Source organism: Dactylosporangium sp. NPDC049525, assembly GCF_040676755.1.
Lineage (GTDB): Bacteria > Actinomycetota > Actinomycetes > Mycobacteriales > Micromonosporaceae > Dactylosporangium.
On sequence record NZ_JBFAPO010000041.1, the window covers coordinates 1 to 57,671 of the forward strand.

Sequence of the window (57,671 nt, forward strand, 5' to 3'; positions counted from 1 at the left end):
GCCCGGTCCCATTCCGAACCCGGAAGCTAAGCCCTCCAGCGCCGATGGTACTGCACCCGAGAGAGTGTGGGAGAGTAGGACGCCGCCGGACAAATATTCGCAGTAGCCCCCAACCATCTGGTTGGGGGCTACTGTCGTTAATCCACAACACAACAACACCGCAAACCCGCAAGGGTCAGCGGTGCTCGATGGCGTCGCGGAGCTGCAGCATTGCCTTTGCCGCGTCGGCGACCGGGCGGCCGGGGAAGAGGGCGACCGCCACCGAGCCGTTGTCGGCCCAGCCGCACACCGCGATCTCGCCCTCCTTGTCGACCGTCACCCCGCATCGCATGACACCGCCGAGGCTGCCGGCGTCGACGTCGTGGATGTCACGGACCGCGCCGTTGTCGTCGGAGATCGCCTTGAAGGCGGTGCTCAGCGAGCTCTCGGGCTTCCACACGCGGGCGGTGCCGGCGACGAGGATGACGGTCTGCGCCTGGTCCTTGTAGATGGCGCCGACGCTCTTGTCGAGGTTCACCTCGGCCGCGATCGCGTCCCGCACGTACTCTGCGGTGTTCTTCGCGTCATCGGAGGAGTCCATCGCGAACGCGCCGACCTGGGCCGGCGTCGACACGGTCGTGTCGCTCTGCTGGGTCACGCGCAGGACCGTCGGACCGTAGACGATCGCGGACCCGAGCAGCGCCACCCCGACGAGGGCGCCGCAGACGATCGCGACCTTCTTCAGGTTGATCGACGAGCCGGACCCCTCCTCATCGGGGCCGGAGGAGTCGTCGTCGGAGATGCCCGGAAGATCGACCATCGGCGCAGCGTAGCAAGGCCCACCACGCGAAGCGGGGCCGGACCGCAGCGGCCCGACCCCACCCGTACACCAGGAAAGCCGGCAATCAGCGGGTCTCGACGGCGGAACGGATCTGCAGGAACAGGTCCGCGGACTCCTTCAGCTCCCGGCCGATGAAGATCGCGATGCCGACGCTGCCGTGGTCCGCCCAGGCGCACAGGGTCATGGCCAACTCGCCCTCGGTGCCGTTCGCGCACTTCACCGTGCCGCCCAGGTCGCCGGCCGGGTAGCTGGTCTGACCGCCGAGGCCGCCGCCGGCGCCGGTCGCGCTGAAGCCGCTGAAGGCGTCGTCGACCTCGTCGTCGGGGAAGAGGACCGTCGACGTCGCCGCAACGAGCACGACCAGCTTCTGCGGGTCGCCGTCGCTGTAGATGCCCGCCGCGACCTGGTCGACGTTGCCGACGTCGTTACGCAGGTCACGCTCCATCTCGTCGACGATCTTCTGCATTTCGTCGGAGGTCTGCTTGCTGAGACCGCCGGGCAGCGTCGCCGGGGCCGTGACCGAGGTGTTGCCCGCGGAGATGACAGGGTAGAGGAACACGCACGAGAGCACCGCGCAGACCAGGAACAGGGCGCCGATGATGCCGAGTGTGATCTTCAGCCCCCTGCGCTTGCGGGGCGGAGCCGGGGGCGGCGGCGTGTAGGCGGGCCCGGGACCGGGGAACGCCGGCTGCTGGTAACCGGGCTGCTGGTAATCGGGCTGCTGGTAAGGCTGCTGATACGGCGGCGCCGACGGCTGATACGGGTCCTGGTACGCCGGCTGTTGATACGGCTGCTGGGCCGGATACGACTGCGGCGGGCCATACGGTCCGGGCTGCTGCTGATAGGACCCGTCGCTCGGAGTCTGCTGCGTGCCGAACTCCGGCGCCAGGTCATACGACTGCGGCTGGAACGGCTGCGAACGTGGCTCGTCGTCGGACGGGCGAGGCGGGTAAGTCACCGTCGATCAGTCTCCTGAGTGAGGGGGCACTGGCGAGCGTAGACCCCACATGCGAAGTTCTAGACTCGCTATGTGACGGAGACTCAACGGACGCCCGGCGATGCCGAGCCGACCGCCCCCACTGCCTCGGTGCTCTCGGCCCAGTATGCGCCAGGAGAGGTAGAGCAGCGGCGGTATGAGCAATGGGTCGCCGACGGTCTGTTCAAGGCCGACGCGGCCAGCGACAAGCCCGCGTTCGCGATCGTGCTGCCTCCGCCGAACGTGACCGGGTCGCTGCACATCGGCCACGCCCTCGACCACACCGTCCAGGACGCGCTCACCCGCCGCAAGCGGATGCAGGGCTTCGAGGCGCTGTGGCTGCCGGGCATGGACCACGCCGGCATCGCCACGCAAAACGTCGTGGAGCGGCAGCTCGCCGCGTCCGGGCAGTCCAGGCACGACCTGGGCCGTGAGGCGTTCGTGGAGAAGGTCTGGCAGTGGAAGACCGAGTCCGGCGGCAAGATCCTCGGCCAGATGACCCGCCTCGGCGACTCCGTCGACTGGAGCCGCGAGCGGTTCACCATGGACGAGGGGCTGTCCCGCGCCGTCCTGACGATCTTCAAGCGGCTGTTCGACGACGGCCTCATCTACCGGGCCGAGCGCATCATCAACTGGTGCCCGCGCTGCCTGACCGCACTCAGCGACATCGAGGTCGAGCACTCCGACGACGACGGTGAGCTCGTCTCCATCCGTTACGGCGACGGCGCCGACGCGATCGTGGTCGCCACCACCCGGGCGGAGACGATGCTCGGTGACACCGCGGTGGCCGTACACCCCGATGACGAGCGCTACAAGCACCTCGTCGGCACCGAGGTCGTGCTGCCGCTCACCGGGCGCCGGATCCCGATCGTCGCCGACCCGCACGTCGACCCGGCGTTCGGCACCGGCGCGGTCAAGGTGACCCCGGCGCACGACCCCAACGACTTCGAGATCGGCCAGCGGCACGACCTGCCGAGCCTCACGATCATGGACGAGCACGGCGTGATCACCGTGCACGGGCCGTTCGTCGGCCTGGACCGCTTCGAGGCGCGGCCGGCCGTCGTCGCCGCGCTGCGCGCCGAGGGGCGCATCGTCGCGGAGAAGCGGCCGTATGTGCACGCCGTCGGGCACTGCCAGCGCTGCGGCACCACCGTCGAGCCGCGGCTGTCGCTGCAGTGGTTCGTGCGGACCGAGCCCCTGGCGAAGGCCGCCGGCGACGCCGTCCGCGACGGCCGGGTCCGGGTGGAGCCGCCCGAGCTGACCAAGCGCTACTTCGGCTGGGTCGACAACATGCACGACTGGTGCATCTCCCGGCAGCTCTGGTGGGGCCATCGCATCCCCGTCTGGTACGGGCCACAGGGCGAAGTCGTCTGCGTCGGCCCCGACGAGCAGCCGCCCGCCGGCGACGGCTGGACCCAGGACCAGGACGTGCTGGACACCTGGTTCTCCTCGGCCTTGTGGCCGTTCTCCACGCTCGGTTGGCCCGACGAGACCCCGGACCTGGCGAAGTTCTACCCGACCAGCGTCCTGGTCACCGGCTACGACATCCTGTTCTTCTGGGTCGCCCGGATGATGATGTTCGGCCTGTATGCGATGGACGGCCGGCAGCCGTTCGACGTCGTCATGCTCCACGGCATGGTCCGCGACCAGCACGGCAAGAAGATGTCGAAGTCATTCGGCAACGTCGTCGACCCGCTGGACTGGATCGAGCGGTTCGGCGCCGACGCGACCCGCTTCACCCTGGCCCGCGGCGCCAACCCCGGCGCGGACGTGCCCGTCAGCGAGGAGTGGGTGCAGGGCGCCCGCAACTTCTGCAACAAGCTGTGGAATGCGACCCGCTTCGGCCTGTCCAACGGCGCGACCGTCGAGGGTGACCTGCCGACGGAGGGCCTGTCGACCGTCGACCGGTGGATCCTGTCCCGGCTGCAGCACGTCATCGCCGAGGTCGACGAGCAGTTCGAGGCGTATGAGCTGGCGAAGGTCTGCGACACGCTGTATCACTTCGCGTGGGACGACGTCTGCGACTGGTACCTGGAGCTGTCGAAGCCGGAGATGACTCCCGCGCGGCAGAGGGTGCTGGGTCACGTGCTCGATCAGCTGCTGCGGCTGCTCCACCCGATCACGCCGTTCGTCACCGAAGAACTGTGGACGACGCTCACGGGCGCGCCGACCCTCGTGCGGGCGCAGTGGCCGGCAGCGGACCAGGCGCTGATCAACGACGCCGCTGAGAGGGAGGTCGCCGACCTGCAGCGGGTCGTCACCGAGGTCCGCCGGTTCCGGGCCGACCAGGGCGTGAAGCCGGCCCAGCGGGTCGTCGCCCGCCTCGAGGGCCTCGACGCCGCCGGCCTGGCCGCGCACGAGGGCCTCATCCGGTCCCTGGCGCGCCTCGAGGCGCCGGGCTCGGAGTTCGCCGCGACCGCGAAGCTCAGCGTGGGGGTCGGCGTCACCGTCGAGCTCGACACCCGCGGCACGATCGACGTCGCCGCCGAACGGGCCCGGCTGGGCAAGGACAAGGCGGCCGCGGAGAAGGAAGCCGCGCAGTGCCGGGCGAAGCTCGACAACCCGGCGTTCACCGACAAGGCACCCGAGCCGGTCGTGGAGAAGATCCGGCAGCGGCTCGCCGCCGCCGAGGCCGACCTGGCCCGCATCACCGGGCAGCTGGACGCGCTGTGAGCCGCTTCACGGAAGTTGATCAGGAGCTCAACGCCCGGGGCTTCACCCGCATGGTGTTCGACCTCGGCCGCATCGAGGCCCTGCTCGACCTGCTCGGCAACCCCCAGCGGGCCTACCCGACGATCCACATCACCGGCACCAACGGCAAGACCTCGACCGCCCGGATGATCGACTCGCTGCTGCGCGCCCACGGGCTGCGGACGGGGCGGTACACCAGCCCGCACCTGCAGACGATCCGGGAGCGGATCAGCATCGAGGACGAGCCGATCACCGAGGACCGGTTCGTCGAGATCTACGACGAGGTCCAGCCGCTCGCCGAGTACCTCGACACGCGGCACGACGCGCCGCTGACGTACTTCGACATGACGACCGCGATGGCGTTCGCGGCGTTCGCCGACGCGCCCGTCGACGTCGCCGTCATCGAGGTCGGCCTCGGCGGCGCCGACGACTCCACCAACGTGCTGCAGGCACAGACGACCGTGATCACCCCGATCGGCCTCGACCACACCGAATGGCTCGGCGACACCATCGAGGACATCGCCCTCGCCAAGGCCGGGATCATCCACAAGGGATCCACGCTGATCTGCGCCACGCAGCCGGAGGAGGCGATGCGCCCGATCCTGGAGCGCTGCGCCGAGGTCGGCGCGACCATCGCCCGGGAAGGCCGCGAGTTCGGCGTCGCGCACCGCGAGCTCGCCGTCGGCGGGCAGGTCCTGACCCTGCGGGGGCTGTCCGGCACCTACGAGGGCATCTTCCTGCCGCTGCACGGCGAGCACCAGGCGCAGAACGCGGCGATCGCGCTCGCCGCCGTCGAGACGTTCCTCGGCGCCGGCAACGAACGCGCCCTCAACGCCGAGTCCGTCCGCGACGGGTTCGGCGGCGCCACCTCACCCGGCCGGCTCGAACGGGTCCGCAAGTCCCCGCCGATCCTCGTCGACGCCGCCCACAACGCCGCCGGCATGCGGGCCACCGTCCGCGCGCTCAACGAGGAGTTCGCGTTCAACGGCCTCATCGCCGTCGTCGCGGCCCTCGCCGACAAGGACGTCGAAGGCATGCTGGAGCTGCTCGAGCCGATCACCGAGAGCATCGTCTGCACCCGCAACAGCTCACCGCGGGCCATGTCGGCCAGGCAGCTCGGCGCCATCGCCGAGGAGCTGTACGGCCCGGACCGCGTCCACGTCGTGCCGGACTTCCCCGACGCGATCGACACCGCGGTCACCCTGGCCGAGTCCGACAACGCGGTCCCCGGCACCATCGGCATCCTCATCACCGGCTCGGTCGTCACCGTCGCCGACGCCCGCGGACTGCTGAAGCGATGAGCGGTCCGGAGCGCAGCGGAGGAGCCGCTCATCATGAGCGCAGGTTTGGCTCACGGCGGCGCCGGAGCGCAGCGGAGGTGACGTTGTGAGCACGGCCGGCCTGAAGAACCCCGGCGGCGCCGTCCGCGGCGTTGGGGCGTCCGCCCTCGTCGTGTTCGGGGTGGTCCTGCTGCTGGCGCTGCTGCCGCTGGCGAAGCTCGGCCAGCCGGCGGCGGCGATCTGGCTCTGCGCCGGCCTGGCCGTGCTCAGCTTCGTCCTCTGCGGGCTGCTGCGGCACGACTGGGCGTGGCCGGCGGGGCTGATCGTGCCGGTCGCGCTCCTCGTGGGCGGCGTCCTGCACTGGTCGCTGCTCGTCCTCGGCATCGTCTTCGGGTTGACCTGGGGCTACGTGCTGTACGTGCGGCGAAGCGTCTACGCGAACCGACCCTGACCCATGCGGGCGAGCCGGCTGCTGTCCACGCTCCTGCTGCTGCAGACCCGGGGCCGGCTCACCGCGCAGCAGATCGCCGACGAGCTCGAAGTGTCCGTTCGCACGGTGTACCGCGACATCGAGGCATTGTCCACATCCGGTGTCCCCGTGTACGCCGACCGCGGACCCGCCGGTGGCTACCAGCTCGTCGACGGCTACCGGACCACCCTGACCGGGCTCACCACCGACGAGGCCGCCGCGCTGTTCCTCGCCGGCAGCGGCGCCACCGCCGGGCACCTCGGCCTCGGGTCCACCCTCGACGCGGCGCAGCTCAAGCTCCTCGCCGCGATGCCGCTCGAGCAGCGCACCATGGCGGCCCACATCCAGGAACGCGTCCACGTCGACGCGCCCGGCTGGTTCCGCGACCCGGAGGCCCCGCCGCACCTCGACACGGTCGCCGGCGCGGTGTGGGACCAGCGGCCGCTGCGGGTCGCGTACCGCAAGTGGGACGGCACCCAGGTCGAGCGGACCCTGGAGGCCCTCGGGCTGGTCCTCAAGGGCACCGCCTGGTACGTCGTGGCCCGCGGCCGGGAACGCGTCAACGCCTACCGGATCTCCCGTATCGACGCCGTCGACGTCCTCGACGGCACGTTCGAGCGGCCCGGGGACTTCGACCTGCGCGACTACTGGACCGAGTGGTCCGAGCGGCTCCAGCGCACCCTGTACCGCGGCGGCGACGCCACCGTCCTCGTCGGGCCGAGAGCCGCCAGCATGTGGTGGATGCTCGGCCCCGTCGCCGAGCGGGCGCTGCGCGACACCGCCGGCCCGCCCGACGCCGACGGCTGGGTCCGGATCGTCATGCCGATCGAGTCGTTCGAACACGTCCGCGTCGACCTCGGCCGCTTCGGCCCCGACGTCGAGGTCCTGGCCCCGGCGGAACTGCGCGACCTGATGCGCCGCACCGCCGAGGACACCGCCCTGCGATATGCCCAGCGCCGGGACGTCTAGCGGCGCAGCTCCCACTTCGTCAGGGCGATCGCGTGGCCGTCGGGGTCGCGGAACGTGGCCGAGCACAGCTCCAGCTGCTCGCCCTGCGGGACGACCCGCGGCCGGTGGACGAAGTCGACGCCTTGCTCGCGGAGCCGCTCGTAGGCCTCGTAGACGTCGGGCACCTCGAGGTTGAGGTGGACGACGCGGCGGTCGACCGGGGGCATGTCCGCGACCCGGCGCAGCACGACCCTGGCGTCGCCGGTCGCGAGGACCGCCGTGGTGGGGCCGCTGTCGAGCTCGGTGAGGCCGAGCGTGTCACGGTAGAAGCGCCGGGAGCGCTCCAGGTCCGACACGATCAGCGTGATGCTCACCCCGTTGACCCCGTCCAGCGGCATCGACTGCTGGCGCTGCTCGGTGGCCAGGAACTGCCCGACCGCCCCCTCGGACGGCGGCTGCTCCTCGAGCTGGTCCTCCGGCGAGTCGTCGACGTAGTGCTCGGTGGCATACGGATTCGGGGTGGCGGGCTCGTCTTCGTCGTCTTCGTGCTCGGTGGTGGCGGGCGCCGGCCAGACCGGGGGAGCGCCGAACATGCCGGTGCCGAGCGGCGCCGCGTCCCGGGAGTGCCCGTTGCTCGACCACGCCGACGTCGTGCGCTCCGGCCGCCCGTCGGCGTCCACCGCGCCCCACGGCCGGATCGTGGTGGTGCCGTTGCCGGCGGACCTGTCCCGCGGGTCCGTGGCCGCGTCCGTGGGGTCGGTGTCGGCGTCGGACCCGTCCCGGGTGTCCGCGGGGTCGGTGGTGGCGGCGGACGCCTCGGTGGCGGACCGCAGCGGTGGCGGTGGGACGACCGGGGGTGCCGGGGACGGCTCGGTGGCCGCCGGCTCGGCGTCGGTGACCGGGATGTGCTCCGCCCGCGGGACCCTGGTCGGCAGCTGCTCCATCTCGCGGTCCGGCCACCAGGTGATCCCCGACGCCAGGGCGGCGGTGCCCGCGGGCCGGTCGCCGGGCACGTCCACACCACCTTCGACCGCCGTCTCCGTCTCCGCCTCGGGCTCGGGCTCGGCGACCGTGGCCGGCGGGACCTCGTCGACCACCTCGCCGTCGATGTCGCGGCTCCTGTGGGCCCCGGAAGCAGTCGTGCCCGCGGCGTCGACCGAAGGGCCGGTCGAGTCTTCGGTCGGGGCGGGAGGTGTGGTCGAGCCGGCCGGCTTGGTCATCGTCACGGCTGCGGGCGGCCCGGCCACCGGACCGGCGTCGGGAAGGTCAGCGGCGGGAAGGTCAGTGGCGGGAAGGTCTGAGACCGGCAGGTCCGGCGGCGGGGAGAGCGGCGAACCGGCCTCCGGGATCGTGTACGTCGCCGGGGCGGCCTCCGTCACCACCGCCGGGGTCTCCTCCGGCAGCGTCGTGGCCGGCGGCTGCACGGACCTGCCCGGGCCGCGGTCGTGGGTGCCGGGCCGGGGCCGCGGGCTCGGCCGGCGGCGGGCGCCCCCGTGCACCGGGTTGGACGGCAGCCGCACCACCATCGGCGGGGTGTCCTCGGTGACGACACCCGCGTGCGCCGGCCGTACGCCGGACTGCTCGGCGGACTCGGCCACATCGGCGAACCCGGAAGCCCCTGCGGGCCCCGCGAGCCCAGCGGACTTGGACGGCCCTGAAGACCCGGACGGCGCCGCGGGGTCGCCCGGCTCGGCGAACGCGACGGCGGCCGTGGTGCCGGTGCCGCTCGAGGCGGCGCCGGGTCCCCCGGGCGCCGGGGAGGCCGGTCGCGTGGTGGGCCTCGTCTGCCCGGTCCGGTCGCCCCGGCCGGACAGCCGCACCGGCTCGATGACCGGCGCCGTGATCGGGGGCAGGTCGGTGAGCGTGGGCCGGTCGTCGGGCGGCAGGTTGTCGCCCGGCCGCTCGAAGGACGGGCCGCCGTTGAAGCCGCCGGTGTCGGGCCCGCGGGTGGCCTGGCGGCGCTCGTACTCGTCGGTCGGGGAGTCGGTGACGTCGAGCTCGTCGCCGTCCACGGAGTAGCGGGGGGCGTTGCCACCGGTGGGCCGCCGCTCCGACGCCTGCGCGTCCTGGTGCGACTGGACCTTGTCCCAGACGACGGCGAGCTTGCGCGGGTTGCCCTTGAGGACCTGGACGGGCAGGGTGGCGCCGGCGTCGGGCCACTTGTCGAGCGGGATCGCCGGGTCGACGGTGGAGACCGTGACGCCGTTGACGCCGGTGGCCCTGACGACGAGCTTGAGCCGCCCGCGGGCGGTCCGCCCGTCGGTCGTCGGGCGCGGCGAGATATCGGCGACCCTCGCTGTGCCGTAGACGTATTGCCGCACCTTGTTGCGCGAGTTCAGGACAAGGATCAGCACCGGACCGGCCGCGGCCAGGATGATGCCCAACGCGACCACCAAGGCGTTGGTCATACCCAATCCGCAGAATGCCAGGAAACCGCCGACCACGATGAGCAGCGCGATCACGAGTTTCCTGCTGCCGGTGTCCTGTGCACGATTGCTGGACGGCAAGTCGACCTCCCCAGACGACTGACATCAGGCTATGCCTGATCATCGCCGGAACGGAAGTCTTCGGCACCCTGGCGGCTCGGCGACGGTGACGCTGGGTAGGCTCGGACGCGTACCGAACCCATCTTGGAGGCACGTCGTGGCCGAGCGCTCGCTCGTTTTGATCAAGCCTGATGCCGTGCGTCGTGGACTCGTCGGCGAGATCGTCGGCCGCCTGGAGCGCAAGGGCCTCGCCATCGACGCGATGCGGCTGCGCACCATGGACCGGACCCTCGCCGACCAGCACTACGCCGAGCACGTCGAGCGGGACTTCTACCCGCCGTTGCGGGACTTCATGACCAGCGGTGACCTGGTCGCCCTGGTCGTTTCCGGCGACGAGGCGATCGCGGTCATCCGCAATCTGATCGGCTCGACCGACGGCAGGAAGGCCGCTCCGGGCAGCATCCGCGGCGATTTCTCGCTGTCCAACCGGGAGAATCTCGTCCACGCGTCCGACTCGGTCGACAGTGCGAAGCGTGAGATCGCGCTCTGGTTCCCGGAGCTCGCGGAATAAAATCACCCTGAACGGGCGAGGAGGGCGGGTGCTGGGACACCCGCCCTCCTCACTGTGTTGGGGAAGAAAGGCTAGGGCAGAGTCGCCAGGTGCGGCTTGACGGTCCTGGCGAAGTTGTTGCCGTTGGTGACGTCCCAGTTGATCGACCAGGTCATCGCGCCGCGGATACCGGGGTAGGTGTGCGGCGGCTTGAACGTGCCGCAGTTGCTGCCGGTCGCCAGGCAGGACAGCGCCTGGTTGACCAGGGCCGGGGCGACCACGCCGCCGCCCGCCGCGCCGGGGCCGGCCGGCAGGCCGAGGGCGACCTGGTCGGGTCGCAGCCCGTTCTCCAGCTGGATGCAGGCCAGGGCGGTCATGAAGTTGACGGTGCCCTGCGAGTACGCGGCCATCTGGTCGCACCCGAGCATGCTGCCGGAGTTGTAGAACTGGGTGTAGACGACCGTCAGGATGTCCTTGATGGACAGTGCCAGGGCGAAGTAGCTGCCGCCGGTGGACTGCATGTCGATCGTCTGCGGCGCCATCGTGATGATGAGGTTGGCGCCGGCCTTGGCCCGCAGTGAGCGCAGCGCCTGCGCCATGTAGGTCGGGTTGAGGCCGTTCTCCAGGTCGATGTCGATGCCGTCGAAGCCGTACTGCTGCATCAGCGACCAGGCGCTGTTGGCGAAGTTCGTCGCGGCGGTCGCGTCGCCGACGCTGACCCGGCCGGCCTCACCGCCGACGGACAGGATGACCTTCTTGCCGCGGCTGTGCAGCGTCGCGATGTCGGACTTGAACTCAGCGTCGGTGTACCCGCCGACGGCCGAGGCGAGCTGTGGGTCGACCGCGAACGTGATCTGGCCCGGCTGGGATCCGGTCTCGGCGAACGCGACGTCGATCAGGTCGTACTCGCTGGGCGTGTCACGCAGCTTCAGCTTCGCCGCGTTGTTGACGAAGTCCTGCCAGTAACCGGTGAGGAAGTGCTTCGGCAGCGGGCTCGGCGGCACCGACGTCGACGGCGACGGCGAGGTCGACGGGGACTTCGAGGCCGACGGCGAGACAGACGGCGACGGCGAGGTCGAGCGGGACGGGGACGCCGAAGGGGTGGTCGGCTCGAGCGTCGTCGGAGGGGTACCGCCGGGCCCGTTGAGCGAGAAGTCGTCCGCGGTGTACGCCGGCTGCCCGTACCAACCGTGAACGTAGACAACGGCGGACCGCTGCGCCGCGCCGGTGGTGAACGCGACCGACAGCTGCGAGTAGGCGCCGCCGGTGCCGGGCGTCCAGGTGCTCGCGTCGACGCCGCCGGTGACGCCGATGAAGACGTAGGAGCCGTTGACGTAGCCGGAGAAGGTGTACTTCGTGTTCGGCTGGACCGACACCGTCTGCTGGCACCGGGCGGTGGCACTGCCGGGGGTACCGGTGAGCTTGTAACTGCCGGACCGGGCCGCGCCGGACGTGACGGCGGCGGACGGCTCGCAGCTCCAGTTGCTGGCGTTGCCGGTCTCGAACCCGGGGTTGGTGAGCAGCTCGGCGGCCGAGGCGGGCAACGCGATGACGACCCCGGCGAGGGTCAGCGCGGCCGCTCCGGTGCCTGCTAGCAGGGCGAGTTTGCGTGGACGCATCGTGGCTCCAGGTGGGGGTCTGGTGACGTCACGCGTCGATGGGCGTCGACGTGTGATGTCACGAAACCCGCACGCCGAATTAATGTCAAGGTTTCTTTACTATTCTTTATGGCTGCCGCCGAAACCCGCGTGACGGGCGCGGTACTCTGGATGCACAGGCATCGACCCGGCCATCACCGGCGAGCCTCCGGAAGAACAGACCGGCGCCCGGCGCCGGTCTCAGTAGAACCGGACGGGCACCGGCCCGTGACAGCCGGCCAACGAGCGGCCACCGAGAGGTGGCAAGCGGGGTGGTACCGCGGACCTGTGAGGGTTCGTCCCCGCGTGGAGTTCAGCTAGCTGACAACACGCGAGGAGCGCGACCACCGATGGCCTATCCGATGCACAACGCGGCTCACGGCGTGCCGGCCAGCCCGAACCTGCCCGAGGTCGAGCGGGGCGTCCTGGACTACTGGGCCGGCGACAAGACCTTCGAGGCCTCCGTCGACCAGCGCGACGCCGGCGTCGACGGGGCGAACGAATTCGTGTTCTACGACGGCCCGCCGTTCGCCAACGGCCTGCCGCACTACGGCCACCTGCTGACGGGCTACGCGAAGGACGTCGTGCCGCGGTACAAGTCGATGCGCGGCTTCCGGGTCGAGCGTCGCTTCGGCTGGGACTGCCACGGCCTGCCCGCCGAGGTCGAGGCGGAGAAGCAGCTCGGCATCACGACCAAGGCCGAGATCCTGCAGCTGGGTGTCGACAAGTTCAACGCGGCGACCAAGGAGTCGGTGCTGCGCTACACCAGCGAGTGGGAGCGCTACGTCACCCGCCAGGCGCGCTGGGTCGACTTCGACAACGACTACAAGACGCTTGACCTGGACTACATGGAAAGTGTCATGTGGGCCTTCAAGACCCTGCACGAGAAGGGTCTGGTCTACGAGGGGTTCCGGGTCCTCGCGTATTGCTGGCGCTGCGAGACGCCGCTGTCCACCACCGAGCTGCGGATGGACGACGACGTCTACCGCGACCGGCAGGACCCGGCGCTGACCGTGGCGTTCCAGCTGGAGACCGGCGAGAAGATCCTCGCCTGGACCACGACGCCGTGGACGCTGCCGTCCAACCTGGCCCTGGCCGTCGGTCCGGACATCGACTACTCGGTGTTCGAAGAGGACGGACAGCGGTTCATCCTGGCCTCGTCGCGCGTCCCCGCCTACGAGAAGGAGCTGGCGGGAGCCACGTTCCAGGAAGTCGTCAAGGGCGCCGCGCTCGTCGGGCGCCGGTACACGCCGCTGTTCGACTTCCTCGCCGAGACGCCGAACGCGTTCCAGGTCATCGGCGCGGACTTCGTCACCACCGAGGACGGCACCGGCGTGGTGCACATGGCGCCCGCCTTCGGCGAGGACGACCAGACCGCCTGCGCGTCCGTCGGCATCCCCACCGTGGTCACCGTCGACGAGCACACCCGGTTCACCTCGGTCGTGCCCGCGTATCAGGGGCTGCAGGTCTTCGAGGCCAACAAGCCGGTGATCCGCGACCTGAAGGCCGCGGGCGTCGTCGTGCGCCACGACTCCTACACCCACTCCTACCCGCACTGCTGGCGCTGCGACACGCCGCTGGTCTACAAGGCGGTGTCGTCGTGGTTCGTGGCCGTGTCCACGTTCCGGGACCGGATGGTGGAGCTCAACCAGCAGATCACCTGGACGCCGGAGCACATCAAGGAGGGCTCGTTCGGCAAGTGGCTGGCCAACGCCCGCGACTGGTCGATCAGCCGGAACCGGTTCTGGGGCTCGCCGATCCCGGTGTGGAAGTCCGACGACCCGCAGTACCCGCGCGTCGACGTGTACGGCTCCCTCGACGACCTGGAACGCGACTTCGGCGTGCGCCCCGGCGACCTGCACCGGCCCGAGATCGACAGCCTGACCCGGCCCAACCCGGACGACCCGACCGGGCAGTCCGTGATGCGCCGCGTCCCGGAGGTCCTGGACTGCTGGTTCGAGTCAGGGTCGATGCCGTTCGCCCAGGTGCACTACCCGTTCGAGAACCGGGACTGGTTCGAGCACCACTACCCGGGCGACTTCATCGTCGAGTACATCGGCCAGACCCGCGGCTGGTTCTACACCATGCACGTGCTGGCCACGGCGCTGTTCGACCGCCCGGCGTTCACCAACTGCGTCAGCCACGGCATCCTGCTCGGCGAGGACGGCCGCAAGATGTCCAAGAGCCTGCGCAACTACCCCGACGTGTACCGGGTGTTCGACGAGTACGGCTCCGACGCGATGCGCTGGTTCCTCATGGCCTCGCCGGTGCTGCGCGGCGGCGACATGCCGGTCACCGAGGTCGGCATCCGCGACGCGGTCCGGCAGGTGCTCCTGCCGCTGTGGAACGTCTGGTACTTCTTCTCCCTGTACGCCAACGCCGATGGGTACACCGCGGTCCGGCGCAGCGACAGCACGCACCTGCTCGACCGGTACGTCCTGGCGAAGACGGGCGAGCTGGTGGCCACCGTGCAGCAGCAGCTGGATGCCTACGACCTGTCCGGCGCCTGCGGGACCATCCGGGCCTACCTCGACGCGCTCACCAACTGGTACGTGCGGCGCTCCCGGGACCGGTTCTGGTCCGGCGACCGCGACGCGTTCGACACGCTGTTCACCGTGCTGTCGACGCTCACGCAGGTCGTCGCGCCGCTCGCGCCGCTGACCGCGGAGGAGATCTACCGCGGCCTGACCGGCGAGCGTTCGGTGCACCTGACGGACTGGCCGTCGGCGGCGCAGTTCCCGGCCGATCACGCCCTGGTCGCGGACATGGACGCGGTCCGCGAGGTGTGCTCGGCGGCGCTGTCGCTGCGCAAGGCCCGCGGCCTGCGGGTCCGGCTGCCGCTGTCGACGCTGACCGTGGCGACCCCGCGGGCGGAGGCGCTGCGAGCGTTCGCCGCGCTCGTCGCCGACGAGGTCAACGTCAAGGAGGTGGTGTTCACCGGTGACGTCGCCGCGCACTGCACCCCGGTGCTGACGCTGGTCCCGCGGGTCCTCGGCCCGCGCCTCGGCAAGGACGTCCAGCGGGTGATCAAAGCGGTCAAGGCCGGCGACTGGCAGCGCACCTCCGACGGCGAGGTCGTGGCCGGCGGGGTGGCGCTGCACGACGGCGAGTACGACCTGAAGCTGGTCGCGGCGGACCCGACCCAGTCGGCGCCGCTGCCGGGCGGCGAGGGCGTGGTCGTGCTGGACAGCACGGTCACTCCCGAGCTGGCGGCCGAGGGGCTGGCCCGCGACCTGGTCCGGGTCGTGCAGCAGGCCCGCCGCGACGCGGACCTCAACGTCTCGGACCGCATCACGGTCGTCGTGGCCGCCGAAGGGCTGGAGGAGGTGCTCGCCGTGCACGGGGCGTTCGTCGCCGGCGAGGTGCTGGCCGACACGGTCGAGCTGGGGCCGGGCTCCGGCGACGGCTTCGCCGGTGAGGTCGGTGACGGGCAGCCGGTCCGGGTCAGGGTCGCGAAGGTCTGACCGCAACCGGTGGAATGCTGCGGTCGCGTTCGCCCTCGGGCATCACGACGACCATGGTGAGGACCGCCTCCACGTCCGCCGCGTTGCGGTAGGCGTGCGGGCGGTCCGCCCGGAAGTCGATCGTCTCCCCGGGCCGGACCGTGTGCTCCGTGCCGTCCACCGTCACCACCAGCGACCCCTCCTGGAGGTGGATGAGCTCCCGCGTGCCGGTGGCGTGATCACTGGACTCGTGCGACTCGCCGGGCGGCATGCGCCACTGCCAGACCTCCACGAACGCCGGGTCGTTCACCCCACGCAGCAGCCGGCCGGTCCCGCCGGCGGCGCCGCGCCACAGCACCGGCGGCTCGTCCGCGGCGACGATCCTCACCACCGGCTCCGGCTCGGACTCCAGCAGCCGGCCGATGCTCACCCCGAACGACTCCGCGATCCGGCACAGCGTGCCGATGCTCGGGTTGGTCCTGGCGCCCTCGATCTGCACGAGCATGCCCTTGCTGACCCCGGACCGGCCGGCCAGCTCGTCGAGGGACCAGCGGCGCCCCTGCCGCAGGCCCTTCACGTGCCGGGCGATTGCCGCCTGCGCGACCTGGGTCACGTCGTCGGTCAAAATATTTTCCTCCACGGTCAATATTGTGATACGACATGGGACATGTTCGCCATTGCCGATGAGGTGCTCGACCTGTGCCGGTCCGTGGGCCATGAGGCTACCGTTCTGGCGGTCCTCGCCGACGGGCTGCGCAACGGTCCCAGCGACGGTGCCGTCCTGCACCAGGCGATCAAGGACGCCGGCGACGACCTGGGCGCCCCGCTGGAGGCGTGGCGGGACGTGTACCGCGCCTTCGGCGCCAAACCGCAGCGCACCCCGTGCTCCGCCGAGGCGCTGCGCAAGCGGGCCGCCCGCGGCGACGTGCCCGTGGTCGACCGGCTCGTCGACGCGTACAACGCCGTGAGCATCCGCTTCGCCGTGCCGATCGGCGGCGAGGACCGCGCGGCGCTTGCCGGGACCGAGCGCCTGATCCGCGCCACCGGCGACGAGCCGTTCGACACGGTGAAGGAGGGCGCCCCGGTCGTGGAGACCCCGGAGCCCGGCGAGGTGATCTGGCGCGACGACCTCGGCGTGACCTGCCGCCGGTGGAACTGGCGCCAGGGCCGCCGCACCGCGATCACCGCGGCGACCACGTCCGCGGTGTTCCTGCTCGAGGGCCTGGACACCGACCTGACCCCGGCGGCCACGATGCTCGCCGAGCTCATCGACGCGGACGCCGTGACCGTGCGGCGGCTCGCATGATCGGACTGGTGCTCGCCGCGCTGTCCGGGCTGGTGTGGGGCGTCGGCGACTTCGCCGGCGGCAAGGCCAGCCAGCGCGTCGACGCGGTCACCGTCGTCGTGCTGTCGAAGGCCGCCAGCATCCCGCTGCTCCTGATCTATCTCGTGCTCATGCCCGCCGCCGTGCACCCCGGCGTCATCGGCTGGGGCGCCGCCGCCGGTGCGTTCGGCGTCGTCGGCATGATGGTGTTCTACAAGGCGATGGCCGGCGGCGCCATGACGATCGTCGCGCCCGTCAGCGCCGTCACCACCGCGCTGCTGCCCCTCGGCGCCGGCCTGCTGCAGGGCGAACGCCCGGGCGGGCTCGCCCTGACCGGCGCCGCCTGCGCGATCGCGGCCATCGGGCTGGTCAGCCTCGCCCCCGGCGGCGACGGCGTCAAGGTCACCGGCCGGCTCATCGCGCTCGCCCTCACCGCCGGCGTCGCGTTCGGCCTGTTCTTCATCTGCCTGTCAGGTGCCGGCGACGCGGCCGACGCCGCCGGAGGGGACGCCGGCATGTGGCCGATCCTCGGCGCGCAGCTCGCCGCCGTCGTCCTCGGCGGTCCGCTGCTGCTGCGCCGCCGGGGCGCGCCACGACCGTCCGGCGCGCCGCTGCGCTGGCTGCTCACCGCCGGCATGCTCGACATGAGCGCCAACGCCCTCTACATCCTGGCGGTCCAGCGCGGCGACCTGAGCATCATCGCGCCGGTCGCCTCGCTGTACCCGGTGACCACCGTCCTGCTGGCGATGCTCGTCGACCGCGAGCGGCTGCGCCCGGTGCAGCTCGCGGGGCTCGGCCTCGCGGCGACCGCCCTGGTGCTCGTCGCGTCGTGACCGGGCCCGTGGCGGTAGGACACGGGTGGTGTTGCCCACGCTGTGACATCTCCGGCTGACCAGGACGACCCATGCCGTCTACAGTGGGCGGCATCGTCTGTTGAGCCTGGTGGAGGGCATTTGTCCGCGCTTTATGCGGTCGGCAAGTTCGCGATCTCACCAGCTACCCGACTGCTCTGGCGGCCCAAGGTCAGCGGACTGGACAACGTGCCGACCAGCGGCCCGGCGATCCTCGCCAGCAACCACCAGTCCGTCATCGACTCGGTGCTGATGGGCGCGCTCATGCCGCGCAACGTCTACTTCCTCGCCAAGGACGAATACTTCGTCGGCCCCGGCGTCAAGGGTGCGTTCATGCGCAACGTCATGTACGGGCTGAACCAGATCCCCGTCGACCGCTCCGGCGGCCGGGCCAGCCTGATGGCGCTCGACGCCGCGCTGCCGGTCCTGCGCGCCGGCCACGTCCTCGGCATCTTCCCCGAGGGCACCCGCTCACCCGACGGCCGGCTCTACCGCGGCCGTCCCGGTGTGGCGAAGCTCGCCCTCGACGCGCCCGCCCCGATCATCCCGATCGGCATCCTCAACACCGAGAAGGTCCAGCCGATCGGCGCCTCCGTGCCCCGGCTCGGCCCATCGGTCGAGGTCCGCATCGGCGAACCGCTCGACCTGAGCCAGTGGCAGGGCGGCGAGGTCGACAGCCGCGGCCTGCGGGAGCTGACCCTGAAGCTGATGAACGCGATCCAGCAGCTCACCGGGCAGCACTACGTCGCCCGGTACGCGCCGAAACGCCCCGACCAGATCGCCGCCACCAACGGCCACAACGGCACCGCACCTTCGGCAGATTGAAAGTCACACCGTCGGCAATTTGAAAGCCCACTGCCCGGCAGATTGAAAGTCCAGCGGTAGGCTGATCACATGCGCAGAGCCGCAGAACTGCTGCCCCGGCACGCCGCCGACCTGGTTTCGGCGGCGCTGGACGACACCCGGGTCGTGGTCATCAACGGCGCCCGCCAGGTTGGGAAGAGCACCCTGGCCGAGGCTGTGCTCCGGCAGCATCCAGGCGGCGTGGCGAGGTTCCTCGACAACCCCGGCACCCGCACCGCCGCCGCCGAGGATCCGGTCCGCTTCGTCCAGCATGACGGCCTGATGCTGATCGACGAGGTGCAACGCGTCCCGGACCTGTGGCTCGCGATCAAACACGTCGTCGACCGGGATCCCCGCCCCGGGCGTCTCCTGCTGACGGGGTCGGCGCGGCTCCTGGCACTGCAGAACCTGCCGGACACGCTGCCGGGGCGGTCGGAGACCATCGAGCTGTGGCCGCTGTCGCAGGGCGAGATCGACGGCACCCCGGACGGCTTCGTCGACGCGGCCTTCCGGCAGGGCGCCGACCTGCGTGCCGAGGCGGCCGGGTTCAGCCGGCGGGAATGCCTGAGCAGGGCGACCCGCGGCGGGTTCCCCGAGGCGGTCCGCCGGGAGTCGCCGCGACGACGGGAGCGGTTCTTCGACGGATATCTCGACGACGTCATCACCCGCGACGTGCGGCAGGTCGCTGACATCGAGAAGGCCGCCGACATGCGGCGCCTGGTGTCGCTCCTGGCCGCGCAGACATCCGGGCTGCTCAACGTCAACCGCCTGGCGAGCGAACTGGCGCTGTCCGCCCCGACCGTCCGGCGATACATCGAGATCCTGGAGACCATCTATCTGGTCCGCACCGTCCCGGCCTGGTCGACCAACGCGACGACGCGGACGGTCGGCACGCCGAAGGTGATGTTCGTGGACCCCGGGCTGGCCGGCTTCCTCGCCACCGGCGCGGTCGGTGGCATGCCGGAGGGCGGGCTCATCGAGAACTTCGTCCTCAGCGAGCTCGCCCGGCAGCTCACCTGGGCCGAGAGTTCGATCCGGCTGTATCACTACCGCGACCGCGACCAGCACGAGGTCGACGCGGTCCTGGAGGACAACGCCGGCAACGTCGTCGGCGTCGAGGTCAAGGCCGCCGAGACGGTCCGCACCGACGACTTCCGCGGGCTGCGCCTGCTGCAGCGCCGGCTCGGCGACCGGTTCCGGGCCGGGTTCGTGCTGTACTGCGGCACCGAGTCACTCAGCTTCGGCGACGGGCTCACCTGCCAGCCCGTCTCCGCGCTGTGGACCGTGGGCGGCTGAACCCCCGCGGGTTCAGCCGCGGCGGACGATGGAGCCGCGGATGTTGTGGGTCAGGGTGCCGGCCTGCTCCAGGGACTTGCCGGGGAAGACGGCGATGGCGATGACGCCGTGGTCGGCCCAGCCGCAGACGGTCGCCGACCGGCCGTCGAAGCGGGCCGCGGCGCAGCGCTGCTCGCCGCCGAACGGACCCGGGTCGATGTCGCGCACGTCACCGACCTGCAGCGGGGCGGGGAGCTTGCGGATGCTCGCCTCCAGGTCCCGGGTCGGGTCGGTGATGAAGCGGGTGGCGCCGGCGACGAGGACCCGCAGCGACCTGTTCGACGCGTCGGTGTAGGTCACCGTGAAGCCGGACTCGTCGAGGTGGTCGGAGGTCAGCGCCTTCTGCAGGTCGGTGGCCGCCTTCTTGGCGCCGGTGTCGTTGGAACGGGTGAGCCCCGGCACCGTCGCATCCACCTGGATCGACACCGGGTACTGCACCCAGTAGGGCCGGGCCCACGCGTAGGAGCCGCCGCAGCAGCCGGCGCACAGCGCGAGCAGCAGCAGCATCACCCACGGCCAGCGCCGCTTGCGCCGCCGGTACTGCGGTGGCGGCGGCCCGTACCCGGGCGGCGGCCGGTACCCCGGCGGCGGGCGGTATCCGGGCGGCGGCGGCCCGTACTGCGGGACCGGCACGTATCGGATCTGCGGCGGCGGGGGCGCGGCCGGCTCCGGGGGCAGCGGCACAGTCCGGGGCGCCGCGGGCAGGTCGAGGGTGTCCTCCCACTGCCTGCGCCGGCGTGACCCACCCGGCGGCACCGACGCCGAACCCACCCACGTGGGTGTGGCGGGCTGGCGTTCGGTGGGCGACTCGTCCGGGAGTGTCACACCCTGAAGGCTAGCCACCCCATGCACGAAGCGCTGTTCAGCGGCAGCAGGTTTGGCGGACACCTGGCGCGGATACCGTTGCGGGTGTGCTGGGCCTACCGGAACACGTGACCGCCTGCCTGTTCGACCTCGACGGGGTGCTCACCCCGACCGCGGTCATCCACAACAAAGCATGGACCAGGACGTTCGACGACTTCCTCAGGGGCCGCGACGGGCAGCGCCCGTTCGACCCGGTCGAGGACTACAACGACTACGTGGACGGCAAGCCCCGCGAGGCCGGGGTCCGCGACTTCCTCGCCTCCCGCGGCATCACGCTGCCCGAGGGCACGCCCGACGACCCGCCGGACGCGCCGACCGTCAACGGCCTGGGCAACCGCAAGAACGAGCTGCTGCTCACCCTCATCGAGGAGGGCCTCGAGCCGTATCCGGGCTCGGTGCGCTACCTGGAGGAGGCGACCCGGGTGGGCCTGCGCCGGGCCGTGGTCAGCTCCAGCGCCAACACCCTGCAGGTGGTCACGTCGACCGGGCTCGACAAGTACCTTGAGGTCAGGGTCGACGGCAGCACCATCAAGGAGCGCGGGCTGCGCGGCAAGCCCGCCCCGGACACGTTCCTGGCGGCGGCGCAGGAGCTCGGCGTCACACCGGAGCAGGCGGCGGTGTTCGAGGACGCGATCTCGGGGGTCGCGGCGGGGAAGGCCGGCGGGTTCGGCTTCGTCGTCGGGGTCGACCGGATCGGCAACGGGCACGCCGAGGATCTGCGTGCCGCCGGCGCCGACGTGGTCGTGACCGATCTCGACGCTCTGTTGGAGGGCTGATGGCGAAGTTCCCGGTCGAGCCGTGGGTGATCCGCGAGACCAGGCTCGACCTCGACGACCTGGGGCAGACGGAGTCGCTGTTCGCCCTGTCCAACGGGCACATGGGGCTGCGCGGCAACCTCGACGAGGGCGAGCCGTTCGAGCTGCCGGGCACCTACCTCAACTCGTTCTACGAGGAGCGCCCGCTGCCCTACGCGGAGGCCGGCTACGGCTTCCCCGAGGAGGGCCAGTCGATCCTGAACGTCACCAACGGCAAGGTGTTCCGCCTGCTGGTCGACGACGAGCCGTTCGACGTGCGCTACGGCAACCTGGTCAGCCACGAGCGGGTCCTGGACCTGCGGGCCGGCACGCTGCAGCGGGACGTGGAGTGGATCTCGCCGGCCGAGCAGCGGATCAAGCTGCGCACCACCCGCCTCGTCTCGCTGGAGCAGCGCTCGATCGCGGCGTTCGTGTACGAGGTCGAGCCCGTCGACGGCCCGGCGCGGGTCATCGTGCAGTCGGAGCTGGTCGCCAACGAGGACGTCCCGCAGCCGAGCAAGGACCCGCGGGTCGCCGCGGCGCTCGGTCACGCCCTCGTCCCGGAGGAACACTCGGCCCACGGGCTCAACGCTCAGCTGCTGCACCGCACGAAGGCCAGCTGGCTGCGGCTCGGCGCGGAGATGGACCACGAGGTCGACGCGCCCGTCCCGGTGCGCTCGCACAGCGAGGCGACGGAGGACTGGGCGCGGACCACGTTCGCCTGTGAGCTGCAGCCGGGCCAGCGGCTGCGGATCGTCAAGTACCTCGCCTACGGCTGGTCGAGCCAGCGCTCCCGCCAGGCGATCCGCGACCAGGTGCACGGCGCGATCGCCGGCGCCCGGCTCGGCGGCTGGGACGGGCTCCTGGCGGCGCAGCGGCGCTTCCTCGACGGGTTCTGGGCGCAGGCGGACGTCGAGGTCGACGGCGACGCGGAGATCCAGCAGGCGGTGCGTTTCGCGCTGTTCCACCTGATGCAGGCGGGCGCGCGGGCCGAGGCCCGGCCGATCGCGGCGAAGGGCCTGACCGGCCGGGGCTACGACGGGCACGTGTTCTGGGACACCGAGAGCTTCGTGCTGCCGGTGCTGACCTACACGCATCCGCAGGCGGCCCGCGACGGGCTGCGGTGGCGGCACGACACGCTGCAACTGGCCCGGGACCGCGCGACACAGCTGAACCTGGCCGGGGCGGCGTTCCCGTGGCGGACGATCCGCGGCCAGGAGTGCTCCGCCTACTGGCCGGCCGGCACCGCCGGGTTCCACGTCAACGCCGACATCGCATCCGCCGTCGAACGGTACGTGCGGGCCACCGGCGACACGGCCTTCGAGCTCGAGTTCGGCCTGGAGCTGCTGATCGAGACGGCCCGGCTGTGGCGCTCCCTCGGCCACCACGACCGGCACGGCGTCTTCCACATCGACGGCGTCACCGGCCCCGACGAGTACAGCGCGATCGCCGACGACAACATCTACACCAACCTCATGGCCCAGCAGAACATGCTCGCCGCGGCCAGCGCGTCGGAACGTCACCCGGACGCGGCGCACGAGTTCGGCGTCGACGACGAGGAGATCGCGTCGTGGCGGGACGCGGCCGCCCGGCTCCACCTGCCCTACAACACGGAGCTGCGGGTCCACGAGCAGTCCGCCGGTTTCACCCGGCACCAGGACTGGGATTTCGCCCACACCCCCGAGGAACGCTATCCGCTGCTGCTGCACTACCCGTACTTCGACCTGTACCGCAAGCAGGTCGTCAAGCAGGCCGACCTGGTCCTCGCCATGCACTGGCGGGGTGACGCGTTCACCGCGGAGGAGAAGGCCCGCAACTTCGCCTACTACGACGAGCGCACGGTCCGTGACTCCTCGCTGTCGGCGTGCACGCAGGCGGTCATGGCGGCCGAGGTCGGGCACACCGAGCTGGCGTACGACTACCTCGGCGAGGCGGCCTTCGTCGACCTGTACAACCTCCAGCACAACGCCGGTGACGGGCTGCACATGGCCTCCCTCGCCGGGACCTGGCTGGCGCTGGTCGCCGGCTTCGGCGGCATGCGTGACCACAGCGGGGAGCTGTCGTTCATGCCGCGGCTGCCGGACCGCCTCGACCGGCTGTCGTTCGCGATCACCTGCCACGGCAGCATCCTGCGGGTCGTCGTCGACCACCGGGAGGCGACCTACACCGTCGACTCGGGAAAGATGACGCTGCGCCACCACGGCGAGCAGTTCTCCATCGGCCCGGACAAGCCTGTGACGAAACGCATCCCGCCGCCGCGACCGGCCACACCGGCGCCGCGGCAGCCCGTGGGACGCGAGCCGCGGCGGCGCCACCGGGAGTCGTGACGCGGCAGGCGCGTACCCTGGTAGCTCGTGAGCGTCACAAGCGTCTTCCCGCAACTCGAGCGTCTGCTGCCCCGGATCAGCAAGCCGATCCAATACGTGGGCGGTGAGCTCGGTGCGGTCATCAAGGACTGGGATTCCGTCGCCGTGCGGTGGGCCCTGTCCTATCCCGACGCCTATGAGGTCGGCCTGCCCAACCAGGGCGTCCAGATCCTCTACGAGGTGCTCAACGAGCAGCCCGACGTGCTCGCCGAGCGCACCTACGCGGTCTGGCCCGACCTGGAGGCGCTGATGCGCGCCGAGGGCGTGCCGCAGTTCACCGTGGAGGCGCACCGCCCGGTCACCGCGTTCGACCTGTTCGGCATCTCCTTCGCCACCGAGCTCGGCTACACCAACATGCTCACGATGCTCGACCTGGCCGGCATCCCGCTGGACTCCCGCGACCGGGACGACCGGCACCCGATCGTCGTCGCCGGCGGTCACGCCGCGTTCAACCCGGAGCCGATCGCCGACTTCATCGACGCCGCCGTTCTCGGCGACGGCGAGGAGGCGGTCCTGGAGATCACCGCCATCGTGCGGGAGTGGAAGGCCGAAGGCTCGCCCGGCGGCCGCGACGAGCTGCTGCTGCGCCTGGCGAAGACCGAGTCGGTCTACGTGCCGCGCTTCTACGACGTCGACTACCTGCCCGACGGGCGCATCCAGCGGGTCGTGCCGAACCGTGCGGACGTGCCGTTCCGGGTGCACAAGCGCACCACGATGGATCTGGACGCGTGGCCGTACCCGAAGCGGCCGCTGGTGCCCCTCGCCGAGACGGTGCACGAGCGCTACGCCGTGGAGATCTTCCGCGGCTGCACGAGAGGCTGCCGCTTCTGTCAGGCTGGGATGATCACCCGCCCGGTGCGGGAGCGTTCGATCACGACCGTCGGGCAGATGGTCAAGGAGGGCCTGGAGTTCTCCGGTTTCCACGAGGTCGGCCTGCTCTCGCTGTCCTCGGCGGACCACTCCGAGATCGGCGACATGTGTTCCGGCCTCGCCCAGCAGTACGAGGGGACCAACGTCTCCCTGTCGCTGCCCTCGACCCGGGTCGACGCGTTCAACGTGACGCTCGCCCAGGAGCTGTCCCGCAACGGCCGGCGCACCGGGCTGACCTTCGCGCCGGAGGGTGGCTCGGAGCGGATCCGCAAGGTGATCAACAAGATGGTCACCGAGGAGGACCTGATCCGCACCGTCGTCACGGCGTACACCAACGGCTGGCGCGCGGTGAAGCTGTACTTCATGTGCGGCCTGCCGACCGAGACCGACGACGACGTGCTGCAGATCGCCAAGCTGGCGCACGAGGTCATCCGGGCCGGCCGCGAGGCCACCGGCTCGCGCGACATCCGCTGCACGGTGTCGATCGGCGGGTTCGTCCCGAAGCCGCACACGCCGTTCCAGTGGGCGAAGATGGAGACCCCGGAGGTCATCGACCACCGCCTCCGGGCACTGAAGAACGCGATCAACAGCGACCGCAACCTCGGCAAGGCGATCGGCTACCGGTATCACGACGGCCAGCCTTCGCTGATCGAGGGCCTGCTCAGCCGGGGTGACCGGCGGGTCGGTGCGGTCATCCGGCGGGTCTGGGAGTCCGGCGGCCGCTTCGACGGCTGGTCCGAGCACTTCTCCTTCCAGCGCTGGGTCGACGCCGCCACGGCGGTGCTGCCGGACTTCGGCGTGGACCTGGACTGGTTCACCACCCGCGAGCGCGACCAGAACGAGGTCCTGCCGTGGGACCACCTGGACTCCGGCCTGGACAAGGACTGGCTCTGGCAGGACTGGCAGGACTCGGTCACCGGGTTCGAGCAGGACGACTGCCGGTGGACGCCGTGCTTCGACTGCGGCGTGTGCCCGAGCCAGGACACCGAGATCCAGATCGGCCCCACGGGCAAGAAGCTGCTCCCGCTGACCCCGGTCGGCACAGGACTGCGGGTGCCGGGCAATGGCTAAACGACAGCCCGAGGGTGGGCAGGACCCCGTCGTGCAGCGCATCCGGCTGCGGTACGCGAAGCGGGGCCCGATGCGCTTCACCTCGCACCGTGACTTCGCTCGCGCGTTCGAGCGGGCGCTGCTGCGCGCCAATGTGCCGATCGCCTACTCGCAGGGCTTCACCCCGCACCCGAAGGTCTCCTACGCCTCGGCGGCGCCGACCGGGGTGGCGAGCGAGGCCGAGTACCTGGAGATCGGCCTGCGGGCCGTGGTGGAGCCCTCGGATCTGCGCGCCGCCCTCGACGCGGCGCTGTCACCCGGCCTCGACGTGATCGAGGCCGTCCAGTCGCCGCTCAACGGCGGCGGCAGCCTCGCCGATCGCATCGACGCGTCGGCCTGGCACATCGAGCTGCCCGGCATCCCGCCGGCCGAGGCCGAGGCGGCCGTCCGGGCCTTCCTGGACGCCTCCGAGGTCCTGGTGGAGCGGCTCACCAAACAGGGCAAGCGGGTCTTCGACACCCGCGCCGCCGTCGTCCGGCTTGCCCTGATTCCCGTCCCTTCGACCCCCGGTGACGTACCTTCCGAGGTCACCGACGCACCGTGTGCGATACTCGACCTTGTCGTGCGGCAGGGAACCCCGACCGTGCGACCCGATGATGTGCTGTCCGGTCTGCGTGTAGTAGCCGACCTGGAGCCTCCGGTCCCGCCTCGTGCGACCCGACTGGCTCAGGGAGTGCTGACCGCGCAGGGAGAGTTCGTCGATCCGCTCGCTGCGGATCGGCCGGCGGTCGTCGTCGGGGCTTCGTCACTGGTGTAGTCGGCGAGGTTGGCAGACTTTCGGCGGATCGTCCGTGCGAGCGGATACCTCCGCCGGCACAACATATAGGTGCCCCCGTGTGGCTGCGTTTGTACGCGCCCGGGAGCGCCAGAACTGGAGAACGTCCGCATGTTCGACAACGAGTCGGCAAGCGGCGAGGCAACCGGCGATGAGCCGGTGGCAGACGCCGCAACCACCGAAGAGACCACTCCCGTCCGCCGCACGCGGCGCCGGGCCACCAAGGCGACCGCCTCGCCCGTAGACCCGCAAGCCGGGGCCACGGACGACGCGCCGCCGGCGGAGGCCGCGGCTCCTGCCACGGACGCACCCGATCCGGACGCCGAGCCGGCGCCCGTCCGCCGGACCCGCCGCAGGGCGGTAAAAGCGACAGCTAGCGACGAAACGGGCGAATTGGGCGAGTCCGGGCAGCAGGCGTTGCCGCTGGACACCGAGGAGCCCGCGGTCGCGCCGGTCAAGGCCACCCGCACCCGCCGCCGGGCCGTCAAGGCCGCGCCGGTGGAGGAGCCCGAGCCGCTGCCGGTCGCGGCCGCCGAGCCCGACCCCGACGCCGTCCTCGACGAGGAGGCCGTGCCCGTCGAGGAGGTCGTCGAGGAGGTCGTCGCGCCGGTCGAGGAGCCCCCGGCCCGCCGGGGCCGCCGGCCCGCGCCGATCCAGGTGCTGTTCATGCCGCCGAGCGAGGAGGCCGAGCCGGTCCGCCCGGCCGCCGCGTCCGGTGCCGCGTCCGGCATCGACCCGTTCGCCGCGCCGGTGCCCGCCGTCCACGTCTCCGACTACGACGACCGTGCCGACGAGCACGGCGACGACCTCGCCGAGGAGCCGGTCGGCCGCACCCGCCGCCGCCGGGGCCGCCGCACCGTCGAGGAGGCACCCGTCGCCGTCGAGGAGCTGGTGGAGACCGACGAGGTCGACGCCGAGGCCGAGGACGACGAGGACGACGACGAGTTCGAGCCCGGCACCCGCCGCCGGCGGCGGCGCGGCCGCCGTGGCCGCGGCCGTGGCCGTGGCACGCTCGGCGAGGACATCGACGACGTCGACGGCGAGGGCGAGCCCGACGCCGAGGCTGAGGAGGCCGCCGCCGACGAGGACGCCGAGGCGGCCGAGGACGGCGACGAGGACGGCGAGGGCCTGACCCGCCGCCGGCGCCGCCGCCGGCGCAAGGGCGCCGCGGACACCGAGCCCGCCGACGACCCGCACGTGGTCGTGAAGATCCGTGAGCCGCGCCCGGCCGCCCGTGAGCGCGACCGCGACGAGGTGCAGGGCATCTCCGGCTCGACCCGGCTGGAGGCCAAGCGCCAGCGCCGCCGGGACGGCCGCGAGCAGCGCCGCACCCGCCCGCCGATCCTGTCGGAGTCGGAGTTCCTGGCCCGCCGCGAGGCGGTCGACCGCACGATGGTGATCCGCCAGAAGAACGACCGCACCCAGATCGCGGTCCTGGAGGACAAGGTGCTCGTCGAGCACTACGTCACCCGGGCCTCGTCCAGCTCGATGGTGGGCAACGTCTACCTCGGCCGGGTGCAGAACGTGCTGCCCAGCATGGAGGCGGCGTTCGTCGACATCGGCCGGGGCCGCAACGCGGTGCTCTACGCCGGCGAGGTCAACTGGGACGCGACCGGCCTGGAGGGCCGCACCCGCTCCATCGAGCAGGCCCTCAAGTCGGGCGACTCGGTGCTGGTGCAGGTCACCAAGGACCCGATCGGCACCAAGGGCGCCCGTCTCACCAGCCACATCGCGCTGTCCGGCCGGCACCTGGTCTACGTGCCGCACGGCAACGCCTCCGGCATCAGCCGCAAGCTGTCCGACATCGAACGCAAGCGCCTCCGCGACGTGCTGAAGAACCTGGTGCCCGACGGCGCCGGGGTCATCGTGCGCACCGCCGCCGAGGGCGCCAGCGAGGACGACCTGGCCCGCGACGTGAAGCGGCTGCAGGCGCAGTGGGAGGCGATCCAGGAGAAGTCCAGCAGCAGCAGCGCGCCGGCCCTGCTCTACGAGGAGCCCGAGCTGGTCGTGCGGGTCGTCCGGGACCTGTTCAACGAGGACTTCCACGAGCTGGTCATCCAGGGCAACGACGCCTACGAGTCGGTGGAGCCCTACCTCTCGCACGTGTCGCCGGACCTGGTCGACCGGGTGCGCCGCTACACCGGCATCAACGACGTCTTCGCCGACCTGCGCATCGACGAGCAGCTGATCAAGGCCCTCGACCGGCGGGTCTTCCTGCCCTCCGGCGGCAGCCTCGTCATCGACCGCACCGAGGCGATGACCGTCATCGACGTCAACACCGGCAAGTACACCGGCGCCGGCGGCAACCTCGAGGAGACGGTCACCCGCAACAACCTCGAGGCGGCCGAGGAGATCGTCCACCAGCTGCGCCTGCGTGACCTCGGCGGCATCATCGTCATCGACTTCATCGACATGGTTCTGGAGTCCAACCGCGACCTGGTGCTGCGCCGGCTGACCGAATGCCTGGGCCGGGACCGGACCAAGCACCAGGTCACCGAGATCACCTCGCTGGGCCTGGTCCAGATGACCCGCAAGCGGGTCGGGCAGGGCCTCCTCGAGGCCTTCAGCGAGACCTGCGAGGTGTGCAAGGGCCGCGGCCTGATCATCCACACCGAGCCGATCCCGGAGAAGCGCGGCGGCAACGCCAGCAGCAACGGCAGCAGCAACGGCACCGGGCACAGCGCGGCGCCGAAGGTGGCCTCGGCCACCGTCACCAGCGGCGTGGACGAGTCCGACGCCCCGCCGGCCCGCAGCAGCCGCCGGCGCGGTCGCCGTGGTGGCGCGGCGGTCGCGGAGGAGGAGGTCGCCTCCGCGGACCTCGACGCCGACACGGTCGACGTGCCGCACACGGTGGAGGACGTGGAGGAGGAGTCGGAGTTCACGCCGATCGCCTCCGAGGACGACCCCGACAATGTCGACGAGGACGAGGACGAGTCGGCCGGCAACGGTGCCCGCCGCAGGACCCGCCGGGGTGGTCTGCGCAGGCGGACCCGCCCCTGATTTGGGGGGTGCGCCACCGATGGCGTACCCTCTTAAAGGCGCACCTTCGTGCGTCGGGTCTTTGCGTGCTCTTCACGGAGTTTTCACGCAGATGACCAACCGCCAGTAGCTACGACAGGAGTCCGCGTCCGATGTACGCGATCGTCAAGACCGGCGGCAAGCAGTACAAGGTCGCCGAGGGCGATGTGATCGAGGTCGAGAAGCTCGCGGGCCAGCCTGGCGATTCACTGTCGCTGGTCGCGCTGTTGCTTGTCGACGGCGAAGATCTCATCACCGACGCGGCGAAGCTTGCCAGTGCCGCGGTGACCGCTGAGGTCGTCGCGCACACCAAGGGTCCGAAGATCCGGATCCACAAGTTCAAGAACAAGACCGGCTACCACAAGCGCCAGGGTCACCGCCAGCCGCTGACTCAGGTGAAGGTCACCGGAATCTCCACCGGGAAGTAGGGGCAGCGCGATGGCACATAAAAAAGGTGCGTCCAGCTCGCGGAACGGGCGCGACTCCGCTGCCCAGCGGCTCGGCGTGAAGCGTTTCGGCGGTCAGCTGGTCAACTCCGGCGAGATCATCATCCGGCAGCGCGGCACCAAGTTCCACCCGGGTGACCTGGTGGGTCGCGGTGGCGACGACACGCTGTTCGCGCTCGCCGCGGGTCACGTGACCTTCGGCACCAAGCGTGGCCGCAAGACGGTCAGCATCACCCCAGCCGCAGGCTGAAGTTTCTTTTCCGGACGGCGGGCCGGGGGCATATCTGCTCCCTGCCCGCCGTTCGTGTGTAGGTGAGTGAGGGGAAAGCGTCGTGACCACGTTCGTTGACCGGGCCGTGCTGCATGTGAGGGCCGGCGACGGTGGCCACGGTTGCGTGTCCATCCACCGCGAGAAGTTCAAGCCGTTCGGCGGGCCCGACGGCGGCGACGGCGGCCACGGCGGCAGCGTCAAGCTCGTCGTCGACCCGGGCGTCCACACGCTGCTGGACTTCCACTTCCACCCGCACCAGAAGGGTGGCAACGGCGGCGGCGGCGCGGGCAACGACCGCGACGGCGCCAACGGTCACACGCTGGTCCTGCGGGTCCCGGACGGCACCGTGGTGCACAGCATGGACGGTGAGGTCATCGCCGACCTCATCGGCGAGGGCACGGAGTTCGAACTGGCCCGCGGCGGCCGGGGCGGCCGCGGCAACGCGGCCCTCGCGAACACCCGCCGCAAGGCGCCCGGCTTCGCGGAGCTCGGTGAGCCCGGCGAAGAGCTCGACGTCGTCCTGGAGCTCAAGAGCGTCGCCGACATCGGCCTGGTCGGCTTCCCGTCGGCCGGCAAGTCCTCGCTGATCGCGGTGATGTCCGCGGCCCGGCCGAAGATCGCCGACTACCCGTTCACCACCCTGGTGCCCAACCTCGGCGTCGTGCAGGCGGGCGACAACACCTTCACCGTCGCCGACGTGCCGGGCCTCATCCCGGGCGCGGCCACCGGCAAGGGCCTCGGCATGCAGTTCCTGCGGCACATCGAGCGCACCTCGGTGCTGGTGCACGTGGTCGACACCGCCGCGCTGGAGACCGAGCGCGACCCGGTGTCCGACATCGACGCGATCGAGGCCGAGCTGGCCGCCTACGGCGGGCTCGAGGACCGGCCGCGCATCGTCGCGCTCAACAAGATCGACGTCCCCGACGGTCGCGACCTCGCCGACATCATGCGCGCCGAGCTCGAGGAGCGCGGCTACGCCGTCTATGCGGTGAGCGCGGTCACCCACGAAGGGCTGCGCGAGCTCATCTTCGCGATGTCCGAGCTGGTCCTGCAGCAGCGCAAGCTGGCGCCGCCGCTGGAGCGCACCCGCATCGTCATCCGCCCGGTCGCCGTCGACGACAGCGGCTTCACGATCAAGCAGGACGACGAGGGTGTCTTCGTGGTCAGCGGCGGCGCGCCCGAGCGGTGGGTGCGGCAGACCAACTTCGACAACGACGAGGCCGTCGGCTATCTTGCCGACCGGCTCGCCCGGCTCGGTGTCGAGGACGCGCTCAAGAAGGCCGGCGCGGTCTCCGGATCGCCGGTTCGAATTGGCGCCCGTGAATTCGATTGGCAGCCCAACACGTATACCGCGGACGACTACGTGCCGGGCAACCGCGGCACCGACCACCGCATCGAGGAGCCCAACAAGCGTCCGCGGGCTGTGGAGCGCAAGGCCATGCGCGGTGCCCGCCGCCAGCCCTTCGAGTCGCTGGAACTTTCATCCGCGGGCGAGGACGACCTCGACGACTTTTAACCCGGCGCGCAACGAAATTCGCTGGTCAGGTGAAACATCTGGGAAATCCAGGTTGCGTACCGTCGTCCCATGTTGATCGAGCAACGTCCATCGGACGACTCGGAAGTGATCGCGCTTGTGGTCGATCAGCAGGTCGAGCTGCGAGCGCGCGACGGCGGCCGTGAGGGCCACGTCTACGCGGTCGACCCGGCGGCGAGGTATCTCGTCGCGGTCATGGGCGGTGACGCCGTCGCCTGCGGTGCGCTGCTGGCCGCCGACATGGACGTCGCCGAGATCACCCGGCTCTACGTGCGCCCGGCCTATCGCGGCCGGGGTCTGGCCCGGCGGATGCTCGCCGCGCTGGAGGACTTCGCCGCCTCGCGGGGCCACCGCGTGCTGCGGCTGGAGACCGACGTGACCTCATCCGACGCCATCGCCCTGTTCCTCGCCGCGGGCTACCGGCCGATCCCGCGGTTCGGGCCGTATGTGCGGTATGAGGGCAGCCGCTGCTTCGAGAAGCGCTTCGACGACGCCGACCGCGAGGTGCGGGTGACCCGCAGCGCGGCCGGGGATCCGGCGGTCGCGGAGCTGCTCGCCGCCGCCGCCGACGAGATGGCCAACCGTTACGGCGGACCCGACGCGCGCCGCTTCCCGATCAACCCGGCGGCCCGGTTCGTGATCGCCACCGTGGACGGGGTCGGCGCCGGCTGCGGCGCGATCCAGCCGATCGACGATCAGACCGTGGAGCTCAAGCGCATGTATGTGCGGCCCGCGCACCGCGGGACCGGCATCGCCAGGCGGGTCCTCGCCGCACTGGAGGACCTCGCGGTCGGCTCGCACTATCCGCTGATCAGGCTCGAGACGGGTTCCCGACAGCCGGAAGCGATCCGTTTGTACGAATCAGCCGGTTACCGACCGATACCACCCTATGGGCCGTACGTACACAGTCCGCTCAGCCTGTGCTACGAAAAACTGGTTATTGCCACCGAGGCCATCGCGTCCGAGCTCGCGTGAGGCTAATGTTCGGTCGGTGGGCATCCTCGAGCGGCTGACCCGACCGGCGCGCTCTCCTCGGGAGCGCTTCGCAGACCAGGTGCTGGCGGAGTTGCACAGGCTCGGTGTCAGGGACGCCGAGTTCCGCGCGACCCAGTTCGCGATCGTCTGTGAATGCGGCCAGGACGCGTATAGCTGGCTCTTCCTGGCAAAGGCGTTCAGCCAGTATCAGCGCCGGACCGGCGACCGTAAACAGTTCGTGCGTGACTTCGTCGCCAACAGCCTGGCGCCGCCGGCCCAGCCGGAGACGTTCGACGAGGCGCTGCCCAAGCTGCGCCTCGCGCTGCGGCACGCCGCCCGCGGCACCCGCACCCTGCGCCGCCCCGCGTTGCCGCACCTCGACGAGGTCGTGCTGGTCGAGGACATCCCGGTCGACCTGGACAGCCCGGCCCGCTGGGGCGTCAGCGTCGAGGAGATCTTCACGGCCGCGCACGACCACACCCTCGCCCGCGCCGAGCTGCCGGCCAGCGCCGCGCTCTTCGGGCCGTCGGTGCTGCACGTGCCCGACTACTCCGGCGAGCACCTGGTCTCCTGGGTGCTCCTGGAGGGCTGGCTGGCCGAGCTCGACGAGCAGGTCGGCGGCCGGGCCGTCGCGTTCCTGCCCAGCACCCTGATGCTGCTCGTCTGCGCCGACGAGCCACGCCTGGTGGAGCAGCTGTTCGAGCTCGCCGCCGACGAGTACGCGCGCACGCCCAGGCCACTGTCGCCGATGGCGTACACCACCGACGACGACGGGCACGTGGTGCCGTTCGACCCGGCGCCGGGTCACCCCGCGTTCCACGCGGCGGCCAAGGCCCGCCGCCGGCTCGCCACCGACGTGGCCGAGCACCAGCGGCGGACCCTCGCCGACCCGCGGCTCGCCGACTGCACCCTGACCGCACGGCCCGACGGCTCCACGTTCACCACCGCCGTCTGGGCGGTCGGCTCGCCGACGCTGCTGCCCGCCGTCGACTTCGTCGGGGTGTCGCTGCCGGGTGAGCGGGTCTTCTACGTGCCGTGGGCCCTGATGGTCGAGGCGGACCTGCTGATCGAGGAGATCGACTTCCGGCCGGCCCGCTTCAGCGCGGTCGACCGGCCGTCACCGGCGTCGCTGGGCTACCTGCGGGAGCGCGCCGTCCACCTGTGAGGCCGAGCGCGATCCTGGCCCGGCGCACGGTCTGGTCCGCGTGCCGGGCGGCCCGCTCGGCCCCCTCGGCCAGGACCGTCTCGATGTCGTCGTCGGTCAGCGCCTGGTAGCGGCGCCGGATCGGCTCGAGCGTGGCGATCACGGCGTCCGCGACCGCCTTCTTCAGTTCGCCGTATCCGGTGCCGTGGAACTCGCCGGCGACGGCCCGCGGGTCCCGGTCGCTCAGCGCACCCAGGATGTCGAGCAGGTTCGCCACCCCGGGCTGCCGCTGCGGGTCGTACACCACCTCCGTGCCGGCGTCGGTCACCGCCCGCATCACCTTGCGCCGCAGCACGTCGGGCGGGTCGAGCAGGAACAGCACGCCCGCGGTCGAGGTGTTGGTCTTGCCCATCTTCCGGGCCGGCTCGGCGAGGTCCGCGATCCGCGCGGCGACGGCCGGGTGGACGGCGCGCGGCACGGTGAACGTCGGGCCGTAGCGCTCATTGAACCGTTCGGCGAGGTCGCGGGTCAGCTCGACGTGCTGGCGCTGGTCGTGGCCGACCGGTACCTCCTCGATGTCGTGCAGCAGGATGTCGGCGGCCATCAGGACCGGGTAGGTCAGCAGGGACAGCCGGGAGCCGCCACCGCCGCCCTTCTCCTTGAACTGGATCATGCGGTGCGCCTCGCCGTAGCTCGCCACGCATTCGAGCAGGTAGTGCAGCTCCAGATGGGCGGCGACGTCGGACTGCCGGTAGAGCACGGCCTGTCCGGGGTCGACCCCGGCGGCCAGCAGGAGCCCGGCCACCTCGCGGGACCGTGCCTGGACGAGGGCCGGGTCGTGCGGCACGGTCAGGGCGTGCAGGTCGGCGATGAACACGACGGTGGGCTGCTCGTGCTGGCCGCGGACGACGGGTCTGATGGCGCCGACGTAGTTGCCGAGCTGCAGCGGGCCGGTGGGCTTGAAGCCGGAGATGCGACGGGACATTTCGGAACTCCTCCGAGTTTTTGCCCGCCCGGGCACGCAAAAAAGGCCGCCCGGAACGGGCGGCCTGATGGGGATGTCTCTGCGTGCGTGCAGGAAAGCGGCCGCCCCTAGCGGGCGCGCCAGCTCATCAGTCGGTGCAGCACGAGATTCACCTTAGCAGGGTTCTACGGGGGTCGTAATGTCCGAAAATGTCAGTCGGTCAGTGGCCCCCTCTCTGGCCCCTCCCAAACGGCGGATTCAGGTGTTGGCTGGACCGCGAGCGCAGGTCCGATCGGGGGAGGGCACGACATGGACGAGATGGTGGGAGCAGGCGTCGACGTGGAGGGGGACCGGCACTGGCTACGGCTGAGCTGCCCGGGCTGCCGGGGCTGGCTGGGGGTGCCGGGCGAGGTGCCGCCCGGACCGGCGGCGCAGCTGGTCGCGCGGCGGATCGACGCATTCGTGCAGCGGCACGTGACGTGCGAGCGGGGGCGGTGACGATGCTGCGGCAGTTTCGCCTGACCGTCGCCGGTCCGCTGGACGACGAGCGGGCCGACCTGCTGTTCGACCGGGCCGACGACCTGAGCGTGGAGGTGGTGCCCGCGGACGGCCTGACCTGGGTGGCGTTCGACCGGGTCGCGCCCACGCTGGTCGACGCGGTCGTGTCCGGGGTCCGCGACCTGGACGCGGCGGGCGTCGGCATCGACCGGGCGGTCGACGACGACCCCCTCATCACCCTCGAAGTGATCGCGGCACGGATCGGCCGGCCGGTCGAGGTCGTGCGCGCCTGGACGGGCGGCGGGTTCCCCGCACCGGTCCGGGACCACCCGCGGCGGCCGGTCTACCACTGGCCGGACGTGTCGGCGTGGCTCGAACGCCACCGGGCAGCCGCGCCGCCCGGTGGTGACGCAGCGGTGACGCTGGAGGCGGTCACGCTCGCGCTGCGGCTGCGCGCGCTGGCACCCCGGCTCGAGCGGATGCCGCCGATCCGGTCGCTGCTGTATCCGTGACGCTGATGCCGGTCGGGCGTGGCCGTCCGCGGTTTCGCGGCCGGTCACGCCCCGGTTCAGACGTCGAACTCGCCGTCCTTGGCGCCGGCGACGAAGGCGTCCCACTCGTCCTGGGTGAAGACGAGCACCGGGCTGTGCGGATCAGCGCCGTTGCGCAGCCCGATCAGGTCGTCGACGAACGCCACCTCGACCCTGCTGCCGTGGCTCTCGCCAGGTGCCGAGCGCCAGACGGCGCGGGAGCTGTCAAAGGCACCCTTGGGGTGCGACAACGTCATGAACCCTGACGCTACACGTAGGGCCTCATGGCCCGGCAACGGAGGCACTCGTCCGGGCGACGTCGGCCTGATCATTACGATGCCTAGATGCGTGTGGGCATCATGGGTGGGACGTTCGACCCGATCCACCACGGTCACCTGGTCGCCGCGAGCGAGGTGGCCGACCGGTTCGCGCTCGACCAGGTGGTGTTCGTGCCCACCGGGGACCCCTGGCAGAAGACCGGGTCGGCGGTCAGCTCACCGGAGGACCGCTACCTGATGACGGTCATCGCGACCGCGTCCAACCCGCGCTTCACGGTCAGCCGCGTCGACGTCGACCGCGACGGCCCGACCTACACGGTCGATACGCTGCGTGACCTTCGCGACATGTACGGTGCGGAGGCGGAGCTCTTCTTCATCACCGGCGCCGACGCGCTCAACAAGATCCTGTCCTGGAAGGACGCGCAGGACCTCTTCGACCTCGCGCACTTCGTCGGCGTCACCCGGCCCGGGTTCGAGCTCGATGCCTCCCACCTGCCCGAAGACTCCGTTTCGCTGGTGCAGGTGCCGGCCATGGCGATCTCCTCGACCGACTGCCGGCGGCGGGTCGAGGACGGCAAACCGGTCTGGTACCTCGTCCCCGACGGAGTGGTGCAATACATCGCCAAGCGGGGTTTGTACCGAAAAGTCGACAACATCTGAGAGGCAGAGTGTCGTACGGGCGTGAGAGGCTTAGAAGTAGCCCGGCGCAGCAGGCCGGGGCAGACCGACGAAGGGAGCCCGGTGCCCGCGACTGAGCGTGCCATCGAGCTGGCGCTCACCGCTGCGCAGGCGGCCGCCGACAAGAAGGCTGAAGACATCGTCATCCTGGACGTCGCCGACCAGCTGGTCATCACCGACGCGTTCCTGGTCGCCTCGGCGCCCAACGAGCGACAGGTCCTCTCGATCGTCGACGCCATCGAGGAGCAGCTGTCGCAGCTGCCCGACAAGGCCAAGCCGGTGCGCCGCGAAGGCGAGCGGGGTGGACGCTGGGTCCTGCTGGACTACATCGACATCGTGGTCCACGTATTCCACACCGAGGAGCGCGAGTTCTACTCGCTCGACCGGCTCTGGAAGGACTGCCCGGTCATCGAGTTCGTCGACCGCGACCTGCCCGCCCCCGCGTGACGCGACTGATTCTCTGGCGGCACGGCCAGACCGCGTGGAATGCCGGCGGCCGGGTGCAGGGGCAGATCGACACCCCGCTGTCCGAGACCGGGCTGGCGCAGGCGGCCGCGGCCGCACCGCGGCTCGCGGCCCTCGAGCCCGCCGTGCTCGTCTCCAGCGACCTGCGTCGTGCCAGCGCCACCATGGCGGCCCTCGCGGCCCTCGTCGACGTCCCGGTCACCTATGACCCGCGGTTGCGCGAGCGCAGCTTCGGCGAATGGGAGGGCCTGACCCACGCCGAGATCGGCGGCACCTGGCCCGAGGCGTTCGAGCGCTGGCGGCGCGGCGAGCCCGTCGACGACGCCGACGTCGAGGACATCGACGCGCTGAGCAAGCGCATGACCGACGCCCTGCACGAGATCGTGTCCGCGGCGCCGCGCGGCGCGACGGTCGTCGTCGCGACCCACGGCGCCGCGGCCCGGCACGCCACGGCCGCGCTGCTCGGCTGGCCGCACGCGCTCGCCTCGACCCTGGGCGCGCTGCTCAACTGCCACTCCACCGACCTGCGCCACGACGAGACCCGCGGCTGGCAGCTGGCGGGGCACAACCTGCCATGACCGGGTGGAACCGGGCGGGTGGCGGTAGCGTCGAAAGGGTCATGGCACTTCGCTCCGTCCTGCTCGTGGCCGTCGTCGCGTCGGCGCTCGGCGGCTGTGCCGCGGCCTCCGACGAGACGCCGGCGGCGCCGCCTTCCTTTTCGGCGGTGCCTTCGCTGGCGCCGTCCCTCGCGCCGAGACCGTCGGCGCCCGCCGCGGCGCCGACCGGCATGACCATCTCCGGTGAGGTCGTCGAAGGGGTCGAGACCGGCTGCCTGCTGCTCAAGACGACCGGCCCGCTGTATCTGCTGATCGGCGGCGACCGGACCGCGTTGCAGGTCGGCAAGCGCGTGACCGTCGTCGGCACGCCGCAGCCCGACCTCATGAGCACCTGCCAGCAGGGGACCCCGTTCCAGGTGGTATCGGTCCGCGGCGGCTGATCGGCTACGGTGCCGTCATGACCGGCTCACACCCCGCCGTCGCCGTTGTCACCGACTCGACCGCCTGCCTGCCGGCCGACCTGGCCAATGACCCGGTCCGGCCGCTCACCGTCGTGCCGCTCGCCGTCGTCGTCAACGGCGTGCCCGGCCTCGAGACCGTCGACGTCGACTCCGCCACGGTCGCCGAGGCGCTCAACGCCCGCCGCGTCGCCGTCACCACCTCCAGGCCGTCTCCGGAGGCGTTCGTTGAGGTGTACCGGCGGCTGCTCGACGCGGGCGCGCCCGCCGTCCTGTCGGTGCACCTCTCGGCGAAGCTGTCCGGCACGTATGACGCCGCCACCCTTGCCGCTGCGGAGTTCGACGGTGCCGTGTCCGTCGTCGACACCCAGTCCACCGGCATGGGCCTGGGCTTTCCCGCCCTCGCCGCCGCGGCGGCCGCCGCCTCCGGTGCCGCGCTGCCCGAGGTGCGGCAGGCTGCGCTGGACGCCGTCGGCCGGACCTCGACGCTGTTCTACGTCGACACCCTCGAATTCCTGCGCCGCGGCGGGCGGATCGGCGCGGCCGCGGCGCTGCTCGGCACCGCCCTGTCGGTGAAGCCGATCCTGCACACCACCGACCAGGGTGTGGTCGTGCGCGAGAAGGTCCGCACGGCGAGCCGCGCCCTCGCCCGGCTCGTCGACATGGCCGATGAGGCGGCGGGGTCCTCGGTGGTGGACGTCGCGGTGCACCACCTGGCCGCGCCGGACCGCGCCGACGCGCTGCTCACCACGGTGAAGGAGCGGCTCGGGGAGCGGCTGCGGGGTGCGTACCTGACCGAGGTCGGCGCGGTCGTCGGCGCCCATGTGGGGCCGGGGATGGTGGCCGTGGTGGTGCACGCGCTGTAGGCGCCGCCGGTTCTCCACAATGCCGCTGGCTTTCCACAGGGCCGCTTGGGTTTTCCACAGGGTCGCTGGGTTTTCCACAGGGCCGCTTGGGTTTTCCACAAGGGCGCTGTTGTCCACAGGTGGCCGGTCGCGTGGGGATGGGTCGTCGGCGGTCGGTCCTAGCGTGACCGGGCATGAGGCGCAGTGCTGCAGGCAACGGGACCGAGCCGGCGGGACGGCTGGCCAGGGTGGTCGGCCTTCCCCCGGATCCGTCTCCTGATGCGTATCCCTGGGACGACTCCTTTCCCGCGCTGGCGGATCCTGCCGCTGTGCCGGCCGGGTCCGGTGGTTCCGGGTCCGGTGGGTGGCCTTGGCTGGCGGCGGTCGACCCTGGGCGGCGGGGTGTGCGGGCGCTGGCGGTCGTCGCCGCGCTGGTCGTCTGCGTCGCGGCGTTCCTCGCGTGGCGATCCCGGCCGCAGGTCACCCCGGCGCCGCCCACGGCCGCCGCCTCCACCGCCCCGGCCACGGCACCGACCAGCGCCGCCGCCCGGCTGATCGTCTCGGTCAACGACAAGGTCCAGCGGCCCGGCCTGGTCGAGCTCCCGGCCGGTGCCAGGGTCGCCGACGCCATCGCGGCCGCCGGCGGCGCGCTGCCCGGCGCCGACCTGTCCGGCCTCAACCTGGCCCGCAAGGTGGTCGACGGCGAGATGATCGCGGTCGGCGTCCCGGCACCGCCGGGTGCCGCGCCGGGCGGTGCCGGCGGCAGTGGCAGTGGCGGTGGGCCCGTCAACCTCAACACCGCCACCGTCGCCGAGCTCCAGACGCTGCCGGGCATCGGCGAGGTCCTTGCGCAGCGCATCGTCGAATATCGCGACCGCCACGGAGGCTTCCGCGCCGTCACCGACCTGCGCCAGGTCGAAGGCATCGGCGACGCCAAGTTTCAGCAGCTCAAGGACCGGGTGACGGTGTGAGCACCGACCTGCGCCTGGCGGGTGCGGCGATCGGCTGCTGGCTGACCGCCGTGGCGTGCCTGTTCTGCCCCGCCCGGGCCGGCTGGGCGGTCGGCCTCGGCGCGCTCGCCCTCGCCGCGGTCTGGCCCAGAGTGGCGCGGCGCCTCCCCGTGCCGGCGCTGCACCCGACCCGCTGGGTGGTCGTCGCGGCGTTGCTCGGCGTCGCCTCCGGCGCAGTCGCGACGGCCGCGCGGGTCGGCGAGCGCGACGCCGAGCCACTCGCCGGCCTGGCCGCGGCGCACCGCACGGTGCAGGTCGGGTTGCGCGTCTCCGACGACCCGCGGCTGGGCCGCTCGACCACCGGGCGGGCACCCACCGTCATCGTGCCGGCCCGGCTGACCTGGCTGCGCACCCCCGACGGCGCCAGGGTCGAGCTGGGCGCGCGGGTGCTGGTCCTCGCGAGCGACCGCGGCTGGCTGGGGCTCCTGCCGGGGCAGCGGGTCGAGGCGACCGGCCGGCTTGCCCTGCCCGACGGCGGCGACCTGCGCGCCGCGATCGTCTCCGTCCCGGACGCCCCCGCACGGGTGGCGCCCCCGCCGCTCGTGCAGCGAGCCGCCGGCGCGCTGCGGGCCGGCCTCCAACGCGCCTGCCGACCGCTGCCCGCCGAGCCGGGAGGGCTGCTGCCGGGGCTCGTCGTCGGCGACACCAGCCGGCTCGACCAGCAACTCGCCGACGACTTCCGCGCCACCGGCCTCACTCACCTGACCGCCGTTTCCGGCGCGAACCTGGCAATCGTGGTCGGGCTGGTGCTGATGCTCGCCCGCTGGTGCCGCGCCGGGCCGAAGCTCGCCGCGCTGATCTGCGTGCTGGCGCTGGTCGGGTTCGTCGTGCTGGTCCGGCCGTCGCCGAGCGTCCTACGGGCCGCCGCGATGGGTGGTCTGGCCCTCGTCGCGCTCGCGCTCGGCCGCCCCAGGGCCGTGCTGCCGTCCCTCGCCACCGGCGTGCTCGTGCTCGTCGTCACCGACCCCGAGCTGGCCGTCGACGCCGGGTTCGCGCTGTCCGTCCTCGCCACCGGCGGCCTGGTCCTGCTGGCGCCGCGCTGGGCTGAGGCGCTGCGGGCCAAGGGCTGGCCGCAGTTCGCGGCCGAGGCGGTGTGCGTGCCCGCCGCGGCGCAGGCCGCCTGCGCGCCGGTGATCGCGGCCATCTCCGGCGGCGTCAGCCTGACCACCGTGCCGGCCAATCTGCTGGCCGCGCCCGCCGTCGCGCCCGCGACCGTCCTGGGCATCCTCGCCGCGGTGTCGTCGCCGGTGCTGCCCGGGGTCGCGGAGTTCACCGCCTGGGTGGCCGCCTGGCCGGCCCGCTGGCTCGTCACGATCGCCCACCACGGCGCCGCCGTCCCCGACGGCGTGCTCCCATGGCCGGGCGGGACCTTCGGCGGGCTCCTGCTCGGTGGGCTGCTCGCGTTGCTGCTCATCGCGTTCCGCCGGCCGGTGGTGCGGCGCCTCGCCCTGGTCGTCGCCGTCGCCGCCGTGCTCGGGGCGGTCCCGGTCCGGCTCCTCGCCGGCGGCTGGCCGCCACCGGGCTGGCTCGTCGTCGCCTGCGACGTCGGGCAGGGCGACGCGCTCGTCGTGGCCGCCGGCGGGCACGACGCCGTCGTCGTCGACGCAGGGCCGCAGGCCGACCCCGTCGACCGCTGCCTGCGGGACCTCGGGGTGCGCCGGGTGCCGCTGCTGATCATCAGCCACTTCCACGTCGACCACATCGGCGGGCTCGACGGCGTCCTGCGCCGGCGGCGGGTCGACCGGCTGCTCGCGCCACCGTTCGCCGAGCCAGCCGGGGGCCGCAGGGCCGTCCTCGACCGGGGGCTCGCCACGCTCGACGCGCCGGCCGGGACGACCCTGACGGTCGGCGCGGTCGGGTTGACCGTCCTCGGGCCGGCGCGGCCGGTGACCGGCACCAGATCCGACGTCAACAACAACTCGCTGGTCGTCGCGGTCACCGTCGGCGGGGTCCGGCTGCTGCTCACCGGCGACGCCGAGACCGAGGAGCAGCTGACCCTGCTCGCCGCGCCCCTGCACGCCGACGTGCTGAAGGTCGCCCACCACGGATCCGCGTATCAGGATCCGGCGTTCCTGGACGCGGTCGCGCCGAGGATCGCCCTGGTCAGCGTCGGCGCCGGCAACGACTACGGCCACCCCAGCCCGGTCGTCCTCGCTCGCCTCGCCCGCGGCGGCGCGCGGGTCGTGCGCACCGACGAGCAGGGCGACGTCGCCGTCGTCCGGGACGCCGCCGGGCGTCTCGCCGTGGTGGCGCATGGCCCGGCCTGACCTCCCGGCTGCCGAGTTTCTGTCGGGGGGTCGTGACACGATGGCTCGCGTGTCTGGTTCTGGTCTGCCCCGCCTCCGCCTGGTGATCGGTGACGAGGAGCTGCTCGTCTCCCGCGCCGTCACCGACACCATCGCCGCCGCCCGCGCCGACGACCCCGACACCGAGGTCCACCGCCGCCCCGGCAGTGAGCTGCTCGCCGGTGAGCTCGCCGAGCTGCTGAGCCCGTCGCTGTTCGGCGGGCGGCGGGTTCTCGTCGTCGACAGCGGCCAGGACACCAAGAAGGACATCATCGCGGCGCTGCTCGCCTACGCCGCGGACCCCGAGGACGACGTCATCCTCGTCGTCACCCACGCCGGCGGCGCCAAGGGCAAGGCCCTCGCCGACGGGCTCAAGGCCGCCGGCGCCGACGTCGTGCCCGCCGCGAAGATCGGCAAGCACCGTGAGCGCGTCGACTTCGTGCGCAACGAGATCCGCCGCCAGGGCGGCAAGATCGGCGAGGACGCCGCCGAGGCCCTGCTCGGCGCCGTCGGCAACGACCTGCGTGACCTGGTCGCCGCGTGCTCGCAGCTCGTCGCCGACACCGGCGGCCGCATCGACGTGAGCACCGTCGCGCAGTATTACCGCGGCCGTGCCGAGGTCTCCGGGTTCACCGTCGCCGACGCCGTCATGGTCGGAGACGTGCCCGCCGCGCTGGAGGCCCTGCGGTGGGCGATGCAGGTCGGCGTGGACCCCGTGCCGATCGCCGACGCCATCGCCGACGGAGTCCGGACCGTCGCCCGAGTGGCCGCCGCGGGCAAGGGAAACGCATATCAACTTGCCGGAAGTTTGGGAATGCCTCCGTGGAAGGTCGAACGCGCACAGCGCCAAGCCCGTGGCTGGACGCCCGAGGCGCTCGTTGATGCCATGCGAGTGGCGGCAGAGGTCAATGCCGCCGTCAAGGGTGGCTCGGACGACCGCGGCTATGCGCTCGAGCGGGCTGTGTTCGCAGTGGTCGCGGCGCGTGCTGGAGGAATAGGACGATGACGACGAGCAACGGGTTCGCCCCACAGGCGCCGCTGTATGTGCGTGCGCTGCGGCTTCGCCACCTGCACATCGGCGGATTCGTCAGTTTCATGCTGTTCGAGTGCATGATCGCAGCCGGCGTGCTGCTTGCACTCGCCGAGTTGGTCAGCTGGTGGGCGGTCCCCGTCCTCCCAGCGGTCGTCGCGGTCATGGTCAAGGTCAACGACATGGCCATCGGCGGTTCGAAGCGGGTCCGCGCACAGGCGCGTTCCGCCGCCCGCGGTTCATCCGAACGGGCGTCATCCACCCGGGTGGATTCCCCCACCCACGACGACGATCCGACCTCCGCCACCCGGCGGACCACGACCGCGCTGGACCGGGCGGAGATGGCCCGAGGCTCGGGCAACTCCACCGGGACCGGCGCCGGCGCCGCGGCCCGTGCCGCCGGAGCCGGTGTTGCCGGCCGCGACTCGTCCGGGACCGGGATCTCAGTCGCCGGCTCGGGCCGTGCCGGCGTGGGCAGCGTCGCCAGGTCCGGCTTCCCCGGCGTCGGCGGTGCCGGTGCCTCGGGCTCGTCCGGGGGTCCCGGCTCGCCCACAGGCGCTGGTTCGTCCGGCGGCCTCGGTTCGTCCGCCGCGGGTGCCGGTTCGTCCGGCGGCCTCGGTTCGTCCGCGGGTGTCGGTTCGCCCGGGGGCCTCGGTTCGTCCGGGGGCGCCGGTTCGTCCGGCGGTTCCAGCGCTGCGGCTGCGGCTGCGGCTGCCTCGGCGGGCGGCTCCGGCGGCGGCGCTGGCTCCGGCGGTGCTGGTGGCGTCGGGGGTGGTGCCGGTGCTGCCGGTGGCGGAGTCGGGGTGCGGCAGAGTGCCGGCGGCGGTGCTGGTGCTGGTGGCACGCGCACGGCGACGCGGCAGGCGGCCAGTGAGCCGCCGGCGCAGCGCAAGAAGGTCGGTGTCATCCGGATCTCGGTCCCGGCCCGTGACGGTGGTCCGCGTGGCGCCACCCGCCAGGCGGAAGCACCGCCAAGCAACGAATACGGAATCTCGCCCGCCAGCGACATCCCACCCGGCAAGCCCACCGCCGACACGACGGGCCGCCGCGCCCTCCGCGACGGTGACACCGGCTCCGGCCGCGCCGTCCGCGACAGCGACACGGGCACCCACGCGGCGTTCCGCGAGGACGAGACCGGCTCCGGCCGGGCGTTCCGCGAGGACGAGACCGGCTCCGGCCGGGCGTTCCGCGACGGTGACACCGGCTCCGGCCGGGCGTTCCGTGACGGCGACACTGGCTCAGGTCGGGCGTTCCGTGACGGCGACACTGGCTCAGGTCGGGCGTTCCGTGACGGTGACACCGGTTCCGGTCGGGCGTTCCGCGACGGGGATTCGGGTCAGCACGCTGTGTTCCGCGACGGGGACACCGGGGTGCACCCGGCGTTCCGGGCAGGGGAGAGCGTCGCGCACTCGGCGTTCCATGAGGGTGACCCGCACCGTCCAGATCTGCGAGACGGGGACACGACCCGCGGGGCACGCTTCCGCGACGACGAGACCGGCGCAGACGGTCGCCATGGCCGGACCGGCGAGCACGAGGGCCGGGACCAGGCGACCGGCGGCAGCACCTGGCCGACCCGCACCGGCTGGGACGAGTCGACCCGGTCCACGCAGACCGGCGAGCACTGGGACCGCTCCGGCGAGATCAGCCAGGACTGGGACCACGACGATCAGGCCACCGACGGCTGGGACCGCGACGGCCGGGACGCGCGTGCCTGGAGTCAGGAGAGCCGGTCGGCTCAAGGCTGGGATCAGGACGGCCAGCCCGTGCGTGGCTGGGCCCAGGAGGGTCAGCCCGCGGGCAGCTGGGGCCAGGAAGGCCAGCCCGCAGGCAGCTGGGATCAGGAGGGTCGGGCCGCCCAGCGCTGGGATCAGGACGGTCAAGTCCACCAGGATGACCAGAGCGCTCAGGTCGGTCAGGTCGGCGGTGGCCAGGCCTGGCATCAGGAGGGCGACGGTCAGAGCTGGGACCGCGCCGCGCCCGCGGGCTGGGAGCAGGACGCCAGCTGGGAGCGGGAGCAGGGTGCCGGGTCCGGGTCCGCGCCGGGCAACTGGGCTGACGAGGCACCGGACGGGCATGGCCGCAACGCCGAGGACGTCACGGACAGCCGCGGCCGGGGGATGCGCCAGAACGACGGATCGTGGGGCGCGCACCCGGTGCGGGTGGAGCAGGGGTCGACCGGCGACGTCCGGCAGGCATGGGGCGAGGACACCGGCGCAGGCTGGGGCAATGAGGCCGCTTGGACCGGCCAGGCCGGCACCGGCGACGGGCAGGCCAACTGGGGCGACGAGACCGTGTGGGGCGACCGCGCCGCATGGACCAGCCGCCCGGCGGGTCGTACCGACGCCCCCGGCTACCCGGGCAGGAGCGGCCACCCCGGCTCTGACGGTCAGGTCGGCTCGGGCGGGCACTACGGCGACGACGAGCGTGCCGACTGGACCGAGCGCGCCGACCGGACCGAGCGCGCCGACCGGACCGAGCGTGTTGGACGTGACGAGCGGACCGAGCGTGCCGACCGCGCGGATCGGACCGAGCGCGCGGATCGGACCGAGCGCGCGGATCGGACCGAGCGCGCGGATCGGACCGACCGCGCGGATCGGACCGAGCGGGGTGAGCGTGCCGGACGGGGCGAGCGTGTTGAACCGGGTGACGGCGCCGAACGGGGTGTTGGCAACGGGCCGGTGCCGCACGGCGAGCCGGTCGACCCGTGGGCGGACTGGGACGACGAGACCGGCTGGGCGGATCAGGCACAGTGGGGCACGACGTCGAACCGGGGCGGTCAGACCGGCTGGGCGGCGGGGCAGGCGGCGTGGAGCGGCTACGAGCCCGCCGACGATCCTGACCCGAACGAGCCGACCCGACCGGTCGACAACGGCCGCGTCGACAGCGGCCGCGCGGGCAACCGGGACGCGACCGGCCGGGACGTCACCGGTGGCCGGCATGCGCAGCGTCAGCCGGGTGGGCGGCGCAGGGCCGACGACACCGGGCACTTCCAGTCGGGGCGGCACGCCGAGCGGCCGTGGCGCACCGACGAGGACCTGACCCGGCAGCGGACCGGAGGCTTCAACCAGGGCCGGTTCGCCTGACGGGAGCGGCGCGCGGGCAACCCACGGCCTGCCGTCGGCCGGTGCCGGGCGATCCATAGCCAGCCACCGGCCGGTGCCCGCCGAGCCAACGCCCGCTACCGGCAGTGGCCGCCGGGGCCAAAGCCCACTACCAGCGGGTGCCCGCCGGGCCTACGCCCGCTACGGCAGTGGCCGCCGGGCCTACGCCCGCTACCGGCGGGTGCCCGCCGGGCCTACGCCCGCTACCGGCAGTGGCCGCCGGGCCTACGCCCGCCATCGGTCGGTGCCTGCCGGGGCCAACGCCTCGCCACCTGCTGGCGACGGTGCCGCCGGGGCCAACGCCCACCACCGGCCCGTGCCCGCCGAGGTCGGTGCCGGTGCCCGGTCGATGGGTGCCGTGGCCGAGCAGTGGCTGATGGGGCAGGGCCTGCCGGAAGAAGGAGAAGCGTCACCTGACCCGAGTCGGCTCGGTGCGGTCGGTGAACCAGCCGGCCGCGGCGTGTACCGGCGCGGGGACATAGACGATGAGCCGGAGGATCTGAGGGCATGGAGCCCCGGGATTCTCCGGCTCATCGGTGTCAGATGTCACTGGTGCGGCCACGTGGGGCGCACAGCGAAAGCGCCGCCCGGACGGGCGGCGCTTTCCGCGGATCGCAGAGCTGGTGGACCGCTCAGGCGGCCAGCGAACCCAGCTTCTTGGTGATCGCCGACTTGCGGTTGGCGGCCTGGTTCTTGTGGATGACGCCCTTGCTGGCAGCCTGGTCCAGCTTGCGCGTGGCGGCACGGAGCAGCGTCGCGGCCGTCTCGTTGTCGCCGGCGGCGGTCGCCTCGTGGAACTTCCGGATCGCCGTCTTCAGCGAAGACTTGACCGACTTGTTGCGCAGGCGGCGCTTCTCGTTCTGCCGGTTGCGCTTGATCTGGGACTTGATGTTCGCCACGCGACAGACCTCGTCTTGTTAGCTCGGGTTGGAAACGTTGAGGACGCAAGGGGACGCGTCACCATGCGCGATGTATCAGGTTACCAGGTCCCCACCCGGCCAGCCAAAACGGCAGGGTGTCGAAGACGCCCCTAGAGGGCGCTGCCCTTCTGGTAGTCCTCCCAGGACAGCTCCCAGTCGGTCCAGCCGTCGCCGTACTTCACGCGCTCCTCGGTGCCCTTCACGATGACGGGGTCGCCGATGTGGGTCACGCCGTAGAGCCACTTTGCCAGGTCGAGGGAGACGTTGACGCAGCCGTGGGAGACGTTGCGTTTGCCCTGGTCCTTCACCGACCAGGGGGCGGCGTGGATGTACTGGCCGCTCCAGGTGATCCGCTGCGGGAACTCGACCTTCGTGCGGTAGCCGTCGGGGGAGTCGACCGGGACACCGTAGGTGGAGGAGTCGAACCACTCCCACTCGTTCTTCACCATGACGATGAAGTTGCCGCTGTCGGAGGGGTTGCTGGGCTTGCCCAGGGAGACCGGCATCGTCTTGAGCAGGACGCCGTCCTCGGTGACGGTCATCTGCTTGGTGGCGTTGTCGACCTCCATGATGAGCTTCTTGCCCACGGTGGCGTCGACGGTGATGTCCTTCTCACCGTAGGACTTGCCGAAGGAGACCCCGCCGACGGCGGCGCGCAGGGAGAGCTTGGTGCCGGCCTGCCAGTACTCCTTCGGGCGGTAGTGGATCTCCTTGGCGGAGAACCAGTTCCAGACGCCTTCCTGCGGCGGGTCCGAGGACATGAACAGGCGCTTCTCGATGCCGGCCCGCTTGTCCTTCGGGATGTCGGCGCCGAAGGACAGGATCATGGGCATGCCGACGCCGACGACGGCACCGTCGCCGATCTGGCTGGTGGTGCGGGTGAGGCTGGCGGGCTTGGCCATGGTGGTGAACTTCACCGTGGTCTTGGCGCCACCCGCGGTGACCGTGGCCGTGTATTCGGTGGCGTACTTCAGCTGCTTGGCCGGCATCCACTCTGCGCCACCAGCAACAGCGGCGGCGGCAGGCGCGGCAGCGCCCTCGACAGCGGTGCCCGCGGCGTCCTGCAGTGTCACCGTGGCATCCGGGGAGGACGCCTCGTACGCGATGGAGGTGGCCGTCGACACGTCATGAGCGCCGTCGGTGGGCGTGGTCACCTTGACGGTGCCCGCCGCCGTACTGGAGCCGCTGCCGCCCTTCCAGGACGGTGCGGAGTCGCCACAGCCGGCGAGCACCAGGGCGCTCGCCACGGTCAGCAAGGTCAATCGTCGTAGTTGCATCAGCAACCATTGTGCCCCGGTCTACAGCGAGGGCAACCTGACGAGGAAGGTCGTGCCAGGTTTCTCACCGTGGTCGGTGACGGTGATCGTGCCGCCGTGCCGCTCGACGACGGTGCGGCTGATGGCCAGGCCGAGGCCGGTGCCGGGCAGGCCGAGGCTGCGGATGTTGGAGCCGCGGAAGAAGCGTTCGAACAGCCGGGAGCGCTCCTCCTCGGGGATGCCGACGCCGGTGTCGGTGACGCGCAGGTCGACCCCGGCCGCGTCGCGGAGCAGCTCGATCTCGACCCGGCCGCCGGCGGGGGTGAACTTCACCGCGTTGGTGACGAGGTGGTCGACGACCTTGCGCAGCCGCGGCTGGTCGCCGGCGACGGGCGCCGGGCCGTGGGGCAGCGTGACCCGCATGTCGATGTCCTTCTCGCGGGCGGCGCGGGTGCCGGCGTCGGTGGAGGCGCGGACCACGGCGGCGAAGTCGAGGGGCCGTTCGACCAGGGAGACGTAGCCGCTCTCCAGGCCGGCGAGGTCCAGCAGGTCGTCGATGATCGCCCGGAGGTTCTCCGCGTTGCGGGCGATGACCGCCAGGAACTGCGACCGGGTCGTCTCGTCGTCGTTGTCGTGCAGCAGCAGCTCGGTGTACGAGGAGATCGACGTCAACGGCGTGCGCAGCTCATGGCCCACGAGCGAGATGAACTCGTCCTTCGTCCGCGCCAGCTGCCGGGCCAGGTCCTCGGCGCGGCGGCGTTCCAGGAACTGCCCGACGTGCGCGGCGATCCCGGACAGCAGCGCGATGAGGGACTGCTCCGGCTCCTCGGCGGCGTCGCCGAAGAAGCTCAGCGTCCCGGTGACCCCGCCGCCGTCGCGGATCGGCACGGCGAGCCCGACCCGCAGCCCGTGCCGGGCCAGCGACGGCACGTTGAGCCGGCTGCCGACGACGGAGATGTCGGGGATCCAGGTGGGCTGGCCGGTCTCCCAGGCGACGCCGGAGACGCCGACGCCGGGGGCGAGGGGGCCGGGTTCGGGGATGACGTACCCGGGTTCGGTCCACATCGCCGCGTTGCGCAGGACGTTGCCGACCTTGTCGACCAGCCACAGCTCGCTGTGCGGCCACTGCAGCGTGCGGGCGACCGTGCCGAGCAGCTCCGGGCCGGCGTCCTCGATGGTGGGCGCCTGTTCCAGGAGGCGGGCGACCGCGAGCTCGCACTCGATGAGGCGCTGCGCCCGGCGCCGGTCGGTGACCTCGTGCAGGGCGGCGACGGCGCCGAGCCGGTTGCCGTCGCCGTCGCGGATCGGCTGCGCGTTGGCGGTGAAGCTGCGGCGGGGCCGCTCGGGCAGATGGATGACGACCTCGGCCTCGCGGACGTGCTCGCCGCGGAACGCGCGGAGCAGCGGCAGGTCGTCGGCGGCGTCGTCGTCGGACCGGTACGCCCGGAAGCTCTCGACCCACGCCTCGGCGGTCGACTGGTCGGCGTTGGTGCCGGCGATCTCCCGCATGGCGCGGTTGAACAGGATCAGCCTGCCCCGCTCGTCGCAGGCGACCACCCCGGCGTCGAGGTTGTCGAGCAGCGCGCTGAGGAAGTGCCGCTCGCGGGCCAGCTGCCGTTCGGCGGCCACGCGCTCGGTGATGTCGTAGACGAACGCGTGGGCGTGCCGGCCGGTCGGGCCGTCCACGACGTTGAGGGTGAGCTCGACCGGGAACTCGTCGCCGGCCCGGTTGATCGCGTAGAGCTGGAGGCGTTGTCCGATGAGCTTCGGTACGCCGCCGCGCGCCATTCGCGTCAGCCCGGCCCGGTGCGCGGCCCGGAACCGCTCCGGGATGATCAGCTCGTCGACCTGCTTGCCGATGGCGTCCTGCGCCGACCAGCCGAAGGTGCGTTCGGCGGCCCGGTTCCACCGGGTGATCTCCCCGGTGAGCTCGATGCCGACGAACGCCTCGAGCGCGGTCTCCAGCACCGCGTCGGTCTCGGCCGCGGCGATCGCGATGTCCTGGCGGCTGGTCTCGGCGCCCAGCATGACCTCCAGCATGGCGGCGCACTCCGCCACCGCCGCGATGTCGTCCTCGGTCCAGTGCCGGGGCACCGAGTCGGTGACGCAGACCGCGCCCAGGGTGTAGCCGTGCAGGTCGTGGATGGGCTGGCCGAGGTACGCCGTGACCCCCCGGTCGTGCACGGCGCCGAGGTCCCGCAGCACCGGGTGGTCCCGGGCGTCGCTGATGACGAGCGGCGCGTTCTCGGTCACCACGTACTGGCAGAAGGAGCTGGTCGCCGGCTCGGCGTGGACGCGGTCGAGGTCCGGCGGCAGCCCGTGCCGGCCGACGATGTGCATCCGCTCGTCGTCGACCAGGGTCAGCAGGCCGACCGGCGCGACGACGGAGCGGGCGGCGAGCCGGACCAGGCCGTCGACGGGCGCCGACGACGAGGCGAGCAGCAGCCGCGCGCGCCGGAGTGCCGCGAGCCGTTCGGGCTGCGCGAGCACACCGAGATCAAGTTGCGGCATGTCACACCCCCAACCCGCAAGCACGTAGCGTTGATCGTACCTGCGCAAAGGGGTGAAATCAGACTAAAGCCGTAGCTGCGTGGCGCGCGCGAGGGTCGAGGAGGGATCCTCGCCTGCGGTGAGGTCGATGTCGTCGGTGAGCCGGCCGTCGGTGAGCCGGATCAGCCGGTCGCACCGGGCCGCGATGTGCTGCTCGTGCGTGGCGAGCAGCACCGTCATTCCGCGGTCCTCGCGCAGGTCGAGCAGCAGGTCCAGGATCTGCGTGCCGTTGGCGGAGTCGAGGTTTCCGGTCGGCTCGTCGGCGAGCAGGAGCTTCGGCGACCCGATCAACGCCCGGGCGATCGCGACCCGCTGCTGCTGCCCGCCGGACAGCTGCGCCGGCAGGGCCCGCTCGCGGCCGCTGAGGCCGACCGCGTCCAGGAGCTCGCGGGCGCGCTCCGACTTGTCGAAGCCGACCCGGAACGGCAGCACCGGCGCGATGACGTTGTCCAGCGCGGTGAGGGCGGGCAGCAGATGGTACCGCTGGAACACGAAACCGACCGTGCGCCGGTATTCGCTGAGCTTGCGCCGCCGCAGGGCGGTCACCTCGACGCCGTCGACCACGATCGTGCCGGCGTCGGCTGACTCGATCGCGCCGATCAGGTGCAGCAGCGTCGACTTGCCCGAGCCGCTCGGCCCGGTGACCGCGGTGAAACTGCCCGGCTCGACGGTCAGGGTCAGCTCGTCGGCGGCGACGATGTCCTGCTCACCGGTGTGAAAGCGTTTGGTGAGCCCCGCGACGGACAGCGCGGCCCCCGTGGGCATAGCGGTCATGGGCATACTCTGTCGCAATGCATTGCGACAATGCAAGGGGCGGGTAGTCTCTGGACATGCCGATCCATCACGCGGTGCTGTCGCTGCTGTCGCATGGACCCAGTTACGGGTATGAGCTGAAGGGCGCCTTCGAGACCGCGGTCGGCCCGCAGTGGGGCCCCCTGAACATCGGCCACCTGTACCAGATTCTCGACCGGCTCTCCCGCGACGGCATGGTGAGCTCCGAGCGGCACGCCCAGGCGGTGAAGCCCGACCGGGTCGTCTACGAGATCACCGACGCCGGCCGTGGTGAGCTGCGCCGCTGGCTGGAGGAGGCGAGCCCGCGCAGCGGCGGGTTCCGCGACGACTTCTTCCTCAAGGTGACCGCCGCGGCGCGGTCCGGCGACCCGGAGGTCGTGCGCACCGTCCTCGGCCAGCAGCGCACGTATCTGCTGCGCGAGCTGCGCAACCTCGACGGGTTGCGGCGCAAGGCGGCCGACCCGGTCGTCGGGCTGCTGCTGTCGGCGGCGACCAGGCACGTCGAGGCGGACCTCGCGTTCGTCGAGGACGCGGAGCAGGCGTTGCTGCGGGACGCGGCGACGATCGCCGGCCTCGCCGCCGTCCGGCGGACCGAGCCACAACCGGACCAGCTGAGCCGTCCGGCGTAAAAGCCGGCGTATAAGGGCGTATAAGCCGGCGTAAGAAGCCTGCCTAGCGCGGGTGCAGTGCTTCGCGCCGCAGGCCGGGGATCTCGAACGGCTCGCCGAGCAGCTCGGCCGCGCCCAGCCGGGCGAGCGCCGGCGCCGTCTGGATGCCGAAGCCGCCCTGCCCCGCGAACCAGTAGAAGCCGTCCTGCACCGGGTCGGGCCCGACGACCGGATTGCGGTCCGGTGCGAACGTGCGCAGCCCCGCCCAGCTGGTCCGGACCCGGCGCAGCGGCAGGGTCGTCGCCGCGGCGACCCGCTCCACCGCCAGGGCCACGTCCTCGGGTGCGGCGACCGCGTCGACCGGCGGCGACGGTGTCTCGTCGCACGGCGACACCAGCAGCCCGCCGCTCTCCGGCCGGAAGTAGAACTCGTCGCCCACGTCGAGGACCAGCGGCCAGTTGGGCGCCACGCCCTCGATGGACACGATCGCCAGGGTGCGACGCATCGGCGTCAACCCCGCCGGCGGCACCCCGAGCCGCCCGGCCACGGCGTCCGCCCACGCGCCGGCCGCGTTGACGACCCGCCCCGCTTCGAGCTCGCCGCGGTCTGTGACGAGCTTCCAGCCGTGCCCGGTCCACTCGCCGGACTCGAGGCCGATCGCCGTGCGCAGCACCACCCCTGCGGCGGCGGCGCGCTTGCGGTACAGCTGATGCAGCGCGTCCACGTCGATGTCCTGCGCGGTGCGCTCGACCGCCGCGCGCGCGACCGCCGACGGGCGCAGCGCCGGGCACAGGGTCTGTGCGCTCTCGACGTCCGTGCCGCGCAGCGACGGGTTGGCGGTGAGCAGCGCGTTCATCGCCGGCAGCTGGTCCTCGCGGGCCACCCAGACGAGCGGCCGGGCCCGCAGCAGGGGCGTGCCCGACTCGGCGCCGAGCGCGTCGAGGATCGTGCGGGACGCCCTGGTCAGCGCGCGCACCTCGGTCGAGCCATAGCTTTCCAGGAAGGCGGCCGCCGACCGCCCTGTCGTGTGATACCCGAACTGGTTCTCCCGTTCGAGCACCACGATCCGCAACGGCTCACGGTGGCCGCCCGCGGCCTCCACCCGTTCGACCAGCCGGCCATCAAGCTCGGCGAGCTCCGCGGCGAGGGACAGGCCGGCCATGCCCCCACCGATCATCGCCACGTCTGCGCGTTCGATCCTGTGATTGTCGCAGGCGATGTTTGCAAAGTCGCAGAATGTTCCCTTTCGAGCAGGGTAGCCACGACGCGTGAAATTCGCCGAGCTCGCCGCCCGCTGGCAGGACCGTCCCGTGCTCGTCGTCGGAGACGCCGTGCTCGACTGCTGGTTGAGCGGCACCCCGACCCGGATGAGCCGGGAGGCACCCGTCCCCGTCATCACGCTCGACACGACCCGCGAGATCGGCGGTGGCGCCGCGGCCATCGCCGGCGCGTTCGCCGCGCTCGGCGCCCGGACCACGGTCGTCGGCGCGACCGGCGACGACGACGCGGGCGCCACGCTGCGCTCCAAGGTCTGGGACAGTGCCGCCGCGGACCGCCTGGTGGTCTCGGTCGGCCGGCGTACGCTCACCAAGCGCCGCATCGTTGCCGCCGGGCAGGTGGTGGCCCGGTTCGACGACGGCGACACCGTGCCGCTCGGCGGCTCGGCGGCCGAGACGCTGCTGCAGCGGCTGGGAGAGTCCCTGGCCGAGGGCCCCGAGGCGGTCGTCGTGTGTGACCTGGGCGCCGGCACCCTCGGCCCCGCCGTCCGGGCGCTGCTCGCCGCCCGCCGCCTCGACCTGCCGCTGCTCGCCGTCGACGCCCTCGACCTCGGGCCGTGGGCGCATCTCGGCCCCGACCTGGTCACGCCCACCCTCGACACGGTGAGCGGCGCGGTCGCCGGCACCAACGCCGCCGCGGTCGTCGCGGCCCGCGGCATGCTGCTGCGCTCGACCGCGGCCGCCGTCGTGTCCGTCACGCTCGACGCCGACGGCGCGGTCGTGCTCAGCCAGGACGCCGACACCGTCCACACGTCCGCCGCGCCCGGGCCGCGCAACCAGGCCGCGTACGTCGCCGGCTTCGTCCTCGCCCAGCTCGCCGGCGCCCCGGTCGCGGAGGCCGCGGCCACCGCCCAGCGCTGCGCCGCCGTCCGCGGCCCGGCAGCCGCGAAGCTCGGAGCACCGCAGGCGACCCCGGCCTGACCCGCCGGCCCTGCACTGCCCTGCACTGGCGGCGCGGTGAGCTGCCGGCGCCGTGAGCCGCCGGCCCGGCCCGGCGGGCCTGCTGCTGAGCGGCTGGTGGCGGGTCAGCCGAGGGTGACGTCGGCCTCGGGCGTCAGGTCCTTGCATCGGACCACCACGCGGACCTCCTTGCCGTCGGTCTTGAAGGTCACCCGGTATTCCTTGCCCGGACCCTGCTGGGCGTTCTCGACGTGGAAGCCCAGCGCGGGGCTCAGGTAGTCGGCCCAGGTCAGGTTGGCGTCACAGCGGGCGACGATGTTGCCGCCGGCGGTGCGCAGGACCTTCGCCGAACCCGGCGACGGTGACGGCGAGAGGGCCGGCGACGCGGGCGCGGTGGCCGACGGACCGGCATTGCCGCCGGTCGCGGCCAGCAGCGACGACCGCACGGCGTCGATCCTGCCGACGCCGAACGCGCTGATCGCCGCCGTGCACATGGTCCAGGCACCGATCGCGAAAACCCACCGTCCACCTCGCATGGACGCGGCCCTGCCCGGGTCGGGGGAAAGCACACCGGGCGGAAGGGGAGGGGCGGGAGGAGATCTTGGGCGATTCGGGTTTGGGACGGGGACGACCTTGTTGATGACTTCCCCGCCTGTGTGTCCGTATCATGCCCGAGACGCGCCACCCCCCTTGTCGACGCGACCCACGAGGATCACATGAAGTCCCGCACGTGGAGAATCCGCACGTGGTCGATCCGCGCCAAGATCGTCACCCTGCTGCTCCCACCGCTGTTGTCGCTCGTCGTGCTATGGGTCTTCGCGACCAGCCTGACGTCGGGTGCGGTGGTCGAGCTGTTCGACGCGCAGACCTATTACAAGCTGGCCGCCGAGCCGGCCGAGTCGGTGACCGTCGAGCTGCAGCGGGAGCGGAAGCTGTCCCTGGTGTACCTCGGGTCCGGCCGGGCCGAGGGGAAGCCGGAGGCGGCGCTGCTGGCGGAGCAGCGGCGCAAGGCCGACGCGGCGATCAGCAACTTCCGGACCCTCGCCGGTCGGGACGACACCACGGACGCGATGCCGGCGGCGGCGAGGGGCCGGCTCGCCGAGATCATGGTGGCGCTCGACGGGATCGTGTCGGGGCGGTCGGGGATCTCGCTCGGGCAGGTCGACCGGTCCGGCGCGATGGAGATCTACAACGGGCCGATCGACGCGATCTACCGGTGGTACAACGCGCTGCCCGGCGTCAGTGACGCACAGCTGGGCAAGGACGCCCGGACGAACATCGCGATGAGCCGGGCCCGGGAGCTGCTCGCCCGGGAGGACGCGCTGGTCAACGGCGCCGCCGCGGCGGGCAAGTTCATCCGCACCGAGGCCGCCGACCTGATCGCAATGATCGGCGCCAAGCGCAACGCGTACGCGGAGCAGTCGGCCGAGCTGCCGGAGGCGGTGCAGCAGACCTACCGCGACATCGTCGCCGGCGAACCGCACAAGCGGCTGACCGACTTCGAGAACCGGATCATCTCCGAGGGCAGGTCGAACGCCGCCGTCCCGGTCGACATCACCGCCTGGCGGGACGCGTATGACAAGCTCGCCGAGCAGCTGCGCAAGCTGGACCTGCAGTTCGGCGACACGATCCTGGTGCGGGCCGAGCCGGTCGGTGTGGCCATCGTGGTCCGGCTGGTGCTCGCCGCGGTCCTCGGGCTGCTCGCCATCGCGGTCTCGATCGTGCTGTCGATCCGGATCGGCCGGTCGCTGATCAACCGGCTGACGGGTCTGCGGCAGGACGCGCAGATCCTCGCCGACCAGCGGCTGCCGGAACTGGTCGGCCGGTTGCGGCGCGGCGAGGAGTTCGACCTGGCCGAGGCGGCGCCGCCGCTGGAGTACGGCACGGACGAGATCGGCAAGGTGGGCAACGCGTTCAGCGCCGTGCAGCGCACCGCGATCGAGTCCGCGGCGCACGAGGCGCAGCTGCGGCGCGGCCTCAACGAGGTCTTCCTCAACATCGCCCGCCGCAGCCAGACGCTGCTGCACCGGCAGCTGGCGCTGCTGGACCGGATGGAGCGGCGTACCGGCGACCCGGAGGAGCTCGAAGACCTGTTCCGGGTCGACCACCTGGCGACCCGCATGCGCCGCCACGCCGAGGACCTGGTCATCCTGGCCGGTGCGACCCCCGGCCGGGGCTGGCGCAACCCGGTGCCGATGATCGACGTGATCCGCGGCGCGGTGTCCGAGGTCGAGGACTACGCGCGGGTGGGCTTCCTGACGCTGCCCGAGGCGTCGCTGGTCGGCCGGGCCGTCGCCGACGTCATCCACCTGCTCGCCGAGGTGATCGAGAACGCCACGTCCTACTCGCCGCCGCACACCCGGGTGCAGATCAGCGGACAGCTGGTGCCGAACGGGTTCGCGGTCGAGATCGAGGACCGTGGCCTCGGCATGTCGCCGGAGGCGATCGAGGAGGCCAACCAGCGGCTGCTGCACCCGCCGGACTTCGACCCCGCCAACAGCGCCCGGCTGGGGCTGTTCGTGGTGGCGCTGCTCGCCGCCCGGCACGGGGTGCGGGTCACGCTGCGTTCCTCGCCGTACGGCGGGGTGACCGCGGTGGTGCTGATCCCGCCGCACCTGATCACCGGCGCCACCCCGGAGCTGACCGCGCCGACCGCCTCTGAACTGGCCTCGGAACTCGCCGCTGAGCTGGCCGGCGAGCAGCCGGACGGCGCCGACGCGGTCCTGCGGGTCGGGCCGGCCGACGTGGTCCGGCCGGAGACGATCGAGCCGCCCGTGGTCCATCGCGGGCTGGACGTCGAGGCCGAGGTGCTGCCGGAGCCGATGGCGGAGCCACAAGCCGAAGCTGCC

At 72.0% G+C, this 57,671-nt stretch carries 48 protein-coding genes and 1 rRNA gene (1 of these 49 running past the window's edge); 35 read left to right on the top strand and 14 right to left on the bottom strand.

Features of this window, described 5'->3' with window-relative positions; all coding sequences use genetic code 11:
* Nucleotides 1-91, top strand: a 5S ribosomal RNA gene (rrf, locus tag AB0K00_RS39540); the annotation flags it as partial.
* An 84-nt stretch (nt 92-175) separates the two neighbouring features.
* Here the strand turns inward: rrf and AB0K00_RS39545 are convergent.
* Both AB0K00_RS39545 and AB0K00_RS39550 read right to left on the bottom strand, forming a co-directional pair.
* On the bottom strand, nt 176-799 hold the full coding sequence (locus tag AB0K00_RS39545) for a hypothetical protein (RefSeq protein ID WP_363531900.1): 624 nt from the start codon (nt 797-799) through the stop codon (nt 176-178).
* Between the two features lie 85 nt (nt 800-884).
* Nucleotides 885-1,778: a hypothetical protein gene (locus AB0K00_RS39550; RefSeq protein WP_363531903.1), complete on the bottom strand. Its 894-nt coding sequence runs from the start codon at nt 1,776-1,778 to the stop codon at nt 885-887.
* A gap of 72 nt (nt 1,779-1,850) precedes the next feature.
* Here AB0K00_RS39550 and AB0K00_RS39555 point away from each other — a divergent pair, with 72 nt between their 5' ends.
* The 4 genes from AB0K00_RS39555 to AB0K00_RS39570 all read left to right on the top strand — a co-directional run bounded on the left by AB0K00_RS39555 (nt 1,851) and on the right by AB0K00_RS39570 (nt 7,205).
* On the top strand, nt 1,851-4,469 hold the full coding sequence (locus AB0K00_RS39555; protein ID WP_363531906.1) for a valine--tRNA ligase: 2,619 nt from the start codon (nt 1,851-1,853) through the stop codon (nt 4,467-4,469).
* A gap of 50 nt (nt 4,470-4,519) precedes the next feature.
* Nucleotides 4,520-5,788, top strand: coding sequence for a folylpolyglutamate synthase/dihydrofolate synthase family protein (locus AB0K00_RS39560; protein WP_363532136.1), 1,269 nt, complete (start codon nt 4,520-4,522; stop codon nt 5,786-5,788).
* A gap of 85 nt (nt 5,789-5,873) precedes the next feature.
* Nucleotides 5,874-6,218 carry a DUF4233 domain-containing protein gene (locus tag AB0K00_RS39565; RefSeq protein ID WP_363531909.1) on the top strand — a complete coding sequence of 115 codons (345 nt, stop codon included), beginning with the start codon at nt 5,874-5,876 and terminating at the stop codon, nt 6,216-6,218.
* A gap of 3 nt (nt 6,219-6,221) precedes the next feature.
* Complete coding sequence (locus AB0K00_RS39570) at nt 6,222-7,205, top strand: YafY family protein (protein WP_363531912.1); 984 nt, start codon at nt 6,222-6,224, stop codon at nt 7,203-7,205.
* Here AB0K00_RS39570 and AB0K00_RS39575 read toward each other — a convergent pair.
* Nucleotides 7,202-9,592, bottom strand: coding sequence for a VOC family protein (locus AB0K00_RS39575; RefSeq protein ID WP_363531915.1), 2,391 nt, complete (start codon nt 9,590-9,592; stop codon nt 7,202-7,204). The genes AB0K00_RS39570 and AB0K00_RS39575 overlap by 4 nt on opposite strands.
* 235 nt (nt 9,593-9,827) lie before the next feature.
* On the opposite strand from AB0K00_RS39575, the gene ndk reads away from it, so the two are divergent.
* Nucleotides 9,828-10,241, top strand: a complete 414-nt coding sequence (gene ndk / locus AB0K00_RS39580; protein WP_363531918.1) for a nucleoside-diphosphate kinase — start codon at nt 9,828-9,830, stop codon at nt 10,239-10,241.
* Nucleotides 10,242-10,312: 71 nt separating this feature from the next.
* Here the strand turns inward: ndk and AB0K00_RS39585 are convergent, their stop codons facing one another.
* Nucleotides 10,313-11,839, bottom strand: a complete 1,527-nt coding sequence (locus AB0K00_RS39585) for a glycosyl hydrolase family 18 protein (RefSeq protein WP_363531921.1) — start codon at nt 11,837-11,839, stop codon at nt 10,313-10,315.
* 368 nt (nt 11,840-12,207) lie between these two features.
* Here AB0K00_RS39585 and ileS point away from each other — a divergent pair, with 368 nt between their 5' ends.
* Nucleotides 12,208-15,321 (top strand): isoleucine--tRNA ligase, encoded by a 3,114-nt coding sequence (gene ileS / locus AB0K00_RS39590; protein ID WP_363531924.1) that lies wholly within the window; start codon nt 12,208-12,210, stop codon nt 15,319-15,321.
* On the opposite strand, the gene AB0K00_RS39595 is transcribed toward ileS, so the two are convergent.
* Nucleotides 15,302-15,940, bottom strand: coding sequence for an XRE family transcriptional regulator (locus AB0K00_RS39595; protein WP_363531927.1), 639 nt, complete (start codon nt 15,938-15,940; stop codon nt 15,302-15,304). The genes ileS and AB0K00_RS39595 overlap by 20 nt on opposite strands.
* A gap of 27 nt (nt 15,941-15,967) precedes the next feature.
* Between AB0K00_RS39595 and AB0K00_RS39600 the strand changes: the two genes are divergently transcribed.
* The 4 genes from AB0K00_RS39600 (at nt 15,968) to AB0K00_RS39615 (ending at nt 19,614) form a co-directional block, all read left to right on the top strand.
* Entirely contained in the window at nt 15,968-16,606 is a 639-nt protein-coding gene (locus AB0K00_RS39600; protein WP_363531930.1) for a phenylalanine--tRNA ligase beta subunit-related protein, read from the top strand.
* Nucleotides 16,603-17,457, top strand: coding sequence for a DMT family transporter (locus tag AB0K00_RS39605; RefSeq protein WP_363531933.1), 855 nt, complete (start codon nt 16,603-16,605; stop codon nt 17,455-17,457). Before AB0K00_RS39600 ends, AB0K00_RS39605 begins: the two co-directional genes overlap by 4 nt.
* A 120-nt stretch (nt 17,458-17,577) precedes the next feature.
* Complete coding sequence (locus AB0K00_RS39610) at nt 17,578-18,300, top strand: lysophospholipid acyltransferase family protein (protein WP_363531936.1); 723 nt, start codon at nt 17,578-17,580, stop codon at nt 18,298-18,300.
* Nucleotides 18,301-18,369: 69 nt separating this feature from the next.
* Complete coding sequence (locus tag AB0K00_RS39615) at nt 18,370-19,614, top strand: ATP-binding protein (RefSeq protein WP_363531939.1); 1,245 nt, start codon at nt 18,370-18,372, stop codon at nt 19,612-19,614.
* A gap of 12 nt (nt 19,615-19,626) precedes the next feature.
* Here the strand turns inward: AB0K00_RS39615 and AB0K00_RS39620 are convergent, their stop codons facing one another.
* The gene (locus AB0K00_RS39620; protein WP_363531942.1) at nt 19,627-20,478 is read right to left on the bottom strand and encodes a hypothetical protein; all 852 of its coding nucleotides are present in this window, start codon (nt 20,476-20,478) and stop codon (nt 19,627-19,629) included.
* An 86-nt stretch (nt 20,479-20,564) separates the two neighbouring features.
* Here AB0K00_RS39620 and AB0K00_RS39625 point away from each other — a divergent pair, with 86 nt between their 5' ends.
* The 10 genes from AB0K00_RS39625 (at nt 20,565) to AB0K00_RS39670 (ending at nt 33,841) form a co-directional block, all read left to right on the top strand.
* Nucleotides 20,565-21,293, top strand: a complete 729-nt coding sequence (locus AB0K00_RS39625) for a beta-phosphoglucomutase family hydrolase (protein ID WP_363531945.1) — start codon at nt 20,565-20,567, stop codon at nt 21,291-21,293.
* A complete protein-coding gene (locus tag AB0K00_RS39630; RefSeq protein ID WP_363531947.1) occupies nt 21,293-23,638 on the top strand; it encodes a glycosyl hydrolase family 65 protein in 2,346 nt (781 codons plus the stop codon). Before AB0K00_RS39625 ends, AB0K00_RS39630 begins: the two co-directional genes overlap by 1 nt.
* A 27-nt stretch (nt 23,639-23,665) precedes the next feature.
* Entirely contained in the window at nt 23,666-25,618 is a 1,953-nt protein-coding gene (locus AB0K00_RS39635) for a TIGR03960 family B12-binding radical SAM protein (RefSeq protein WP_363531950.1), read from the top strand.
* Nucleotides 25,611-26,414, top strand: a complete 804-nt coding sequence (locus AB0K00_RS39640) for a TIGR03936 family radical SAM-associated protein (protein WP_363531953.1) — start codon at nt 25,611-25,613, stop codon at nt 26,412-26,414. The genes AB0K00_RS39635 and AB0K00_RS39640 overlap by 8 nt, the downstream gene beginning before the upstream one ends.
* A 129-nt stretch (nt 26,415-26,543) precedes the next feature.
* Complete coding sequence (locus AB0K00_RS39645) at nt 26,544-29,432, top strand: Rne/Rng family ribonuclease (protein WP_363531956.1); 2,889 nt, start codon at nt 26,544-26,546, stop codon at nt 29,430-29,432.
* Between the two features lie 131 nt (nt 29,433-29,563).
* Nucleotides 29,564-29,878: a 50S ribosomal protein L21 gene (gene rplU / locus AB0K00_RS39650; RefSeq protein ID WP_203853353.1), complete on the top strand. Its 315-nt coding sequence runs from the start codon at nt 29,564-29,566 to the stop codon at nt 29,876-29,878.
* 10 nt (nt 29,879-29,888) lie between these two features.
* Nucleotides 29,889-30,146 (top strand): 50S ribosomal protein L27, encoded by a 258-nt coding sequence (rpmA, locus tag AB0K00_RS39655; protein ID WP_363531959.1) that lies wholly within the window; start codon nt 29,889-29,891, stop codon nt 30,144-30,146.
* An 82-nt stretch (nt 30,147-30,228) separates the two neighbouring features.
* Nucleotides 30,229-31,683: a GTPase ObgE gene (gene obgE / locus AB0K00_RS39660; RefSeq protein WP_363531962.1), complete on the top strand. Its 1,455-nt coding sequence runs from the start codon at nt 30,229-30,231 to the stop codon at nt 31,681-31,683.
* A gap of 69 nt (nt 31,684-31,752) precedes the next feature.
* The gene (locus tag AB0K00_RS39665) at nt 31,753-32,676 is read left to right on the top strand and encodes a GNAT family N-acetyltransferase (RefSeq protein ID WP_363531965.1); all 924 of its coding nucleotides are present in this window, start codon (nt 31,753-31,755) and stop codon (nt 32,674-32,676) included.
* Nucleotides 32,677-32,692: 16 nt separating this feature from the next.
* Nucleotides 32,693-33,841, top strand: coding sequence for a hypothetical protein (locus AB0K00_RS39670; protein WP_363531968.1), 1,149 nt, complete (start codon nt 32,693-32,695; stop codon nt 33,839-33,841).
* Here the strand turns inward: AB0K00_RS39670 and trpS are convergent.
* A complete protein-coding gene (gene trpS / locus AB0K00_RS39675) occupies nt 33,774-34,805 on the bottom strand; it encodes a tryptophan--tRNA ligase (protein WP_363531971.1) in 1,032 nt (343 codons plus the stop codon). The genes AB0K00_RS39670 and trpS overlap by 68 nt on opposite strands.
* 288 nt (nt 34,806-35,093) lie before the next feature.
* Between trpS and AB0K00_RS39680 the strand changes: the two genes are divergently transcribed.
* Nucleotides 35,094-35,282 carry a hypothetical protein gene (locus AB0K00_RS39680; RefSeq protein ID WP_363531973.1) on the top strand — a complete coding sequence of 63 codons (189 nt, stop codon included), beginning with the start codon at nt 35,094-35,096 and terminating at the stop codon, nt 35,280-35,282.
* A gap of 2 nt (nt 35,283-35,284) precedes the next feature.
* The gene (locus AB0K00_RS39685; RefSeq protein ID WP_363531976.1) at nt 35,285-35,794 is read left to right on the top strand and encodes a hypothetical protein; all 510 of its coding nucleotides are present in this window, start codon (nt 35,285-35,287) and stop codon (nt 35,792-35,794) included.
* 56 nt (nt 35,795-35,850) lie between these two features.
* On the opposite strand, the gene AB0K00_RS39690 is transcribed toward AB0K00_RS39685, so the two are convergent.
* Nucleotides 35,851-36,069, bottom strand: coding sequence for a DUF397 domain-containing protein (locus tag AB0K00_RS39690; protein ID WP_033365485.1), 219 nt, complete (start codon nt 36,067-36,069; stop codon nt 35,851-35,853).
* Nucleotides 36,070-36,156: 87 nt separating this feature from the next.
* Between AB0K00_RS39690 and nadD the strand changes: the two genes are divergently transcribed.
* From nadD to AB0K00_RS39735, 9 genes are all read left to right on the top strand, one after another.
* The gene (nadD, locus tag AB0K00_RS39695) at nt 36,157-36,750 is read left to right on the top strand and encodes a nicotinate-nucleotide adenylyltransferase (protein ID WP_363531978.1); all 594 of its coding nucleotides are present in this window, start codon (nt 36,157-36,159) and stop codon (nt 36,748-36,750) included.
* An 81-nt stretch (nt 36,751-36,831) separates the two neighbouring features.
* Complete coding sequence (rsfS, locus tag AB0K00_RS39700; RefSeq protein ID WP_363531981.1) at nt 36,832-37,215, top strand: ribosome silencing factor; 384 nt, start codon at nt 36,832-36,834, stop codon at nt 37,213-37,215.
* Nucleotides 37,212-37,811, top strand: a complete 600-nt coding sequence (locus tag AB0K00_RS39705; protein ID WP_363531983.1) for a histidine phosphatase family protein — start codon at nt 37,212-37,214, stop codon at nt 37,809-37,811. Before rsfS ends, AB0K00_RS39705 begins: the two co-directional genes overlap by 4 nt.
* 41 nt (nt 37,812-37,852) lie before the next feature.
* Nucleotides 37,853-38,230: a hypothetical protein gene (locus AB0K00_RS39710; RefSeq protein ID WP_363531986.1), complete on the top strand. Its 378-nt coding sequence runs from the start codon at nt 37,853-37,855 to the stop codon at nt 38,228-38,230.
* A gap of 17 nt (nt 38,231-38,247) precedes the next feature.
* A complete protein-coding gene (locus tag AB0K00_RS39715; protein WP_363531989.1) occupies nt 38,248-39,114 on the top strand; it encodes a DegV family protein in 867 nt (288 codons plus the stop codon).
* Nucleotides 39,115-39,287: 173 nt separating this feature from the next.
* Entirely contained in the window at nt 39,288-40,064 is a 777-nt protein-coding gene (locus AB0K00_RS39720) for a ComEA family DNA-binding protein (protein WP_363531992.1), read from the top strand.
* Entirely contained in the window at nt 40,061-42,370 is a 2,310-nt protein-coding gene (locus tag AB0K00_RS39725; RefSeq protein ID WP_363531995.1) for a ComEC/Rec2 family competence protein, read from the top strand. The genes AB0K00_RS39720 and AB0K00_RS39725 overlap by 4 nt, the downstream gene beginning before the upstream one ends.
* A 40-nt stretch (nt 42,371-42,410) precedes the next feature.
* Nucleotides 42,411-43,394, top strand: coding sequence for a DNA polymerase III subunit delta (gene holA, locus AB0K00_RS39730; RefSeq protein ID WP_363531997.1), 984 nt, complete (start codon nt 42,411-42,413; stop codon nt 43,392-43,394).
* Nucleotides 43,391-46,501 (top strand): hypothetical protein, encoded by a 3,111-nt coding sequence (locus tag AB0K00_RS39735; RefSeq protein WP_363532000.1) that lies wholly within the window; start codon nt 43,391-43,393, stop codon nt 46,499-46,501. The genes holA and AB0K00_RS39735 overlap by 4 nt, the downstream gene beginning before the upstream one ends.
* A 650-nt stretch (nt 46,502-47,151) precedes the next feature.
* On the opposite strand, the gene rpsT is transcribed toward AB0K00_RS39735, so the two are convergent.
* The 4 genes from rpsT to AB0K00_RS39755 all read right to left on the bottom strand — a co-directional run bounded on the left by rpsT (nt 47,152) and on the right by AB0K00_RS39755 (nt 52,019).
* Entirely contained in the window at nt 47,152-47,418 is a 267-nt protein-coding gene (rpsT, locus tag AB0K00_RS39740) for a 30S ribosomal protein S20 (protein WP_203853336.1), read from the bottom strand.
* 131 nt (nt 47,419-47,549) lie between these two features.
* Entirely contained in the window at nt 47,550-48,716 is a 1,167-nt protein-coding gene (locus tag AB0K00_RS39745; RefSeq protein ID WP_363532004.1) for an Ig-like domain-containing protein, read from the bottom strand.
* Nucleotides 48,717-48,737: 21 nt separating this feature from the next.
* Complete coding sequence (locus tag AB0K00_RS39750; RefSeq protein WP_363532007.1) at nt 48,738-51,206, bottom strand: PAS domain S-box protein; 2,469 nt, start codon at nt 51,204-51,206, stop codon at nt 48,738-48,740.
* A 63-nt stretch (nt 51,207-51,269) separates the two neighbouring features.
* Complete coding sequence (locus tag AB0K00_RS39755) at nt 51,270-52,019, bottom strand: ABC transporter ATP-binding protein (RefSeq protein WP_363532010.1); 750 nt, start codon at nt 52,017-52,019, stop codon at nt 51,270-51,272.
* Between the two features lie 56 nt (nt 52,020-52,075).
* On the opposite strand from AB0K00_RS39755, the gene AB0K00_RS39760 reads away from it, so the two are divergent.
* Nucleotides 52,076-52,666, top strand: coding sequence for a PadR family transcriptional regulator (locus tag AB0K00_RS39760; RefSeq protein ID WP_363532012.1), 591 nt, complete (start codon nt 52,076-52,078; stop codon nt 52,664-52,666).
* Nucleotides 52,667-52,709: 43 nt separating this feature from the next.
* Here AB0K00_RS39760 and AB0K00_RS39765 read toward each other — a convergent pair whose 3' ends face one another.
* Nucleotides 52,710-53,822 carry an FAD-binding oxidoreductase gene (locus AB0K00_RS39765; RefSeq protein ID WP_363532139.1) on the bottom strand — a complete coding sequence of 371 codons (1,113 nt, stop codon included), beginning with the start codon at nt 53,820-53,822 and terminating at the stop codon, nt 52,710-52,712.
* Between the two features lie 91 nt (nt 53,823-53,913).
* Between AB0K00_RS39765 and AB0K00_RS39770 the strand changes: the two genes are divergently transcribed.
* Nucleotides 53,914-54,843: a PfkB family carbohydrate kinase gene (locus tag AB0K00_RS39770; RefSeq protein WP_363532014.1), complete on the top strand. Its 930-nt coding sequence runs from the start codon at nt 53,914-53,916 to the stop codon at nt 54,841-54,843.
* A 104-nt stretch (nt 54,844-54,947) separates the two neighbouring features.
* On the opposite strand, the gene AB0K00_RS39775 is transcribed toward AB0K00_RS39770, so the two are convergent.
* Entirely contained in the window at nt 54,948-55,316 is a 369-nt protein-coding gene (locus AB0K00_RS39775; protein ID WP_363532017.1) for a hypothetical protein, read from the bottom strand.
* A 222-nt stretch (nt 55,317-55,538) separates the two neighbouring features.
* On the opposite strand from AB0K00_RS39775, the gene AB0K00_RS39780 reads away from it, so the two are divergent.
* Nucleotides 55,539-57,671 carry the 5' portion of a nitrate- and nitrite sensing domain-containing protein gene (locus tag AB0K00_RS39780; protein WP_363532020.1) on the top strand. It continues 288 nt past the right edge of the window, so the window shows 2,133 of its 2,421 coding nt (coding positions 1-2,133); the start codon lies at nt 55,539-55,541; the stop codon falls past the right edge of the window.

Coding starts and splice junctions, on each gene's coding strand:
- AB0K00_RS39545 (WP_363531900.1), bottom strand. CDS start 799: ATGGTCGATCTTCCGGGCATCTCCGACGACGACTCCTCCGGCCCCGAT.
- AB0K00_RS39560 (WP_363532136.1), top strand. CDS start 4,520: ATGGTGTTCGACCTCGGCCGCATCGAGGCCCTGCTCGACCTGCTCGGC.
- AB0K00_RS39570 (WP_363531912.1), top strand. CDS start 6,222: ATGCGGGCGAGCCGGCTGCTGTCCACGCTCCTGCTGCTGCAGACCCGG.
- AB0K00_RS39575 (WP_363531915.1), bottom strand. CDS start 9,592: ATGACCAACGCCTTGGTGGTCGCGTTGGGCATCATCCTGGCCGCGGCC.
- AB0K00_RS39585 (WP_363531921.1), bottom strand. CDS start 11,839: ATGCGTCCACGCAAACTCGCCCTGCTAGCAGGCACCGGAGCGGCCGCG.
- ileS (WP_363531924.1), top strand. CDS start 12,208: ATGGCCTATCCGATGCACAACGCGGCTCACGGCGTGCCGGCCAGCCCG.
- AB0K00_RS39600 (WP_363531930.1), top strand. CDS start 15,968: ATGTTCGCCATTGCCGATGAGGTGCTCGACCTGTGCCGGTCCGTGGGC.
- AB0K00_RS39605 (WP_363531933.1), top strand. CDS start 16,603: ATGATCGGACTGGTGCTCGCCGCGCTGTCCGGGCTGGTGTGGGGCGTC.
- AB0K00_RS39615 (WP_363531939.1), top strand. CDS start 18,370: ATGCGCAGAGCCGCAGAACTGCTGCCCCGGCACGCCGCCGACCTGGTT.
- AB0K00_RS39630 (WP_363531947.1), top strand. CDS start 21,293: ATGGCGAAGTTCCCGGTCGAGCCGTGGGTGATCCGCGAGACCAGGCTC.
- AB0K00_RS39640 (WP_363531953.1), top strand. CDS start 25,611: ATGGCTAAACGACAGCCCGAGGGTGGGCAGGACCCCGTCGTGCAGCGC.
- AB0K00_RS39645 (WP_363531956.1), top strand. CDS start 26,544: ATGTTCGACAACGAGTCGGCAAGCGGCGAGGCAACCGGCGATGAGCCG.
- rplU (WP_203853353.1), top strand. CDS start 29,564: ATGTACGCGATCGTCAAGACCGGCGGCAAGCAGTACAAGGTCGCCGAG.
- rpmA (WP_363531959.1), top strand. CDS start 29,889: ATGGCACATAAAAAAGGTGCGTCCAGCTCGCGGAACGGGCGCGACTCC.
- AB0K00_RS39665 (WP_363531965.1), top strand. CDS start 31,753: ATGTTGATCGAGCAACGTCCATCGGACGACTCGGAAGTGATCGCGCTT.
- trpS (WP_363531971.1), bottom strand. CDS start 34,805: ATGTCCCGTCGCATCTCCGGCTTCAAGCCCACCGGCCCGCTGCAGCTC.
- AB0K00_RS39680 (WP_363531973.1), top strand. CDS start 35,094: ATGGACGAGATGGTGGGAGCAGGCGTCGACGTGGAGGGGGACCGGCAC.
- AB0K00_RS39685 (WP_363531976.1), top strand. CDS start 35,285: ATGCTGCGGCAGTTTCGCCTGACCGTCGCCGGTCCGCTGGACGACGAG.
- AB0K00_RS39690 (WP_033365485.1), bottom strand. CDS start 36,069: ATGACGTTGTCGCACCCCAAGGGTGCCTTTGACAGCTCCCGCGCCGTC.
- nadD (WP_363531978.1), top strand. CDS start 36,157: ATGCGTGTGGGCATCATGGGTGGGACGTTCGACCCGATCCACCACGGT.
- AB0K00_RS39710 (WP_363531986.1), top strand. CDS start 37,853: ATGGCACTTCGCTCCGTCCTGCTCGTGGCCGTCGTCGCGTCGGCGCTC.
- AB0K00_RS39715 (WP_363531989.1), top strand. CDS start 38,248: ATGACCGGCTCACACCCCGCCGTCGCCGTTGTCACCGACTCGACCGCC.
- AB0K00_RS39720 (WP_363531992.1), top strand. CDS start 39,288: ATGAGGCGCAGTGCTGCAGGCAACGGGACCGAGCCGGCGGGACGGCTG.
- holA (WP_363531997.1), top strand. CDS start 42,411: ATGGCTCGCGTGTCTGGTTCTGGTCTGCCCCGCCTCCGCCTGGTGATC.
- AB0K00_RS39735 (WP_363532000.1), top strand. CDS start 43,391: ATGACGACGAGCAACGGGTTCGCCCCACAGGCGCCGCTGTATGTGCGT.
- AB0K00_RS39745 (WP_363532004.1), bottom strand. CDS start 48,716: ATGCAACTACGACGATTGACCTTGCTGACCGTGGCGAGCGCCCTGGTG.
- AB0K00_RS39750 (WP_363532007.1), bottom strand. CDS start 51,206: ATGCCGCAACTTGATCTCGGTGTGCTCGCGCAGCCCGAACGGCTCGCG.
- AB0K00_RS39755 (WP_363532010.1), bottom strand. CDS start 52,019: ATGACCGCTATGCCCACGGGGGCCGCGCTGTCCGTCGCGGGGCTCACC.
- AB0K00_RS39760 (WP_363532012.1), top strand. CDS start 52,076: ATGCCGATCCATCACGCGGTGCTGTCGCTGCTGTCGCATGGACCCAGT.
- AB0K00_RS39765 (WP_363532139.1), bottom strand. CDS start 53,822: ATGATCGGTGGGGGCATGGCCGGCCTGTCCCTCGCCGCGGAGCTCGCC.
- AB0K00_RS39775 (WP_363532017.1), bottom strand. CDS start 55,316: ATGTGCACGGCGGCGATCAGCGCGTTCGGCGTCGGCAGGATCGACGCC.